This is a genomic window from Segeticoccus sp., from assembly GCF_035708005.1.
Map to the genome: position 1 here is coordinate 1 of NZ_DASSTI010000043.1, position 50,711 is coordinate 50,711.

General features: G+C 71.4%; 49 protein-coding genes. 32 read left to right on the forward strand and 17 right to left on the reverse strand.

Features of this window, described 5'->3' with window-relative positions; translation table 11 throughout:
• Positions 1-46: 46 nt before the first annotated feature.
• From ftsW to VFL99_RS05215, 27 genes are all read left to right on the forward strand, one after another.
• Positions 47-1,306: a putative lipid II flippase FtsW gene (ftsW, locus tag VFL99_RS05085; RefSeq protein WP_325105251.1), complete on the forward strand. Its 1,260-nt coding sequence runs from the start codon at positions 47-49 to the stop codon at positions 1,304-1,306.
• Complete coding sequence (locus tag VFL99_RS05090; RefSeq protein ID WP_325105252.1) at positions 1,303-2,397, forward strand: UDP-N-acetylglucosamine--N-acetylmuramyl-(pentapeptide) pyrophosphoryl-undecaprenol N-acetylglucosamine transferase; 1,095 nt, start codon at positions 1,303-1,305, stop codon at positions 2,395-2,397. Before ftsW ends, VFL99_RS05090 begins: the two co-directional genes overlap by 4 nt.
• On the forward strand, positions 2,394-3,815 hold the full coding sequence (gene murC, locus VFL99_RS05095) for a UDP-N-acetylmuramate--L-alanine ligase (RefSeq protein WP_325105253.1): 1,422 nt from the start codon (positions 2,394-2,396) through the stop codon (positions 3,813-3,815). The genes VFL99_RS05090 and murC overlap by 4 nt, the downstream gene beginning before the upstream one ends.
• A gap of 2 nt (positions 3,816-3,817) precedes the next feature.
• Complete coding sequence (locus tag VFL99_RS05100; RefSeq protein WP_325105298.1) at positions 3,818-4,549, forward strand: cell division protein FtsQ/DivIB; 732 nt, start codon at positions 3,818-3,820, stop codon at positions 4,547-4,549.
• A gap of 239 nt (positions 4,550-4,788) precedes the next feature.
• Positions 4,789-6,054: a cell division protein FtsZ gene (gene ftsZ / locus VFL99_RS05105; RefSeq protein ID WP_325105254.1), complete on the forward strand. Its 1,266-nt coding sequence runs from the start codon at positions 4,789-4,791 to the stop codon at positions 6,052-6,054.
• A 13-nt stretch (positions 6,055-6,067) separates the two neighbouring features.
• Positions 6,068-6,823 carry a purine nucleoside phosphorylase YfiH/LACC1 family protein gene (locus VFL99_RS05110; protein WP_325105255.1) on the forward strand — a complete coding sequence of 252 codons (756 nt, stop codon included), beginning with the start codon at positions 6,068-6,070 and terminating at the stop codon, positions 6,821-6,823.
• On the forward strand, positions 6,820-7,527 hold the full coding sequence (locus VFL99_RS05115; protein ID WP_325105256.1) for a YggS family pyridoxal phosphate-dependent enzyme: 708 nt from the start codon (positions 6,820-6,822) through the stop codon (positions 7,525-7,527). Before VFL99_RS05110 ends, VFL99_RS05115 begins: the two co-directional genes overlap by 4 nt.
• Positions 7,528-7,588: 61 nt before the next feature.
• Positions 7,589-8,068, forward strand: a complete 480-nt coding sequence (locus VFL99_RS05120) for a cell division protein SepF (protein WP_325105257.1) — start codon at positions 7,589-7,591, stop codon at positions 8,066-8,068.
• Positions 8,069-8,074: 6 nt separating this feature from the next.
• On the forward strand, positions 8,075-8,374 hold the full coding sequence (locus VFL99_RS05125) for a YggT family protein (RefSeq protein WP_325105258.1): 300 nt from the start codon (positions 8,075-8,077) through the stop codon (positions 8,372-8,374).
• A gap of 70 nt (positions 8,375-8,444) precedes the next feature.
• The gene (locus VFL99_RS05130; RefSeq protein WP_325105259.1) at positions 8,445-9,206 is read left to right on the forward strand and encodes a DivIVA domain-containing protein; all 762 of its coding nucleotides are present in this window, start codon (positions 8,445-8,447) and stop codon (positions 9,204-9,206) included.
• 273 nt (positions 9,207-9,479) lie between these two features.
• Positions 9,480-12,704: an isoleucine--tRNA ligase gene (gene ileS, locus VFL99_RS05135; RefSeq protein WP_325105260.1), complete on the forward strand. Its 3,225-nt coding sequence runs from the start codon at positions 9,480-9,482 to the stop codon at positions 12,702-12,704.
• 142 nt (positions 12,705-12,846) lie between these two features.
• Positions 12,847-13,977: a TraR/DksA family transcriptional regulator gene (locus VFL99_RS05140; RefSeq protein ID WP_325105261.1), complete on the forward strand. Its 1,131-nt coding sequence runs from the start codon at positions 12,847-12,849 to the stop codon at positions 13,975-13,977.
• Positions 13,950-14,519 (forward strand): signal peptidase II, encoded by a 570-nt coding sequence (gene lspA / locus VFL99_RS05145; RefSeq protein ID WP_325105262.1) that lies wholly within the window; start codon positions 13,950-13,952, stop codon positions 14,517-14,519. The genes VFL99_RS05140 and lspA overlap by 28 nt, the downstream gene beginning before the upstream one ends.
• A 4-nt stretch (positions 14,520-14,523) precedes the next feature.
• Positions 14,524-15,462, forward strand: a complete 939-nt coding sequence (locus tag VFL99_RS05150; RefSeq protein ID WP_325105263.1) for an RluA family pseudouridine synthase — start codon at positions 14,524-14,526, stop codon at positions 15,460-15,462.
• Positions 15,449-16,261, forward strand: a complete 813-nt coding sequence (locus VFL99_RS05155) for a GNAT family N-acetyltransferase (RefSeq protein ID WP_325105264.1) — start codon at positions 15,449-15,451, stop codon at positions 16,259-16,261. The genes VFL99_RS05150 and VFL99_RS05155 overlap by 14 nt, the downstream gene beginning before the upstream one ends.
• A gap of 103 nt (positions 16,262-16,364) precedes the next feature.
• Positions 16,365-19,928 carry a DNA polymerase III subunit alpha gene (gene dnaE, locus VFL99_RS05160; protein ID WP_325105265.1) on the forward strand — a complete coding sequence of 1,188 codons (3,564 nt, stop codon included), beginning with the start codon at positions 16,365-16,367 and terminating at the stop codon, positions 19,926-19,928.
• A 15-nt stretch (positions 19,929-19,943) separates the two neighbouring features.
• A complete protein-coding gene (locus VFL99_RS05165; protein ID WP_325105266.1) occupies positions 19,944-20,567 on the forward strand; it encodes a nucleotidyltransferase family protein in 624 nt (207 codons plus the stop codon).
• Positions 20,568-20,645: 78 nt separating this feature from the next.
• Entirely contained in the window at positions 20,646-21,575 is a 930-nt protein-coding gene (locus VFL99_RS05170) for an AAA family ATPase (protein WP_414713719.1), read from the forward strand.
• Position 21,576: 1 nt separating this feature from the next.
• Positions 21,577-22,695, forward strand: coding sequence for a vWA domain-containing protein (locus VFL99_RS05175; RefSeq protein ID WP_325105268.1), 1,119 nt, complete (start codon positions 21,577-21,579; stop codon positions 22,693-22,695).
• The gene (locus VFL99_RS05180; protein ID WP_325105269.1) at positions 22,688-23,815 is read left to right on the forward strand and encodes an XdhC family protein; all 1,128 of its coding nucleotides are present in this window, start codon (positions 22,688-22,690) and stop codon (positions 23,813-23,815) included. The genes VFL99_RS05175 and VFL99_RS05180 overlap by 8 nt, the downstream gene beginning before the upstream one ends.
• A gap of 173 nt (positions 23,816-23,988) precedes the next feature.
• The gene (locus VFL99_RS05185) at positions 23,989-24,462 is read left to right on the forward strand and encodes a (2Fe-2S)-binding protein (RefSeq protein WP_325105270.1); all 474 of its coding nucleotides are present in this window, start codon (positions 23,989-23,991) and stop codon (positions 24,460-24,462) included.
• A complete protein-coding gene (locus VFL99_RS05190) occupies positions 24,459-26,909 on the forward strand; it encodes a xanthine dehydrogenase family protein molybdopterin-binding subunit (protein ID WP_325105271.1) in 2,451 nt (816 codons plus the stop codon). Before VFL99_RS05185 ends, VFL99_RS05190 begins: the two co-directional genes overlap by 4 nt.
• Positions 26,906-27,757 (forward strand): FAD binding domain-containing protein, encoded by an 852-nt coding sequence (locus VFL99_RS05195; RefSeq protein ID WP_325105272.1) that lies wholly within the window; start codon positions 26,906-26,908, stop codon positions 27,755-27,757. The genes VFL99_RS05190 and VFL99_RS05195 overlap by 4 nt, the downstream gene beginning before the upstream one ends.
• Positions 27,758-27,786: 29 nt before the next feature.
• On the forward strand, positions 27,787-28,557 hold the full coding sequence (locus VFL99_RS05200) for an SRPBCC family protein (RefSeq protein ID WP_325105273.1): 771 nt from the start codon (positions 27,787-27,789) through the stop codon (positions 28,555-28,557).
• Between the two features lie 187 nt (positions 28,558-28,744).
• Positions 28,745-30,055, forward strand: coding sequence for an ABC transporter substrate-binding protein (locus VFL99_RS05205; RefSeq protein ID WP_325105274.1), 1,311 nt, complete (start codon positions 28,745-28,747; stop codon positions 30,053-30,055).
• 19 nt (positions 30,056-30,074) lie between these two features.
• Positions 30,075-31,046: a carbohydrate ABC transporter permease gene (locus VFL99_RS05210; RefSeq protein ID WP_325105275.1), complete on the forward strand. Its 972-nt coding sequence runs from the start codon at positions 30,075-30,077 to the stop codon at positions 31,044-31,046.
• Position 31,047: 1 nt separating this feature from the next.
• The gene (locus tag VFL99_RS05215) at positions 31,048-31,935 is read left to right on the forward strand and encodes a carbohydrate ABC transporter permease (protein ID WP_325105276.1); all 888 of its coding nucleotides are present in this window, start codon (positions 31,048-31,050) and stop codon (positions 31,933-31,935) included.
• Between the two features lie 36 nt (positions 31,936-31,971).
• Here VFL99_RS05215 and VFL99_RS05220 read toward each other — a convergent pair whose 3' ends face one another.
• Positions 31,972-32,718 (reverse strand): DinB family protein, encoded by a 747-nt coding sequence (locus VFL99_RS05220; RefSeq protein ID WP_325105277.1) that lies wholly within the window; start codon positions 32,716-32,718, stop codon positions 31,972-31,974.
• Positions 32,719-32,731: 13 nt separating this feature from the next.
• Positions 32,732-33,613, reverse strand: a complete 882-nt coding sequence (locus tag VFL99_RS05225; protein ID WP_325105278.1) for a LysR family transcriptional regulator — start codon at positions 33,611-33,613, stop codon at positions 32,732-32,734.
• A gap of 85 nt (positions 33,614-33,698) precedes the next feature.
• On the opposite strand from VFL99_RS05225, the gene VFL99_RS05230 reads away from it, so the two are divergent.
• Both VFL99_RS05230 and VFL99_RS05235 read left to right on the forward strand, forming a co-directional pair.
• Positions 33,699-34,937 (forward strand): MFS transporter, encoded by a 1,239-nt coding sequence (locus VFL99_RS05230; RefSeq protein WP_325105279.1) that lies wholly within the window; start codon positions 33,699-33,701, stop codon positions 34,935-34,937.
• A gap of 63 nt (positions 34,938-35,000) precedes the next feature.
• Positions 35,001-37,145, forward strand: a complete 2,145-nt coding sequence (locus tag VFL99_RS05235) for a S9 family peptidase (RefSeq protein WP_325105280.1) — start codon at positions 35,001-35,003, stop codon at positions 37,143-37,145.
• Between the two features lie 3 nt (positions 37,146-37,148).
• Here the strand turns inward: VFL99_RS05235 and VFL99_RS05240 are convergent, their stop codons facing one another.
• Positions 37,149-38,036 (reverse strand): universal stress protein, encoded by an 888-nt coding sequence (locus VFL99_RS05240; protein ID WP_325105281.1) that lies wholly within the window; start codon positions 38,034-38,036, stop codon positions 37,149-37,151.
• A 287-nt stretch (positions 38,037-38,323) separates the two neighbouring features.
• On the opposite strand from VFL99_RS05240, the gene VFL99_RS05245 reads away from it, so the two are divergent.
• Both VFL99_RS05245 and VFL99_RS05250 read left to right on the forward strand, forming a co-directional pair.
• Positions 38,324-38,797 carry a hypothetical protein gene (locus tag VFL99_RS05245; RefSeq protein ID WP_325105282.1) on the forward strand — a complete coding sequence of 158 codons (474 nt, stop codon included), beginning with the start codon at positions 38,324-38,326 and terminating at the stop codon, positions 38,795-38,797.
• A gap of 79 nt (positions 38,798-38,876) precedes the next feature.
• Positions 38,877-39,680 carry an SDR family NAD(P)-dependent oxidoreductase gene (locus VFL99_RS05250; protein ID WP_325105283.1) on the forward strand — a complete coding sequence of 268 codons (804 nt, stop codon included), beginning with the start codon at positions 38,877-38,879 and terminating at the stop codon, positions 39,678-39,680.
• Positions 39,681-39,682: 2 nt separating this feature from the next.
• Here VFL99_RS05250 and VFL99_RS05255 read toward each other — a convergent pair whose 3' ends face one another.
• From VFL99_RS05255 to VFL99_RS05300, 10 genes are all read right to left on the reverse strand, one after another.
• Positions 39,683-39,967 (reverse strand): gas vesicle protein K, encoded by a 285-nt coding sequence (locus VFL99_RS05255; RefSeq protein ID WP_325105284.1) that lies wholly within the window; start codon positions 39,965-39,967, stop codon positions 39,683-39,685.
• Positions 39,964-40,194, reverse strand: a complete 231-nt coding sequence (gene gvpJ, locus VFL99_RS05260; protein ID WP_325105285.1) for a gas vesicle protein GvpJ — start codon at positions 40,192-40,194, stop codon at positions 39,964-39,966. Before gvpJ (VFL99_RS05260) ends, VFL99_RS05255 begins: the two co-directional genes overlap by 4 nt.
• Complete coding sequence (locus tag VFL99_RS05265; protein ID WP_325105286.1) at positions 40,191-40,964, reverse strand: GvpL/GvpF family gas vesicle protein; 774 nt, start codon at positions 40,962-40,964, stop codon at positions 40,191-40,193. Before VFL99_RS05265 ends, gvpJ (VFL99_RS05260) begins: the two co-directional genes overlap by 4 nt.
• A complete protein-coding gene (locus VFL99_RS05270) occupies positions 40,957-41,319 on the reverse strand; it encodes a gas vesicle protein (RefSeq protein ID WP_331683556.1) in 363 nt (120 codons plus the stop codon). The genes VFL99_RS05265 and VFL99_RS05270 overlap by 8 nt, the downstream gene beginning before the upstream one ends.
• Entirely contained in the window at positions 41,309-41,740 is a 432-nt protein-coding gene (gvpO, locus tag VFL99_RS05275) for a gas vesicle protein GvpO (protein ID WP_325105287.1), read from the reverse strand. The genes VFL99_RS05270 and gvpO overlap by 11 nt, the downstream gene beginning before the upstream one ends.
• A gap of 3 nt (positions 41,741-41,743) precedes the next feature.
• Positions 41,744-41,992, reverse strand: a complete 249-nt coding sequence (locus VFL99_RS05280; RefSeq protein WP_325105288.1) for a gas vesicle protein GvpG — start codon at positions 41,990-41,992, stop codon at positions 41,744-41,746.
• A gap of 4 nt (positions 41,993-41,996) precedes the next feature.
• The gene (locus VFL99_RS05285) at positions 41,997-42,710 is read right to left on the reverse strand and encodes a GvpL/GvpF family gas vesicle protein (protein ID WP_325105289.1); all 714 of its coding nucleotides are present in this window, start codon (positions 42,708-42,710) and stop codon (positions 41,997-41,999) included.
• Positions 42,711-42,784: 74 nt separating this feature from the next.
• Entirely contained in the window at positions 42,785-43,210 is a 426-nt protein-coding gene (gene gvpJ, locus VFL99_RS05290) for a gas vesicle protein GvpJ (protein WP_325105290.1), read from the reverse strand.
• Positions 43,211-43,234: 24 nt separating this feature from the next.
• Positions 43,235-44,506, reverse strand: a complete 1,272-nt coding sequence (locus VFL99_RS05295; protein WP_325105291.1) for an SRPBCC family protein — start codon at positions 44,504-44,506, stop codon at positions 43,235-43,237.
• Positions 44,507-44,508: 2 nt separating this feature from the next.
• Positions 44,509-45,195 carry a hypothetical protein gene (locus VFL99_RS05300; protein WP_325105292.1) on the reverse strand — a complete coding sequence of 229 codons (687 nt, stop codon included), beginning with the start codon at positions 45,193-45,195 and terminating at the stop codon, positions 44,509-44,511.
• Positions 45,196-45,811: 616 nt separating this feature from the next.
• On the opposite strand from VFL99_RS05300, the gene VFL99_RS05305 reads away from it, so the two are divergent.
• Positions 45,812-46,711: a hypothetical protein gene (locus VFL99_RS05305; protein ID WP_325105293.1), complete on the forward strand. Its 900-nt coding sequence runs from the start codon at positions 45,812-45,814 to the stop codon at positions 46,709-46,711.
• Between the two features lie 152 nt (positions 46,712-46,863).
• Here the strand turns inward: VFL99_RS05305 and VFL99_RS05310 are convergent, their stop codons facing one another.
• The 4 genes from VFL99_RS05310 to VFL99_RS05325 all read right to left on the reverse strand — a co-directional run.
• Entirely contained in the window at positions 46,864-47,607 is a 744-nt protein-coding gene (locus VFL99_RS05310; protein ID WP_325105294.1) for a class F sortase, read from the reverse strand.
• Positions 47,608-47,640: 33 nt separating this feature from the next.
• Positions 47,641-48,516 carry a hypothetical protein gene (locus VFL99_RS05315; RefSeq protein WP_325105295.1) on the reverse strand — a complete coding sequence of 292 codons (876 nt, stop codon included), beginning with the start codon at positions 48,514-48,516 and terminating at the stop codon, positions 47,641-47,643.
• Between the two features lie 506 nt (positions 48,517-49,022).
• Positions 49,023-50,009 (reverse strand): YihY/virulence factor BrkB family protein, encoded by a 987-nt coding sequence (locus VFL99_RS05320; RefSeq protein WP_325105296.1) that lies wholly within the window; start codon positions 50,007-50,009, stop codon positions 49,023-49,025.
• A 283-nt stretch (positions 50,010-50,292) separates the two neighbouring features.
• Positions 50,293-50,711: ANTAR domain-containing protein (locus tag VFL99_RS05325; protein WP_325105297.1), on the reverse strand; the 419-nt coding region annotated here is incomplete at its 5' end.

A 50,711-nucleotide genomic window follows, 5' to 3' on the forward strand; every position in this document is an offset into this window, starting at 1 on the left:
CGGGCGCGCGAGGAGTAGTGCCGGCCAGGCAACGTCAGGAGGGTCCGTGAGCGTCAGCACCGAGGCACGGACCCGGAGCGGCCCCCGCGCTGCGTCGACCGGGTTCGGGGCGTGGCTGGCCTCGGCACGCCGCACCATGGAGCGCCCGCTGACGCCCTACTACGTGCTGCTCGGCGCCTCCGGCCTGCTGCTCGCCATCGGTCTGATCATGGTGCTCAGCGCCTCGAGCGTGGACGCCTACAAGGCCTACGGCAGCAGCTACTACTGGGTGATCCGACAGGCGATCTGGGTCGGCATCGCGATCCCGCTCGCCTGGCTGGCCACCCGCCTGCCCAAGCGCCTCATCCGCCTCGCCTCCTGGCCGACGCTGGTGGCGTCGGTCGTCATGCTCGCGCTGACCCAGGTTCCCGGGCTCGGCGTGGCGGTCAACGGCAACCAGAACTGGCTGGCCCTGGGCCCCTTCCAGCTGCAGCCGTCGGAGCTGGCGAAGTTCGCCCTGGTGCTGTGGTGCGCCGACGTCTACGCGCGCAAGGACCGGCTGCTCGACTCCTGGCGCCACATGCTGCTGCCGGTCGTCCCGGTGATCGGCCTGATCGCGGTGCTCGTGCTCGCCGGGGGCGACCTCGGCACCGCCCTGGTGATCTTCGCGATCGCGCTGGGCATGCTCTGGGTCGTCGGCGTGCCGGTGCGGCTCTTCGTCGCCGCGGTGAGCGTGGTCAGCGTCGCCGCCCTCTTCCTCGCCGCCAGCAGCCCGGAGCGGCTCACCCGCATCACCTCCTTCGTCAACCCCTTCAAGGACTTCCAGGGCTCCGGCTGGCAGGCCGCCCACGGGCTGCTGGGCATGGCCAGCGGCGGCGTCCTCGGGAAGGGCATCGGCGCGAGCCAGCAGAAGTGGGGCAACCTGCCCTACCCCCACACCGACTTCATCTTCGCCGTCCTCGGCGAGGAGCTGGGCCTCGTCGGCACGCTGCTCGTCCTGGTGCTGTTCCTGGCCATCACCTGGGCCGGGCTGCGGGTGGCCATGACCACGCAGGACCTCTTCGTGCGCTATGCCTCGGCAGGCGTCATCCTGTGGCTGATGGCCCACGTCATGATCAACATCGGCATGGTGCTCGCGCTCCTCCCGGTCATCGGCATCCCGCTGCCACTGGTCTCCTATGGCGGCTCCTCGCTGGTGCCCGAGCTCGTGGCACTCGGACTCGTCATCGGCTTCGCCCGCTCCGAGCCGGCGGCCGCGGACGCCCTGCGCGACCGCAGGCGCGGCCGCGCCACCGGTGTCAACGCGCGCACGGGACGGGGTCGATGACCCGGGTCCTCCTCGCCGGTGGCGGCTCCGCCGGGCACACCTCGCCGCTGCTGGCCACCGCCGACGCGCTGCGTCGCCTCCGGCCGGACGTCGAGATCACCGCCCTGGGGACCGCCCGCGGGCTCGAGACGCGGGTGGTGCCCGCCGCGGGCTATCCCCTGGAGCTGGTGCCCCCGGTGCCGCTGCCGCGTCGTCCGGGCGCGGAGCTGCTGCGGACCCCCGGCCGGCTGGCCGGTGCGTTCCGCGCGACGCTCGCGGTGCTCGACCGGGTCCGCCCCGACGTGGTGGTCGGCTTCGGCGGCTACGTGTCGGTCCCGGCCTACCTCGCCGGTCGGCGGCGCGGCCTGCCGCTGGTCGTGCACGAGGGCAACGCCCTGCCCGGCATCGCCAACAAGGTCGGGGCCCGGCTGACCCGTCACGTGGCCACCAGCTTCCCGGGCACCCGGCTGCCGCACGCCCGCTACCTCGGACTGCCGGTGCGCCGGATGATCTCGACGCTCGACCGCGGGGCGCTGCGGGCCGAGGGCCGGGCGGCCTTCGGCCTCGACCCGCAGCTGCCCACGCTGCTCGTCACCGGGGGGTCCCAGGGCGCGCGGCGGCTCAACGAGTCGGTCGCCGCGGCCGCCGAGGCGTTCGCGGCGGCCCAGGTCCAGGTCCTGCACGTCGTGGGACCGACCGGTCAGGCCGTGCCGCAGCGGGGCCAGGGCGGGCCGCCGTACGTCGTGGTCGACTATGTCGACCGGATGGACCTCGCCTACGCCGCCGCCGACGCGGTGCTGTGCCGGGCCGGCAGCAACACCGTCACCGAGGTCTCCGGGGTGGGCCTGCCCGCCGTCTACGTGCCGCTGCCCCACGGCAACGGCGAGCAGGCGCTCAACGCCCGACCGGTCATCGACGCCGGTGGTGGGCTGCTGGTCGCCGACGCGGACCTCACCCCGGCCTGGGTGGGCTCCCACGTGCCTGCGCTGCTGCGCGACGCGGCGCGGCTCGCCGCGATGTCGCGAGCGGCCACCGCCGTCGTGCCGCTGGACGCCGACGAGAAGCTCGCCGCGATGGTCCTCGAGGCAGCCGGGCAGGGGGTGCCGGGATGAGGGTCCCCGTGCCGCCGGTCCTGCTGCCCGCCGAGGAGCTCGGCCGGGTCCACTTCGTCGGCATCGGCGGGGCCGGACTGTCCGGCATCGCCCGCATCATGCTGGCCCGCGGGATCGGCGTCTCCGGCAGCGACGCGCACGACTCGGCGGTGCTGGACGCGCTGCGCGCGCTCGGCGCCACCTGCTACGCCGGGCACGACGCCGCCCACGTGCGCGGCGCCGACACAGTGGTGGTCTCCACCGCGGTGCGCGCGGACAACCCCGAGGTGCTCGAGGCCACCCGGCTCGGCCTGCGCCTGCTCCCCAGGTCGGCCGCGCTGGAGTCGGTGATGCAGGGACGGCGGGTGCTCGCGGTCGCCGGCACCCACGGCAAGACGACCACCACCTCGCTGCTCACCGTCGCCCTGCAGCACTGCGGCGCCGACCCCTCCTTCGCCATCGGCGGCGAGCTCACCGGCGCCGGCGTCAACGCCCACGACGGCAGCGGGGAGCTCTTCGTCGCCGAGGCCGACGAGAGCGACGGCGCCTTCCTCGTCTACTCGCCCGTGGTGGCCCTGGTCACCAACGTCGAGGCCGACCACCTCGACAACTACGGCACCGAGGAGGCCTACCGCGCCGCGTTCGACGGCTTCCTCGGCCGCATCAGGCCGGGCGGCCTCCTCGTCGCCTGCGTCGACGACCCCGGGGCCGCGGCGCTCGCCCGCACGGCGATGGCCCGCGGGATCGACGTGGTCACCGTGGGGGAGAGTCCCGAGGCCGCCCTGCGCGCCGAGGAGCTGCGGCTGCACGGCGGCCGGTCGTCGTGCACGGTCACCGAGGGCGGCCGTGCGCTGGGCACCCTGGAGCTGCAGCTGCCCGGCCGCCACTACCTGCTCGACGCCCTCGTCGCGCTCGCGTGCGGCCTGCGGCTGGGCTTCGGCTTCGCCGACCTGACCGCAGGGCTCGGCGGCTACACCGGCACCCGGCGACGCATGGAGGCCAAGGGCGAGGCGGCCGGGGTGCGCGTCTTCGACAGCTACGCCCACCACCCCCGGGAGATCGCCGGCGACCTCGAGGCCGCGCGCGCCCTCGCGGGCGACGGCCGGGTCGTGGTCGCCTTCCAGCCCCACATGGTCTCCCGCACCCGGATCTTCGCCACCGAGATGGGCCGCGCGCTGGGCGCCGCCGACGAGGTGGTGGTGATGGACGTCTACGTCGCCCGTGAGGAGCCCGACCCGGCGGTGACCGGCGCGCTGGTCGCCGACGCCGTCCCGCTGCCGCCCGAGCACGTCGTCTACGAGCCGTCCTGGCCGGCGACCGCGGCCCACCTGGTCGCCCGCGCCCGGCCGGGGGACCTCGTGCTCACCCTGGGGGCCGGTGACGTCACCCTGCTCGGGCCCGAGGTCCTGGCCATGCTCCGCGAGCGGGAGCGATCGTGACCATGACCCGGGAGGACACCGTCAGGCTCGCGCGCGAGGACTTCCGCAAGCGCCGGCGCTCGCGGTGGCTGCGCCGGCTGCGGCCGTGGCTGCTGCTCCTGGTGGTGCTGGGGGTGCTGGCCACCTGCTGCTACGCGGTGTTCTTCTCCTCCTGGCTGGCCGCCCGGCAGGTGCGGGTCGCGGGGCTCGACGGGCTCTCCCGGTCGCGGGTGGTGGCCACGGCACGAGTGCCGCTGGGTACGCCGCTGGCGCGGGTCGACCTCGGCGCCGTGCGCGCCCGCGTGGCGCGGATCCCCTCGGTGCGCGCCGTGGACGTGTCGCGCAGCTGGCCGCACACCGTCCGCATCGCCGTCACCGAGCGGGTCCCGGTGGCCGTGATCGACCGAGGCCACGGCCTGCAGGCGCTCGATCGCGCCGGCGTCACCTTCGGCCACTTCTCCCACCCACCGGCCGGCCTGCCGCTCGTGCGGAGCTCCTCCGGAGCGCGTGCCGACGCGCTGGCCGAGGCGGGCAAGGTGGCCGCCTCGCTGCCGCCGGAGGTGCTGCGGCGGGTGGACCACGTCGACGTGGCCACGGTGGACCGCATCGAGCTGCGCCTCCACGACGGCCGGACCGTGATGTGGGGGAGTGCCGCGCAGTCGGCGGCCAAGGCCGAGGTGCTCGACGTCCTACTGCGCCGCCGCCACGTGCAGCTGATCGACGTCAGCGTGCCCGGGCGGCCGACCACCCGCTGACGAGGGGCGCCCGGCGGGGCCGATCCTCCCGGGCGATCTCCTTCTTTCGGTGCTCGTGGGCGTGTCGGCAGCGATCTGCCGCGGGGCTTGCCTACGTTGTTCTCACAACCTCAGGTTGACATAACATTAACCCTCTACTTCAGGGTTAGGGTTCTTCAACCGGAGGGGCTTCCCCGCAGGACAGCAGCGCACGTCCGCAGCACCAGACCAGGCAACCAACCCAGCGAGAGGCACCCGCCGTGGCAGCACCACAGAACTACCTGGCCGTCATCAAGGTCGTGGGCATCGGTGGAGGCGGCGTCAACGCCGTCAACCGGATGATCGAGGTCGGCCTCAAGGGCGTCGAGTTCATCGCCATCAACACCGACGCCCAGGCGCTCCTGATGAGCGACGCCGACGTCAAGCTCGACATCGGACGCGAGCTCACGCGCGGGCTGGGGGCCGGCGCGAACCCCGACGTGGGCTGCAAGGCGGCCGAGGACCACGCCGACGAGATCGAGGAGGTGCTCAAGGGCGCCGACATGGTCTTCGTCACCGCCGGCGAGGGTGGTGGCACCGGCACCGGCGGCGCTCCGGTCGTGGCCAAGATCGCCCGTTCGCTCGGCGCGCTCACCATCGGTGTGGTCACCCGCCCGTTCGCCTTCGAGGGGCGCCGCCGGGCCGGCTCGGCCGAGGACGGCATCTCCACGCTGCGCGAGGAGGTCGACACCCTCATCGTGATCCCGAACGACAAGCTGCTGTCGATCTCCGACCGCAATGTCTCCATGCTCGACGCCTTCAAGCAGGCCGACCAGGTGCTCCTGCAGGGCGTCTCGGGCATCACCGACCTGATCACCACCCCGGGCCTGATCAACCTCGACTTCGCCGACGTCAAGTCGGTGATGTCCAACGCCGGCTCGGCGCTGATGGGCATCGGCTCCGCGCGCGGCGAGAACCGCGCCGTCGAGGCGGCCGAGCTCGCGGTCTCCAGCCCGCTGCTGGAGGAGTCGATCGACGGCGCCCAGGGCGTGCTGCTCTCCATCGCGGGGGGCTCCGACCTCGGCCTGTTCGAGATAAACGAGGCCGCCGCGATGGTCGCCGACGCCGTGCACAACGAGGCCAACATCATCTTCGGCGCCACCATCGACGACGCGCTCGGCGACGAGGTGCGGGTCACCGTGATCGCCGCCGGCTTCGAGGGCGGTCGCCCCAAGCGCCGGGACGAGGGCACCGGCATGCGGCGCAACGCGGCGGCCACCCCGCAGCAGAGCCAGGAGGAGACCCGGGCGGCGGCCCGGGCGGTCGCCGAGCAGCGCCGCAGCGAGCCCTCGGCCCCGGTCCGCGAGCCCGTCCCGGTGGGCGCCCAGCGTCCGTCGTCCCAGCAGGGTCACCAGTCCGGCCAGCAGTCCGGCCAGCAGCAGGGCCACCAGCCGGGCCAGCAGGGCCACCAGCCGGCGCAGCCCCCGCGGCAGCAGCGCAAGGTGGACTTCGACGACGACCTCGACGTCCCCGACTTCCTCAAGTAGGCACCCGGCGCTGGTGTACGCCTTCCGTGCGACCGTCGGCCCCGTCGACCTGGCCTTCACCGACCGGTACGACGGGGTCAGCGGCGTCCCCTTCGACTCCCTGGACCTCGCCCTCGAGGGTCGTGGTGACTCCGCCGAGCGGGCGCAGAACCTGCAGATCGTGCTGCGCGACTTCGCCCCGGACGTCGCCGCCCTGCCCGACGCGGCGCGGCGCACGCCGGCGATGCGCCAGGTGCACGGCGCTGCCGTCCGGGTGGTGCGCGAGGTGGCGGACGACGGACCCGGCTCGGAGGTGCCCGAGGCCGACGCCATGGTCACGGCGCTGCCCGACGTGGTGCTGCTCGTGCGGGCCGCCGACTGCGTGCCGGTCGTGCTCGCCGACCCCGACGCCGGCGTCGTCGGAGTGGCCCACGCCGGCCGCCGGGGTGTGGAAGGCGGCGTCGTCCCCTCCGCGGTCGAGCAGATGCGCGACCTCGGTGCCCGCGAGCTGACCGCCTGGATCGGTCCGCACATCTGCGGGGCCTGCTACGAGGTGCCCGCCGCGATGCAGGCCGAGGTGGCTGCCGTGGTGCCCGAGACGGCCAGCACGACCAGCTGGGGCACGCCGGCCCTCGACCTCGGCGCGGGCGTGCGTGCCCAGCTGGTCGCGGCCGGTGCCACCGTCCGCGACGTCTCCCGCTGCACCCGCGAGGACGCCGGCCTCTACTCCTACCGCCGCGACGGTGAGCGGGCCGGTCGGCTCGCCGGCCTGGTGCGGGTGCGGCGATGAGCGCGCCGGCGGCCGACCGGCGCCAGGAGCTCGCCGCCAACCTCGCCGCCGTCCGGGAGCGGATCGCCGGTGCCTGCGCCGCCGCAGGGCGCGACCCCGCGGAGGTCACGCTGGTGGTGGTGACCAAGTTCTTCCCGGCCGACGACGTGCGGCTGCTGGCCGACCTCGGCGTGCGGCACGTCGGGGAGAACCGCCACCAGGAGGCGGAGGCGAAGGTCGCGGCGTGCGCCGACCTGCCGCTGGAGTGGCACTTCATCGGCACGTTGCAGAGCAACAAGGCCGCCGCCGTCGCCGGCTACGCCGACGTGGTGGAGTCCGTCGACCGGGCCAAGCTGCTCTCGGGCCTCGCCCGGGGGGCTCACGAGCGCGGACGACCCCTGGACTGCCTGGTGCAGGTCAGCCTCGACGACGCCGCCGGGCGCGGGGGCGCCCCGGTGGACGAGGTGGTGCCGTTGGCCGGGCGACTGCGGGAGACGGAGGGGCTCCGGCTGCGCGGCGTGATGGCGGTCGCTCCGCTCGGCGCCCCGCCGCTGCCCGCCTTCGAGCGGCTGCAGGAGGTGGCGGCCGCCGTACGCTCCCTCGACCCGGGGGCGAGCTGGATCTCCGCGGGGATGAGCGCCGACCTGGAGGACGCCGTGCGCTGCGGTGCGACACACGTGCGCATCGGCTCGGCGGTGCTCGGTCCGAGGCCCGTGATCAAGTAGTGTCCGAAACCGTGAAGGAGTGCTCGATGAGAGCCCAACGACGAGCAGGGGAAGAGACATCATGAGCGGCGCGATGCGGAAGATGGGCGTCTACCTCGGTCTGCTCGAGGACGCGGACGGCGAGTACGCCGACGCCGACGTGGACTACGACGAGCCTGCCCGCCGGCCGGAGGCCGAGCCGGCCCGCCCGATCGCCAACCTGTCCGAGCGGCGCCGTCCGGCCAGTGCCCCCGCCCCGCGTCCCGCTCCCGCGGTGGCGCCGCTGTCGCGGATCACCACGCTGCACCCGCGCACCTACAACGAGGCCCGGGTGGTGGGGGAGAACTTCCGCGACGGGGTCCCGGTCATCATGAACCTCTCCGAGATGGACGACGGCGACGCCAAGCGGCTCGTCGACTTCGCCGCCGGGCTGGTCTTCTCCGTGCGTGGCACCATCGAGCGTGTGACCAACAAGGTGTTCCTGCTCTCGCCGCCCAACGTGACCGTCGGCGCGGAGGAGAAGCAGCGCATCGCCGAAGGTGGCTTCTTCAACCAGAGCTGAGTTCTCGTGAACCCTGTCGGCCAGGTCATCGAGCTGGTCCTGTGGATCTTCATCGTGCTGCTCCTGGTCCGGTTCGTCGTCGACTGGATCCAGGTGTTCGCCCGGTCGTGGACCCCCAAGGGACCGCTGCTGGTCGTCCTCGAGGCCGTCTACACGGTCACCGACCCGCCGATCAAGGCCTTCCGCAAGATCCTGCCTCCCCTCCGGCTCGGGGGCATGATGCTCGACCTGAGCTTCCTCGCGGTGATGCTGGTGTGCTACCTGCTGCTCTACCTCAACCGGATGATCTGGGCCTCGATCGGCTGACGCGCGGACCACGGGCTATTGTTCAATCCGCACATCTGACAAGTCTTCTCAATCAGGGATGGGTGAGGTCATGCCGCTGACGCCTGAGGACGTGAGCAACAAGCGCTTTACGCCCGTGCGGCTCCGCGAGGGGTACGACATGGGCGAGGTCGACCAGTTCCTCGACGAGGTGGAGTCCGAGCTCGAGCGCCTCTACGCCGAGAACGACGACCTGCGCAGCAAGCTCGCGGCGGCCCAGCAGGGCGGCGCACCCGCACCCGCGGCACCCGAGCCGGTGGTCGAGAAGGCTCCGGAGAAGGCCCCGGAGCCCGCCCCGCAGGCGCCCGCTGCCGCGGCGGCACCGGCGACCCAGGAGATCAGGGTCACCACGGTCGGCGAGGCCTCGAGCGCGGCTGCGCGCCTGCTCGAGATGGCCACCCACAACGCCGACCAGCTCGTGGCGGAGGCCAAGGACGAGGCCGACAAGATCGTCGGCGCCGCCCGCACCAAGGCCGAGCGCCTCGAGACCGAGAGCAAGACCCGGGCGGACCGGATGGAGTCCGACGCCCGCACGCGCGCCCAGATGCTCGACTCCGAGACCGAGGCCCGGCGCAAGGAGCTCTTCGGAGACCTCGACAAGGAGAAGGAGCGCCTCGACACCGACATCGAGAACCTGCGGGCCTTCGAGCGCGAGTACCGCTCCCGCCTGAAGAGCTACTTCACCCAGCAGCTCGAGGCCCTCGAGACCGGCGGCGACCTCTCCTCGGGGCAGCCCGGCGAGACCGCGGCCGCCGGACCCAAGCGACTGAAGTCGATCCTCGGTGAGGGCGAGGACAGCCAGGCCCGCAGCTGAGACGGGCTGAACCCGCACGACACCCGCCCTCGGGGGCGGGTATCGTTGCGCACACCGGCGTTCGAGCCGTCATCAGCGGCGAGCCTCCGGAAGAACAGCCGAGGTGGGCACCCCACCGAGGCCCAGTAGAACCGGACGGGTAGGCCCGTCACAGCCGTCAACGAGCGGTCGTGTCCTCCGGGACGCGACAAGCGGGGTGGTACCGCGGCAGTCCTGCCGTCCTCGCGGAGTGGGCAAGCCATCGCACCGCCGTACCCCCGCAGGAGCCAAGCCGTGACCTACCCCAAGGCCTCCACCGACCCCGAGCAGTCCTCGGTGCCGCCCTCTCCCCGCTTCCCCGAGCTCGAGGAGCGGGTGCTGGAGTACTGGGCCAAGGACGACACCTTCCGGGCGAGCGTGGAGCAGCGCCCGGCGGGCGAGGACGGCGCCAACGAGTTCGTCTTCTACGACGGCCCCCCGTTCGCCAACGGGCTGCCGCACTACGGCCACCTGCTCACCGGCTACGTCAAGGACCTGATCCCGCGCTACCAGACGATGCGCGGACACCGGGTGGAGCGGCGGTTCGGCTGGGACACCCACGGTCTCCCGGCCGAGCTCGAGGCGATGGCGCAGCTGGGCATCAAGACCAAGGACGAGATCCTCGACCTCGGCATCGAGGCGTTCAACGCCAAGTGCCGCGAGTCGGTGCTGAAGTACACCGACGAGTGGCGCGACTACGTCACCCGCCAGGCCCGCTGGGTGGACTTCGACCACGACTACAAGACGCTCAACCCGGACTACATGGAGAGCGTCATCTGGGCCTTCAAGCAGCTCTACGACAAGGGCCTGGTCTACGAGGGCTTCCGGGTGCTGCCCTACTGCTGGAACGACCAGACGCCGCTGTCCAACCACGAGCTGCGGATGGACGAGGACGTCTACCAGGTCCGTCAGGACCCCGCGGTCACGGTGGGGGTGCGCCTGGAGACCGGCGAGCTCGCGCTCGTCTGGACCACGACGCCGTGGACCCTGCCGGCCAACCTGCTGGTGATGGTCGGCGAGGACATCGACTACGTGGTCGTCGAGAAGGACGACGAGCGCTACGTGATCGCCGAGGCGCGGCTGTCGTCGTACGCCCGCGAGCTCGGGGAGGACCCGGTCGTCGTCGAGCGGCTCACCGGCAGCGACCTCGTCGGCCGCCGCTACACCCCGCCCTTCGGCTACTACGCCGGTCACGAGCGCGCCTTCCGCGTGGTCGCCGCCGACTTCGTCACCACCACCGACGGCACCGGCCTGGTCCACACCGCGGGTGCCTTCGGTGAGGACGACCAGGTGGTCACCGAGCGCGAGGGCGTGGAGTCGGTGATGCCGGTCGGACCCGACGGGCGGTTCACCGCGCCGGTGCAGGAGTACGCCGGGATGCTGGTCTTCGACGCCAACCTGGCCATCATCGAGGACCTCAAGCAGGCCACCCGGACGCCCGACGCCCAGGTCGCCTCGGTCAGCCCGGGCACCGTGCTGCTGCGCCGGGAGAGCTACGACCACTCCTACCCGCACTGCTGGCGCTGCCGTCAGCCGCTGATCTACAAGGGCGTCTCGTCCTGGTTCGTCCAGGTCACGGCCATCAAGGACCGGATGCTCGCGCTCAACGAGCAGATCCGCTGGGTGCCCGAGCACATCCAGCACGGCCAGTTCGGCAAGTGGCTGGAGAACGCCCGGGACTGGTCGATCTCGCGCAACCGCTTCTGGGGGTCACCGATCCCGGTGTGGAGGTCCGACGACCCCGCCTACCCCCGCATCGACGTCTACGGCTCCTTCGAGGAGCTCGAGCGCGACTTCGGTGTGCCGGTCACCGACCTGCACCGGCCCGCGATCGACCGGCTGACCCGGCCCAACCCCGACGACCCGACCGGCAGGTCGACCATGCGCCGGGTCGAGGACGTCCTCGACGTCTGGTTCGACTCCGGATCGATGAGCTTCGCCCAGGTGCACTACCCGTTCGAGAACGCCGACTGGTTCGAGCACCACTTCCCGGGTGACTTCATCGTCGAGTACATCGGCCAGACCCGCGGGTGGTTCTACACCCTGCACATCCTCGCCTCGGCGCTCTTCGACCGGCCCGCCTTCTCGACCTGCGTCAGCCACGGCATCGTCCTGGGCAGCGACGGGCAGAAGATGAGCAAGTCGCTGCGCAACTACCCCGACGTGCGCGAGGTCTTCGACCGCGACGGGGCCGACGCGATGCGCTGGTTCCTCATGCAGAGCCCGATCCTGCGTGGCGGCAACCTCATCGTCACCGAGCAGGGCATCCGCGACGGCGTCCGCCAGGTGATCATCCCGCTGTGGAACACGTGGTACTTCTTCAGCCTCTACGCCAACGCCATGGCCGACGGCTCGGGGTACGACGCCACCTTCCGCACCGACTCCACCGACGTGCTCGACCGCTACATCCTCGCCAAGACGCGGCAGTACGTCACCGCGATGACCGACCAGCTCGACAACTACGAGGTGGCGAACGCGTGCGACTCGACGCGCGCCTTCCTCGACGTGCTCACCAACTGGTACGTCCGCCGCTCGCGGGAGCGCTTCTGGGCCACCGGCGGCGGCGACGAGGGGGCGGCGCGCGAGGCCTTCGACACGCTGGCCACCGTGCTGGAGGTGCTCTGCCGGGCCACCGCCCCGCTGCTGCCGCTGACCACCGAGGAGATCTGGCGTGGGCTCACCGGCGGGCGGTCGGTGCACCTGGCCGACTGGCCCGCGGCGGACGCGCTGCCGGCGGACGACGCGCTGGTCACCGCGATGGACCAGGTGCGGGACGTCTGCTCGGCCGCGTCGGCGCTGCGCAAGGCGGGACAGCTGCGCACCCGACTGCCGCTGCGCGAGCTCACCGTCGTCCTGCCCGGCGCCGCGGGTCTCGAGCCGCTGGTCGATCTCGTCGCCTCGGAGGTGAACGTCAAGCAGGTCCGGCTGGTCGACATCGACGACCCCGAGGCCGCCCGCTTCGGGGTGACCCAGCGGCTGACCGTCAATGCCCGCGCGGCCGGTCCCCGGCTCGGCAAGGACGTCCAGGCGGCCATCCGGGGCGCCAAGGGCGGTGACTGGTCGGTGGGCGACGACGGGATCGTGGTGGCCGGGGGGCATGCCCTCCTCGAGGGCGAGTACACCCTCGAAACCGTCGCCGGGGACAGCGCCGGCGGCACCACCGCCACCGGGATGCTGCCGGGCAGTGGCTTCGTGGTGCTCGACACCGAGGTGACTCCCGAGCTGGCCGCGGAGGGGCTGGCCCGCGACGTGGTCCGGGCCGTGCAGCAGGCGCGCCGCGACGCCGGGCTCGACGTGAGCGACCGGATCAGCCTGGTCCTCGGCTGCTCGGCCGCCGTGGCCGGCGCCGTCCGGGCGCACGAGGAGCTCGTGACCGGGGAGACCCTGGCGCTCGCGGTCGAGCTGGCCGACGACGCCGGGGGTGAGCCTGTGGAGCTCGCCGACGGCGAGCGGGTGACCCTGCGGGTGAGCCGGGCCTGAGACGGCTGTCGGGAGGAGTTCTGCGAGCTTCTGCCGGCGCGCCGGAGGAGCAGGTTGAGTCCGGTAGGCCTTGGTTCTATCCTCGCGCCACCTGACCATGACGTCGGTCATCGGTCGAGAACCGGAATTGGGGACCCTGGCCATGGCAACCTCGAGTCGACGCTCCCTCGTGAGCCGGGCGGGAGCCGCCGCCCGCAAGGTGGTCGCGCGCAAGCCGTCCCAGGCCTCCGCCGCCAGCAAGACCACGGGCAAGACCACCACGAAGGGGAGCACGAGCGCGACGAAGCCGGCCAGCTCCCCGAAGAAGGCCGCCAAGGCGCCGGCGACGAAGGCCTCCGCGGCCAAGGCGTCCGCGGCCAAGGCGTCCGCGGCCAAGGCGTCCGCGGCCAAGGCGTCCGCGACCAAGGCGTCCGCGACCAAGGCGTCCGCGACCAATGCGTCGACGAAGGCAGCGGCGAAGAAGACCCCGACGAAGAAGGCCCCGGCCACCAAGACAGCCGCGAAGAAGGCCCCCGCGAAGAAGGCCCCCGCGAAGAAGGCCCCCGCGAAGAAGGCCCCCGCGAAGCAGGCCCCCGCGAAGAAGGCCCCCGCGAAGAAGGCCCCCGCGAAGCAGCCGGCCGCCGCGAAGAAGTCGACGGACAAGAAGGCGACGGAGCAGAAGACGGCCACGAAGAAGACGGCCGCGAAGAAGCCAGCCGAGAAGTCGGTGTCGAAGAAGACGACGCAGAAGGCCGCGGCGAAGGGGCCGGCGAAGGGGCCGGCGAAGGAGGCGGCCGTGAAGAAGGCGCCGGTCAAGAAGGCGCCCGCGAAGAAGGCGCCCGTGAAGAAGGCGGCCGCGGCGACCAAGACCTCGGCCAAGGCCGTCACCAAGGCGCCGGTGGAGCAGCTCGTCGTCCGCGAGGAGGAGGAGCCCTGGACCAAGGCGGAGCTCGCCGAGGTGCAGGCGCAGCTGCAGGCCGACGTCACCCGGCTCACCGACGAGCTGGAGCTCGCCGAGGAGGACCTGGCCGGGCTGATGCGCAGCTCCGGCGAGGGCGCCGGCAACGACCAGGCCGACGTCGGGGCGGCGTCGTTCGAGCGTGACCAGGAGCTCACCATCGCCAACAACGCGCGCGACATGCTGATGCAGTCCCGGCACGCCCTCGACCGGATCGCCGACGGCAGCTATGGGATCTGCGAGGTCTGCGGAGGGCCGATCGGCAAGAACCGGTTGATGGTTTTCCCGCGTGCGACAATGTGCCTGTCATGCAAGCAGCGCGAGGAGCGTCGCTGACCAGCGACCGCACGGATCCCGGGTGCAGCACCCCGCCGGCTCGCCGGGCCTCCCGCGCTTCGTCGCTCACCCTGGTCGGCCTGCTCGCCGCCGCCGGGCTGGCCCTGGACCAGTGGACCAAGCACCTGGCGGTGCAGCACCTCGCCGACCACGGGATCTCGCTCGCGGGCGGTCTGCTGCGGCTGACGCTCGCCCGCAACCCCGGGGCCGCCTTCAGCACCGGCACGTCCTACACGCCGGTGATCAGCCTGATCGCGATCGCGGCGACGGTCGTGGTCTGCGTCGTGGCACTGCGTACCCGCAACCGCACCTGGGCCGTGGCGCTGGGACTGCTGCTGGCCGGTGTGCTCGGCAACCTTGTCGACCGGCTCGCCCGTGAGCCGGGCCCGTTGCGCGGACACGTCGTGGACTTCCTGGAGCTGCCCCACTGGCCGGTCTTCAACGTGGCCGACATCTGCATCAACATCGCCGCCCTGCTGATCCTGGTGCAGGTCGTCCGCGGCGTCCGCCTGGACGGGTCACGCCACCACGAGGAGCGCTGAGCCGGTGGCAGCAGGGGAGGATCACCGCAGCCTGCCGGTGCCCGAGAGCCTCGCGGGGGAGCGCGTCGACGTGGGGCTGGCCCGGCTCTTCGGCATCTCCCGCAGCCGGGGTGCCGAGCTGCTGCGGCAGGGCGACGTGCTGGTCGACGGCGCACCGGCCGGCAAGTCCGAGCGTCTCGTCCCGGGCTCGGTCATCGAGGTCACCATCCCGGCGGAGACGTCCCGGCTGGAGGTGGTGCCCGAGGTCGTGGACGGGATCGGGATCATCCACGACGACGAGGCGATCGTGGTGATCGACAAGCCGGTCGGCGTCGCCGTACACCCCTCCATGGGCTGGACCGGGCCGACCGTGGTCGGGCACCTGCGCGGCGCCGGCTTCCGGGTCGCGACCAGTGGTGCACCCGAGCGCCAGGGCATCGTGCAGCGGCTGGACGTGGGCACGTCCGGGGTGATGGTGATCGCCAAGAGCGAGCACGCCTACTCCGTGCTCAAGGACGCCTTCCGACAGCGCACCGTGGACAAGACCTACCACGCCCTCGTGCAGGGCCATCCGGACCCGCTGGCCGGCACCATCGACGCGCCGATCGGCCGGCACGTCCGGTCGGACTGGAAGTTCACCGTCCGGGAGGACGGCAAGCACAGCGTCACCCACTACGACACCCTCGAGGCGCACCGGTTCGCCAGCCTGCTCGAGGTCCACCTCGAGACGGGCCGGACCCACCAGATCCGGGTGCACATGGCCGCGCTGAAGCACCCCTGCGTCGGTGACCTCACCTACGGCGCGGACCCGACCCTCGCGCAGCGTCTCGGCCTGGAGCGACAGTGGCTGCACGCGGTGCGGCTCGGCTTCGAGCACCCGACGACGGGGGAGTACGTCGAGTACGAGTCCCCCTACCCGGCCGACCTCGCGCACGCCCTGGGGATCATCCGTGAGTCCGACTGAGAGGTCGGCGGCAGAACCGGCTCAGGAACCGACGGGGGACGTCGACCTGGTGGTGCGCCCGGCGACCCCCGACGACGCCGTCGAGCTCGCCGAGCTCTATCTGGCCACGCGCCGGGCCGCGGAGCCGGGGATGCCCCCGCAGGTGCACACGGCCGACGAGGTGCGCGCCTACCACCGGCGGGTCGTGGCCGAGGACGAGGTGTGGGTGGCGGCCGGGTCCGACGGCAGCCTGCTCGGCTACCTCGTGCTCCAGCAGGCCTGGCTGCACTCGCTCTACGTCGGGCCGGACCACCAGGGCACGGGCATCGGGTCGGTGCTGCTCGACCTGGCCAAGCAGCACCGGCCGGAGGGCTTCTCGCTCTGGGTCTTCGCGAGCAACGCCCCGGCCCGCGGGTTCTACCGCCGGCACGGGCTGGTCGAGCTCGAGCACACCGACGGCTCGGCCAACGAGGAGCGTTCTCCCGACGTGCGGATGGCCTGGCCGGGGATCGAGCCGATGGCCTTCCTGCGGGGGCAGATCCACGCCGTGGACGACGAGCTCGCCGTACTCCTGGCGCGCCGCCAGGCGCTGACCGCCGCGGTCCAGGGGCACAAGGGCCGGGCCGGGGACAGGGCCGGGCACGCCGGGCGGGACCCGGAGCGCGAGCGGGCGATCGCCGAGCGGATGGCCCGCCACGCCCCGGGCCTCGGGGTCGACGGGATCGGGCGGGTCGTGGACGCGGTGATCTCGGTCTCCCTGGACGCCTGGGAGAAACGCCGGGACACGTCCGCGGGCGGACCCGGGCCCGAAGTAGGCTGAGGCCTCTTCCCCCGCGCATGTCGGTGCCCCGTGCTGTCATGGGCGCTGTCAACGAGGCAGGTCAGGTAGTCCAGTGAGTTCCGGGAAGGGTTGAGCGCCACCGATGTCGGCTGGGTCGTCCGCAGACGGGTTCGTGCACCTGCACGTGCACACCGAGTACTCCATGCTCGACGGCGCCGCCCGGCTGACCGACATGTTCGAACGCACCGGCGAGCTCGGCATGGACGCGATCGCCATGACCGACCACGGCAACGTGTTCGGGGCCTACGACTTCTGGTCCAAGGCCACGGCTGCCGGCATCAAGCCGATCATCGGCATGGAGGCCTACTTCACGCCCAACACCAGTCGCTTCGACAAGAAGCGGGTGCGGTGGAACGACGGCGGCGACGACGACGTCTCCGGGTCGGGGGCCTACACCCACATGACCCTGCTCTCGGAGTCCACCGCGGGCATGCACAACCTCTTCCGGCTGTCCTCGCGGGCCTCGCTGGAGGGCTACTTCTACCAGCCGCGGGCCGACCGGGAGCTGCTCGCGGAGTACTCCGACGGCCTGATCGGCACCACCGGCTGCCCCTCGGGCGAGGTGCAGACCTGGCTGCGCATCGGGGACTACGCCAAGGCGCGGGAGGCGGCGGGGGACTTCCAGGACATCCTCGGCAGGGACAACTACTTCCTCGAGCTGATGGACCACGGGCTCTCCATCGAGAACCGTGTCCGCGACGGACTGCTGCGCCTCAGCAAGGACCTCGGCATCCCGCCGATCGCCACCAACGACTCCCACTACGTGCTGCGCGAGGACGCGCCCTCCCACGAGCACCTGCTGTGCGTCTCCAGCGGCAGCACCATGGCGGACCCGAAGCGGTTCAAGTTCGGTGGCGACGGCTACTACATCAAGTCGCCCCAGGAGATGCGCGAGCTGTGGGCGGTCCGCAACGGGCTGCCGGAGGCCTGTGACAACACCCTGCTGATCGCCGAGCGCTGCGAGGTCGAGTTCACCGAGGGCACCGGCTCCTACATGCCGCGCTTCCCGGTGCCCGAGGGCGAGACCGAGGAGACCTGGTTCGTCAAGGAGGTCGAGAAGGGGCTGCGCTACCGCTACCCCGAGGGCATCCCCGACGACGTCCGCCGCCAGGCCGACTTCGAGATCGGCGTGATCACCCAGATGGGCTTCCCCGGCTACTTCCTCGTGGTGGCCGACTTCATCAACTGGGCCAAGGACCACGGCATCCGCGTGGGCCCCGGCCGTGGCTCGGGTGCCGGGTCGATGTGCGCCTACGCGATGCGCATCACCGACCTCGACCCCCTCCAGCACGGTCTGATCTTCGAGCGCTTCCTCAACCCCGACCGCGTCTCGATGCCCGACTTCGACATCGACTTCGACGAGCGCCGGCGCGGCGAGGTCATCCGCTACGTCACCGAGAAGTACGGCGACGACCGGGTCTCGATGATCGTCACCTACGGCACCATCAAGGCCAAGCAGGCGGTCAAGGACTCCTCGCGGATCCTCGGCTACCCCTTCGCCATGGGTGACCGGATCACCAAGGCCATGCCGGCCCCGGTGATGGGCAAGGACGTCCCGCTCAAGGAGCTGTTCAACCCCGAGCACGGCCGCTACGGCGAGGGCGGCGAGTTCCGGTCGCTCTACGACGGCGACGTCGACGTCAAGACCGTGGTCGACACCGCGATCGGGCTCGAGGGGCTCAAGCGCCAGTGGGGCGTGCACGCCGCCGGCGTGATCATGTCGAGCGCGCCGCTCCTCGACGTCATCCCGATCATGCGGCGGCCGGCCGACGGTGCGGTGATCACGCAGTTCGACTACCCGACCTGCGAGAAGCTCGGCCTGATCAAGATGGACTTCCTCGGGCTGCGCAACCTGACCGTCCTCGACGACGCGCTGATCAACATCGCCAACAACCGCGACGAGAAGGTCGTGCTCGAGGAGCTGCCGCTCGACGACCCCGCGACGTACGCCCTGCTCCAGCGCGGCGACACGCTGGGCGTCTTCCAGCTCGACGGCGGGCCGATGCGTGCCCTGCTGCGCAGCATGCAGCCCGACAGCTTCGAGGACATCTCCGCGGTCGGCGCGCTCTACCGCCCCGGGCCGATGGGCGCGGACTCCCACAACAAGTACGCCCGCCGCAAGACCGGGCGCGAGCCGGTGGAGCCGATCCACCCCGAGCTCGCCGAAGCCCTGGAGGACGTGCTCGGCGAGACCTACGGCCTGATCGTCTACCAGGAGCAGGTCATGGCGATCGCCCAGAAGCTCGCGGGCTACAGCCTCGGACAGGCGGACCTGCTGCGGCGGGCGATGGGCAAGAAGAAGAAGTCCGAGCTCGACAAGCAGTTCGAGCGGTTCAGCGCGGGCATGGTCGAGCGCGGCTACTCGATGGGTGCGGTGAACACCCTCTGGGAGATCCTGGTTCCGTTCTCCGACTACGCCTTCAACAAGGCGCACTCGGCCGCCTACGGGCTGGTGTCCTACTGGACGGCCTACCTCAAGGCGAACTATCCCGCCGAGTACATGGCGGCGCTGCTCACCAGTGTGCGCGACGACAAGGACAAGTCGGCGCTCTACCTCAACGAGTGCCGGCACATGGGCATCAAGGTGCTGCCGCCCGATGTCAACGAGTCGGTCGCCAACTTCGCCGCCGTGGGCACCGACATCCGGTTCGGCCTGGCCGCGATCCGCAACGTCGGGCGCAACGTGGTCGACGCGATCATCGCCGCGCGCGAGCAGAAGGGGCGGTTCGCCTCCTTCGAGGACTTCCTGCGCAAGTGCCCGGCCGTGGTGTGCAACAAGCGGACCATCGAGTCCCTCATCAAGGCCGGGGCCTTCGATGACCTGCAGCACACCCGGCAGGGCCTGGTGCACGTGCACGAGGCCTACGTCGACGCGCTCGTGGACGAGAAGCGACAGGAGGCCATCGGGCAGGACTCGCTGTTCTCCGGCTTCGGCTTCGGGGGAGGCGACGACGATGCCGCGCAGCCGGCCGGGTCGCTCATCGCGATGCCGCCCATCCCGTCGATCGAGTGGGACAAGCAGACGCTGCTGGCCTTCGAGCGCGAGATGCTCGGCCTCTATGTCTCCGACCACCCGCTGTTCGGCATCGAGCACGTCCTGGCCCAGCACGCCGACACCTCGATCGCCTCGCTGATGGCCGAGGACGGCAAGCCCGACGGTGCCGTGGTGACGATCGCCGGCCTGATCACCGGACTGCAGATCAAGCGGACCAAGAAGGGCGACCTGTGGGCCATCGCCACCGTCGAGGACCTCGACGGAGCCATTGAGTGCCTCTTCTTCCCCTCCACCTACATGACCGTGTCCACGATGCTCGGCCACGACGTCGTGTGTGCGGTCAAGGGTCGGGTGTCCCGCCGGGACGACACCCCCTCGATCTTCGCCTCCGACCTGACGCTGCCCGACATCAAGGAGGGGCCACGCGGACCCGTCGTCGTCTCCATGCCGCTGGCCCGGGCGACCAACGGCGTCGCCGAGAAGCTCAAGACGGTCCTCGGCGACCACCCCGGCGTGACCGAGGTGCGGGTGCGCCTGGTCCAGCCCGGCCGGTCGGTGGTGATGAGGCTCGACGACTCGCTGCGCGTGACCGCCTCGCCCGCCCTGTTCGGCGACCTCAAGGCGCTGCTCGGGCCCGCGTGCCTCAGCTGAGACGGTGCTGAGCCGATGACGCCGCCCGGCCGCGCGAGGGCTGCCCCGCGCGTGGCCGGCATACTGCTCGCGGCCGGGGCGGGACGGCGGATGGGCGAACCCAAGGCACTCGTCCGCGACGACCACGGGACACCGTGGTTGCTGCGCACGCTGCGGGCCCTGCACGACGGGGGAGTGCCGGACGTGACGGTGGTCCTCGGCGCCGCGGTCGCCGAGGCGCGGCAGCTGCTGGCCGCCGCGGAGGTGCAGGCGCGCAGCGTGACCGCCACCGACTGGAGCGAAGGCATGGGCGCGTCGCTGCGCCGCGGCCTGCAGGCGCTCGATGGGCAGGCCGACACCGACGCCGCGCTGGTCATGCTCGTGGACCTGCCCGACGTGGGGCCCGACGTCGTCGCCCGGGTGCTCGCTGCCGCCGAGCAGGCGGTCGCAGAGGGTGCGCCGGCACGGCAGCTGCTGCTGCGGGCACGTTATGCCGGCCGGCCGGGGCACCCGGTGCTGCTCGGCCGCGCGCACTGGGCCGGCGTCGCGGCGCTGGCGCAGGGCGACCGTGGCGCCCGCGCCTACCTGACCGCCCACGCGGCGGCAGACATCGAGTGCGGGGACCTCGCGACCGGGCGGGACGTCGACCGAGCTCCCTGAACCGGCGCACCACCACCGCAACTCGGACGACGGCGGAGCCGCGGGCCGAGCGCCCCGGACGCGTGCGATGCTGAGGGGGTGGACCCCGTGAGCTCCCGCTCGGACCTTGCCGACCGCCTCGCCGGCACCGGCTACCTCGCCGACGAGGGCCTGGTCACGGTGTCCTACCTCGCGCTGCAGATGCACCGACCGCTGCTCGTCGAGGGGGAGCCCGGCACGGGCAAGACCGCGCTCGCCCAGGCGCTGGCCGAAGGGCTGGACATCCCGCTGATCCGGCTGCAGTGCTACGAGGGCATCGACGCCAGCCAGGCGCTCTACGACTGGGACTTCCCCCGCCAGATCCTGCACCTGCGCACCGTCGAGGCGACCCGGTCCACCGGCCACACCCGCGAGCCCGACGAGGACCTCACCACCCGGCACGAGCCCGGCCTCGACGTCGAGGAGGTCGAACGGTCCCTCTTCGACGAGCGCTACCTCCTCGCCCGACCGGTGCTGCGGGCACTGCGGGAGAGCCCGGCCGTGCTGCTCGTCGACGAGATCGACCGCGCCGACGACGAATTCGAGGCCTTCCTGCTCGAGGTGCTCTCCACCGGGCAGGTGACGATCCCCGAGCTCGGGACCGTGACGGCACGCACGCCACCGGTGGTGGTGCTCACCTCCAACCGCACCCGCGACCTGGCGGACGCGCTGAAACGCCGCTGCCTCTACCACTGGCTCGAGCACCCCACCCTCGAGCGGGAGGTGCAGATCGTGCGCTCGCGACTGCCGGAGGTGTCGCTGCGGCTCGCCGAGCAGGTGGCCTCCGCCGTCCAACGGATACGCGGCGAAGCCGACCTGCTCAAGGCTCCCGGGGTCGCCGAGACCCTCGACTGGGCCCAGGCCCTGACCGCGCTCGAGTGCGCGGACCTCACCCCGCAGGTGGCGGCGGCCACCCTCGGCACGGTGCTGAAGTACCGCGAGGACACCGACCGCGTGCTCCAGCGGATGGACCGCGTGCTGGCGGTGTGAGGTGGCCGTCACCGGTGTCCGCGCCCAGGCCGACCGCCTCCTCATCGCCTTCGCCGAGGCGCTCCGCGCCGAGGGTATGCCGGTCGACGCCGGCCGCACGCAGAGTTTCCTGACCGCGGTGGCCGCCTTGGACGCGGGTATGCCGGGTGCCATCCGCTGGGCGGCGCGCGCCACCTTGTGCAGCGGGCCGGAGGACCTCGGCACGCTGGAGCAGGTCTACCGGCACTGGTTCGAGCCGGAGCCGGCCGAGCCGGGTCCCCGCCGACCGCGTCGCTCGGTGACGGTGCGGCGGGCAGCGCTCGAGGATGCCGGCCCGACCGGCTCGCCGACGGCCGGGCAGGTGCCGGTCGCCGCCGTGGCCAGCGCCGTCGAACGGCTCCGGCACCGGGACGTGGCCACCCTGGGTCCCGAGGAACGCGCCGAGCTGGCCCGGTTGCTGGCCGCCCTGCACCCGCGCGCGCCGCAGCGGCAACGGCCCCGCACCGGCCCGGCACGTCGGGGAGTGGTGGATGCCCGGGCCACCCTGCGGGCCCAGTTGCGCCACGCCGGGGAGCCCAGTCGCCTGCGGCACCGCCACCGCACCACGCGGCCGCGCCGTCTGGTGCTGCTCGTCGACGTCTCCGGGTCGATGGCGCCGTATGCCGACAGCCTGCTGCGCGTGGCCCACGTCGTCGTGCAGCAGGTCGGCAGCGGGGTCGAGGTGTTCACCCTCGGCACCCGGCTGACGCGGGTGACCGACGCGATGCGACAGCGCCACGCGGCCGATGCCGTGAACCGCGCCGGTGAGGCGGTGCCCGACTGGTCCGGGGGGACCCGGCTCGGCGAGACCCTCAAGGCCTTCTGCGACCTGTGGGGACAGCGAGGGATGGCGCGCGGTGCGGTCGTCGTCCTGGCCAGCGACGGCTGGGAACGGGGTGACCCCGCGCTGCTCGGCGAGCAGGTGCAGCGGCTCTCCCGGCTCGCGCACCGCCTGGTCTGGGTCAACCCGCACGCCGGCAAGTCGGGGTACCAGCCGGTGCAGGGGGGCATGGTGGCGGCACTGCCCTTCGTCGACGACTTCCTGGCGGGGCACAGCCTCGCCACCTACGCGCATCTCCTGGAGGTGGTGGCTCGTGCGTGACGTGCTCGATGACCTGCTCGCCCGGTGGCGCTCGGGGGAGCCTGCGGCCGTCGGCACGGTGGTGGCGACGTGGTCGTCCGCGCCGCGGCAACCGGGCGCCGCCATGGTGGTGGCGGCCGACGGCAGCGTTGCGGGCAGTGTGTCCGGCGGCTGCGTGGAGGGCGCGGTCTACGAGCTGGGGCAGGAGGTGCTCGCCTCCGGCAGCTCGGTCCTGCAGCGCTACGGCGTGAGCGACGAGGACGCGTTCGCCGTGGGGCTCACCTGCGGGGGCATCATCGACGTCTTCGTGGAGCGGGTGGACCACCAGGCCTTTCCCGACCTCGATGACGTGGCGGCCGACATCGCCGCGGGCCGCCCGGTCGCGGTCGCCACGGTCATCGCCCACCCCGACCCCCACCGCATCGGGGCGCGGATGACACTGCGCCCGGGCGACCCGCCAGTGGTCTCCGGCAGCATCGGCTCCTCCCGCGCCGACGCCGCGGTCACGGACGACGGACTCGGCCTGCTGGCCGCCGGACGCACCGAGACCCTCGAGTACGGTCCCGACGGGGAGCGCCGCGGCGAGGGGATGCGCGTGTTCGTGCAGTCCTTCGCGCCGCCGCCGCGGATGATCGTTTTCGGGGCGATCGACTTCGCCGCGGCCGTGGCCCGGATCGGGTCCTTCCTCGGCTACCACGTGACGGTGTGCGACGCGCGCCCGGTGTTCGCGACCGCGACCCGCTTCCCGTCCGCCGACGAGGTCGTCGTGGAGTGGCCCCACCGCTACCTGGCCCGGGAGGCGGAGGCGGGGCGGGTCGACGAGCGCACCGCGCTGTGCGTGCTGACCCACGACCCGAAGTTCGACGTGCCCCTGCTCGAGGTGGCGCTGCGCCTGCCTGCGGTGGGCTACATCGGGGCGATGGGTTCGCGGCGCACCCACGAGGACCGGCTGGCCCGGCTCCGCGAGTCCGGGGTCACCGAGGAGGAGATCGCGCGGATGTCGAGCCCCATTGGTTTGGACCTCGGGGGACGGACCCCGGAGGAGACCGCCGTCAGCGTGGCTGCCGAGATCATCGCCCTGCGGTGGGGTGGTGCGGGGGAGCGGCTGACCCGCACCGAGGGGCCCATGCACCACCACTGACGCGCCCATTCACGCGCCACTGACGCGCCCAATCACGCGCCACTGACGCGCCCGGACCTCGCTGCTCTTGGGCCGTTTTCGACAATGATCCTTGCCGAAGTGGGTGCGGGCAGGCAGGATCGCAGACAGGATCGGGGGCAGGTCAAGGCAGTGCCACACGAGCGGAGGTCGGAATGGCCCGGGTCAGCGTCACGGTCGATGGAACGCGCTACAGCGACGAGGTGGAGCCGCGGACGCTCCTCGTGCAGTACCTGCGAGATACCTTGGGCAAGACGGGCACGCTCGTCGGGTGCGACACCACGAACTGCGGCGCCTGCACGGTGCTGATGGACGGGCGCAGCGTCAAGTCGTGCACCGTCCTCGCGGTCCAGGCCGACGGTCACGAGGTGACCACGATCGAGGGCCTGGGGAACGGCGAGCTGCACCCCGTGCAGCAGGCCTTCCACGAGTGCCACGCCCTGCAGTGCGGCTACTGCACACCGGGCATGATCATGTCCAGCGTCGACCTGCTAAGCAGGAACCCGCACCCCGACGAGCAGCAGATCCGCGAGGGGCTCGAGGGCAACCTGTGCCGGTGCACGGGCTACCAGAACATCGTCGCCGCGGTGCGACAAGCGGCCGAGACGAGCGCGGAGGTGGGGGCGTGACCACCTTGGAGCAGACGACCACCACGGCCGAGCGCGAGATCGGCAAGTCCCGGCGACGCAAGGAGGATGCCCGCCTCATCACCGGGCGGTCGCGCTACACGGACAGCATCCGCCTGCCGGGCATGCTGCACCTGGGCATGGTGCGCAGCCCCCTCGCCCACGCGCGCATCACCCACCTCGACGTCGAGGAGGCGCGCTCGGCGCCCGGCGTCATGGCCGTCTACACGGGGGCCGACTTCCAGGACGACCACACGGGCGTGCCGAACGCCTGGCCGGTCACGCCGGACCAGAAGGCGCCGCACCACCCCGCCGTGGCGATCGAGGAGGTCTTCTTCTCCGGCGAGATCGTCGCCGTGGTCGTGGCCCGCAGTGCCGCCGAGGCCCGCGACGCCATCGAGCTCGTCGACGTCGACTACGACGAGCTCCCGGTCGTGCTCGACCTGGAGCACGCTGCCGCGGGGGAGCCGTTCGTCCACGAGGAGCTGGGCACCAACATCTCCGCCACCTGGGTGTTCGACTCCGCCACCGCGGGCACCGGCGGCAAGGTCGACGAGGCGATCGAGGCGGCCCGTCGCGACGGCGTCGTCGTCGAGCGCACCCTGCGCCAGCAGCGGCTGATCCCGGCCTACATGGAGCCTCGGTCAACCGTGGTCGACCCCACGGGCGAGCAGATCACCCTCTGGTCGGCCACCCAGATCCCGCACGTGCTGCGCACCATGCTCTCGCTCAGCTGCAACGTGCCGGAGAGCAAGCTGCGCGTCGTCGCACCGGACGTCGGTGGCGGCTTCGGCGGCAAGCTCGCGGTCACACCCGAGGAGATCGTGACGCTGCTGGTGGCCCGCCGGCTGCGCAAGCCGGTGAAGTACACCGAGACCCGGTCCGAGTCCATGCTCGCGGCCCACCACGGGCGCGACCAGGTGCAGCGGCTGACCATCGCCGCCACCAAGGATGGCACCGTCACCGGCCTCAAGGTCGACCTGCTGGCCAACATGGGTGCCTACCTCGGCCTGCTCACCTCGGGCGTGCCGATCCTCGGCGGGTTCATGTACAACGCGATCTACAAGTTCCCCGCCTACCAGTTCACCTGCCACAACGTGTTCACCAACATGGTGCACACCGACGCCTACCGCGGGGCCGGACGACCGGAGGCCACCTTCGCCATCGAGCGGATGATGGACGAGCTGGCCACCGAGCTGCAGATGGACCCGATCGAGCTGCGCCGGCGCAACTGGATCCGGCACGAGGAGTTCCCGTTCACCACCGTGGCCGGGCTCGAGTACGACTCCGGCAACTACGAGGCCGCCACCGACAAGGCGCTGCAGCTGTTCGGCTACGACGAGCTGCGCGCCGAGCAGCAGCGACGCCGCGAGTCGCACGACCCGGTCCAGCTCGGCATCGGGGTGTCCACCTACACCGAGATGTGCGGACTGGCGCCGTCACGGGTGCTCGGGGCGCTCGACTACGCCGCCGGCGGCTGGGAGCACGCCAGCGTCCGCATGCTCGCCACGGGCAAGGTCGAGGTCGTCACCGGCATCAGCCCGCACGGGCAGGGCCACGTCACCTCCCAGAGCCAGATCGTGGCCGACAAGCTCGGGGTGCCCTTCGAGGACGTCGAGGTCCTGCACGGTGACACCCAGGTCGCGGCGAAGGGCATGGACACCTACGGGTCCCGGTCGCTGACCGTCGGCGGCATCGCCGTCGCCCGGGCCGCCGACAAGGTGGTCGAGAAGGCCAAGGCAGTGGCCGCGCACCTGCTCGAGGCCAACGTCGACGACCTCGACTTCGAGGCCGGCCGGTTCAGCGTGCGCGGCACCGACCAGGGCATGAGCATCGGCGAGGTCGCCTTCGCGGCCTTCACCGCCCACGACCTGCCGGAGGGGATGGAACCCAGCCTCGACGCCGACTCCACCTTCGACCCGGTCAACTTCTCCTTCCCGCACGGCACCCACCTCGTCGCGATGGAGGTCGACACCGAGACGGGAGCGGTGAAGGTCCGCACGTACGTCTGCGTGGACGACATCGGCAACGTCATCAACCCGCTGCTCGCGGAGGGACAGGTGCACGGCGGGCTGGCACAGGGCATCGCCCAGGCCCTCTTCGAGGAAGCCGTGTATGACGACCACGGCACCTTGGTCTCCGGTTCCTTCGTGGACTACCTCGTGCCGGGCGCCCCGGACCTGCCCTCCTACACGACGGACCGCACGGAGACGCCGGCGACCTCGAACGAGCTGGGCGTCAAGGGCGTCGGTGAGGCGGGGACGATCGCCTCCACCCCGGCGATCGTCAACGGGATCCTCGACGCGATCCGCCACCTGGGCGTCCAGGACGTCACCATGCCGTGCACGCCATACCGGGTGTGGACGGCCTTGCAGGGCGGGGACACCCGCACTCCTGCCGCACCGTCCAACGAACAGTCCGTCGCCGGTCAGGAAGGTGGACAGGCATGATTCCCGCACCCTTCGAGTACCACGCACCGACCACGCTGGAGGAGGCGCTGCAGCTGCTCGCCGAGTCCGACGACGCGAAGGTGCTCGCCGGCGGCCAGAGCCTGCTGCCCGTGCTGAAGCTCCGGCTCGCAGCGCCGGAGGTGGTCGTCGACCTCGCCAAGATCTCCCAGTTGCAGGGGATCCGGGAAGAGGGCGACCACATCGTGGTCGGTGCGATGACGCCGCACTACGTCGTGGCGGACGACCCGACGGTCAACCAGCACGCGCTGCTGTTGGCCGAGGCGACCCGCACGGTGGCCGACCCCCAGGTGCGCCACCGCGGGACGCTCGGGGGAGCCCTGGTCCACGCCGACCCGGCTGGTGACCTGCTGGCGCCGGCGCTCTCGCTGGAGGCGGAGCTCGTGATCGCGGGACAGGGCGGCGCCACCCGGACCGTTCCCGCAGCGGACTTCTTCGAGGACCTGTTCACCACCGCTGTGGGAGAGGACGAGATCCTCACGGAGGTACGCATCCCCAAGCACACCGGCTGGGGTGCGCACTACGAGAAGTTCACCCGCGTGGCCCAGCAGTGGTCCATCGTGGCGGTCGCGGCGACGGTGCGCAGCGAGGGCGGCACGGTCGCCGAGGCCCGCGTCTCGCTGACGAACATGGGCTCGACCCCGGTGCGCTGCACCGCCGTCGAGGAGGCGCTGGTCGGCATGTCGGCCGACTCGGACCGGCTGCGCGAGGTGTGTGCCGCCGCAGGAGAGGGCACCACGCCACCGGACGACACCAACGGTGACGCCGCCTACCGACGCCACCTCGCCGGAGTGCTCACCGGCCGGGCGGTACGCGCGGCCCTCGCCTGACCCGTTACCGACCCCGGAGGAGCCTGCCCGTGGAACTGGACCACCACTTCACCGTGCCCGCCTCGATCGACGCGACGTGGACGGCGTTCAACGACCTCGAGGGCGTCGCCGGCTGCTTTCCCGGTGCCAGCCTGACCAGCGTCGAGGGCGACGAGTTCACCGGCACCGTCAAGATCAAGCTGGGCCCGATCTCGTTGCAGTACAAGGGATCGGGGACCTTTCGCGAGCGGGACGAGGCGGCGCACCGGGCGGTCGTCGAGGCCAGGGGCAAGGACCGGCGCGGTAACGGCACCGCGAGCGCCACCCTCACGATGACGCTGAGCGAGTCGGGCCCGGAGAGCACCGAGGTCGACGTACACACCGACCTCGCGGTGACGGGCAAGCCGGCCCAGTTCGGCCGGGGCGTCATGCAAGAGGTCTCCGACAAGCTGCTGGCGTCCTTCGCCGACTGCCTCGCGGGACGGCTGGGTGAGCAGCCGGCCACCGCGGGGGCAGCGACCGGCGATGTGCCGGAAGCCGCGACTGCGGCGGCCACGCCGGCACCGACGGCCTCCGACACGGCAGCCACGGCGCCCCCGACGGACCAGCCCTCGGCGCCGGCCCCGGCAGCACCGGCGCCCGCGCCACCGGTGACCACCCCGAGCTCGCCGGCGCGGACGCCCTCGCCCGGCACGGACGAGCTCGACCTGGGCGGCACGGTGCTGCCGGTGCTGGCGCGGCACTACGGCCCCCACCTGCTGTCGGCACTCGGCGGCGCCGTCGTCGCCCTCCTCCTGCGTCGGGTCCTTCGCCGACGCTGACGCCCCTGCCGCCGGGTCCTCCGCCGACGCTGACGTCCTGCCGTCGGGTCCTCCGCCGACCTTGGCACGTGCCCGCCTCGTGCGACGGGAGTGTCTGACGGGACCCCTGTGGCGGGTGGGCGTACTGTTCACTCGCGGGCCGCCGTGGTGACGGTCCCAGCAGTGCGGTTGGACCGGAGGTGGACAGATGGCTGAGCAGACTCGCGGCGGGCTCGACCGGCGCACGTTCCTGGCACTGGGCGGCGGCCTGGCCGCCGCATCGGCCTTGGCGGCGTGCGGCAGCAACACCGGTCGGGGGCCGAGCGCCGGCGGCAGCACCGCCGCAGCCTCGAGCAGCGGCGGGGGCAGCACCGTCGCGCTCAGCCAGTGGTACCACCAGTACGGCGAGAAGGGCACCGAGCAGGCGGTCAAGCGCTACGCCTCGGACTACCAGCAGGCCGACGTCTCGGTGCAGTGGATCCCGGGCGACTACGACAAGAAGTCCGCCTCCGCGCTGCTCACCAACAAGGGCCCGGACGTGTTCGAGTACGGCAACGGCCCGAGCATCGACATGATCACCGGCAAGCAGGTCGTGCCGCTCGGGGACCTGCTCGGCGATGCCCGCTCGGACTTCACCCCCTCGCTCCTGCAGCGCATGACCTACCAGGGGAAGCTCTGGGGCATCCCGCAGGTGACCGACATGCAGCTGCTGGTCTACCGCAAGTCCATGCTCAAGAAGGCCGGGGTGCAGCCGCCGAAGACGCTAGACGACCTGCTGACGGCCGCCAAGGCCCTGACGACCGACAAGGTCAAGGGCCTGTTCGTGGGCAACGACGGCGGCGTGGGGGTGCTGGGCGGCCCGATCCTCTGGGCGACCGGCCACGACTACCTCACCCAGGACAACCAGCCGGACTTCGCCGCAGCCGAGGTCTATGACGGCCTGAAGAAGCTGCACACGCTCTTCACCAGCGGCTCGCTGCTGCTCGGCGCCCCCGCCGACTGGTCCGACCCGTCGGCGATCATCCAGGGCCTGACCGCGATGCAGTGGACCGGCCTGTGGACCTTCCCGCAGCTCAAGGACGCGCTCGGCGACGACTTCGACGTGCTGCCCTTCCCGGCGGCACCCGGCGGCTCCCCGTCGGTGCCGGTGGGCGCCTACGCCTCCTGCGTGAGCGCGAAGAGCCCGCACGTCGACGCGGCCAAGGCGTTCGTGAAGTGGCTCTGGGTCGACCAGACCGACAAGCAGCTCGACTGGGCCCAGAGCTACGGCTTCCACATCCCGGCGCGCAAGAGCCTCATCGAGCAGGCGGACGACCTCAAGTCGGGCTCGGCGGCCAAGGCTGCGCACATGGTCAACGACGTCGGCCACGCCCAGACGCCGCTGCTGTGGACGCCCGCCTCGTCGACGGCCTACTCCGACGCGCTCAACAAGATCATCCGCAGCGGAGCAGACCCTGCGAGCCAGCTCGCCGCGGTCACGAAGACCGTGCGGCAAGAGCTCAAGCGCGTCTCCGCCTGAGCCTCCTCGCGACGGAAGGATGTCGGTCTCCAGCACGACGACCCGGGAGGTGAGCGGTCGGCATACCGGCCGTTCAGGGAGGCGACGGTCCGCTGCCGCCCGCGCCCGGCACGTGTGGTTCTGGGTGTTCGTCGGGCCCTTCCTGCTCGGCCTGGTCGTCTTCGTCTACGTGCCGATCGGCTGGAGCCTGTTCCTCAGCTTCTTCAACGCGCACAACACCGTCACCCCGACGGACTTCGTCGGGCTGCAGAACTACGCCAACATGCTGGGGGACCCGGCCTTTCGGCGCAGCCTGTGGACCTTCGTGCTGTTCGCCGTGTTCATCGTGCCGACGACGTTCGCCCTCGCCCTGGGCCTCGCCGTGCTCGTGCACCGCACGGCCCGGGCGAAGGCCTTCTTCCGGTCGGTGTTCTTCCTGCCCACGGCGTGCTCCTACGTGGTGGCGGCGCTGGTCTGGAAGATGTCGATCTTCTCCGGGGTGCGCTTCGGGCTGGCCAACACGATCCTCGGGTGGGTCGGCATGGACCCCATCGCCTGGCTGTCGGTGCCGGACCCGCCGTGGTACTGGGTCGTCATCGTGACGGTCCGGCTGTGGCTGCAGATCGGGTTCTACCTGGTGCTGTTCCTCGCCGGCCTGCAACGGATCTCGCCGAGCCTGTACGAAGCCGCCGCGCTGGACGGTGCCGTGGGCTGGAAGGCGTTCCGGCACATCACCCTGCCGCAGCTGCGCACCACCTCCACCGCGGTCCTGCTCTTGTTGCTGGTCAACGCCTTTCAGGCCTTCGACGAGTTCTACAACCTGCTCTCGAGCACCGGGCAGTACCCGCCCTATGCCCGGCCGCCGCTGGTCTACCTCTACTACAAGGCGCTCGGACAGGGGCAGGACTTCGGCAACGGCAGCGCCGGCGCGATGATCCTCACGCTGCTCATCGCGGGGTTCGCCCTGCTGCAAGGGCGGTTGACCGGCATCGGCCGGAGGGAGGCGGACTGACGTGGGCCAGGTTGCCGCATCCGAGGGCACCGCGCACCGCCGTATGCCGGTGCGCCGCAAGCGCCGTGCCCCCGTCGCCACGGCCCTGCGCTACGTGGTGCTCGTGCTGGCGGCCGTGGTCTTCCTCGTGCCGTTCTACCTGTTGCTGCGCAACGCCCTGTCCACCGACGCCGACATCACCTCGCCGAACTGGACCTTCTTCCCGACCACGTTGCACTGGGAGAACTTCGCCGAGCTGTTCCGCGACTCGAGCGTCCCGATGGCGCGCAGCCTGGTCAACTCGGTCGTCATCTCGGTGACGCAGACGCTGGGCGTGCTGCTGCTGTCCGGCCTGGCCGGCTACGGACTGGCGCGGATCCACGTCCGCTACGCCAACGCGGTGTTCTACGCCGTCATGGGGACCCTGCTCATCCCGGCGGCGATCACCTTCGTGCCGAGTTTCGTCCTGGTCTCGACGCTCGGCTGGGTCTCCACGCTGCGTGGCCTGATCATCCCCGGGCTGTTCCAGGGGCTGGCGACGTTCCTGTTCCGGCAGTACTTCCTCGGCTTCCCCCAGGAGCTGGAGGAGGCGGCGATGATCGACGGCTGTGGCTACTGGCGCACGTTCTGGCGCATCGTCGTGCCGAACTCCGGCGGCTTCGTCGCCGCCATCGGGACGATCACCTTCATCGCCAGCTGGAACGCCTTCCTGTGGCCGCTGGTCATTGCCCAGGACGCCTCGAGCTGGACGGTGCAGATCTCGCTGTCCACGTTCCTCACCGCTCAGACGGTGAACCTGCACGAGCTGTTCACCGCGGCGATCGTGTCGATCGCGCCGCTGCTGGTGATGTTCCTGTTCCTGCAGCGGTGGATCATCGCCGGGGTGGAGCGCAGCGGCATCAACGAGTGAGGCCGGCCCTCGACTCGCTCCGGGTGCAGGGCGCACTCAGGTCGCGGTGTGCGCCTCGATGGCGTCGAGGTCGCGCAGGGCATAGCGGAGGTGTTCCCACTCCTCCTCGAGGATCACGTGCAGGCAGGACCGGGTGGTCTCGGGGTAGTCGGGATCGTGCGGGTTCCGGCGAGTGGTGGCGAGCTCTGCTGCGGTGACGGTCGCCAGGAAGTCGCGCACCAGGGCAACGCGGTCCGCGCGGGCGTCGAGCACCGCCGGGAACGCAGGTGCAGCGGTGGCACCGTCGGACGCGTCGCTCCGCTGGCCGTCGCGGAGACCGAGCGGGTGGAAGGGCTGCTCGCGCTCCAGGACGGCCTGGCCGAGCCACAGGTCCGTGGCGAGGACCAGGTGCCGCAACGTCTCCGCGAACGACCACTCACCGTCCACCGAGACGTCGACCGTGCCGTCCGGCATCGCGCCGACCCGGTCGAGCGCGGCCGACCATGCGCGCTCGAGCGCCTGCCAGGCCGCGCGCAGATCCTCGGGATCGGCGGCTCGCCGGGCATCGCGGCCCGGGAACCGGCGGTTCAGCTCGGCCTCGACGAACGGGGCCACGTCGACGCCGTTCACGTGCAGGGCGCTCGCGCCGTCCAGCAGCCAGGGCGCGTCGATGTCGGCGCCTTGCACGTCCACGCCGCGCATCACCACACCGGACAGGTCGGAGCCGACGAACCGGGCTCCGTGCAGGTCCGTCTCGACGAACTCGGCTCCCCGCAGGTGGTCGGTTCTCGTGAACGACGCCATGACGGTAACTCTCTCACGCACCCCAGTCCTGGAGGAAGGTGCGCAACCGCTCGGCGGGCGGGGGCAGCGTGGTGGCGGCGCGCCATACCAGCCCGATGTCCCGGCGCGCGGCCGTGCCCTGGAGGTCCACGAGCACCGTGCCCGCGGAGGTCTCCCGCGGGCCGTCCACGGGGACCGGGAGCAGTGCCACCCCCAGCCCCGCGCCGACCAGCCCCTCGACCGTTGCCAGGTCGGTGCACTCGAAGGCCATGGACGGGACGAACCCGGCCCGACGGCACAGCTCGTCGGTGTCGGCACGGAAGGCCAACGAGGGCTGCAAGCCGACGAAAGCCTCGTCGGCGACCTCGGCGAGCGACGCCGCAGTGCGCGCCGCGAGCCGGTGCCCCTGCGGCACGGCGAGGCACACCTGCTGCCGCTCGAGCAGCAGCCACCCGAAGCCAGGCCGGTCCGCGCGGGCGCTGATGCCGAGCTCGACCTGACCGGCCTCGAGGTCGCCGAGGATCTCGTAGGTGGCCAACTGGCGCAGGTCGAACTCCACGTGTGCCGCCACCGCGCGGAAGGCCCGGATCACCTCCGGCACCAGGGTGGCGGCCACCGAGTGCAGGATGGCGAGCCGGATGGTGCCCGACTCAGGGTCCCGCAGCCCGTGCACCTGCTCGATGCCCCGGTCCAGGGCGAGCACCGCGCTGTCGACGGCGGCGAGCATCAGCCGACCGGCGGGGTTGAGCCGCAGCCCGCGCGGTTGCCGCTCGAACAGCGGCGCGCCCACCGCGTCCTCCACCCGCCGGATCGCCCGGGACAGCGTCGGCTGCGGGGTGCGCAGCATCGCCGCCGCCTCGGTGAGGTGCTCCGTGCGCGCCACCACGACGAACTGCCGCAGGTCCTCGACGTCCACCCGTCACCTCGCCATGCATGGAACGCATCGGTTCGTTTCCGCCCGCTCATTTTACGTATGACGTCCGCGGGCGGACCATGAAAGGGTGAATCGTTCGACCGGCTACCGGGTGGGGGAGCCCGGCTACCGGCGGGTCACGCTCGGGCTGTTCTTCGCCGGCCTGACGACGTTCGCGCTGCTCTACACCACGCAGCCGCTGCTGCCGGAGCTGTCCGACCGCTTCGGGGTGAGCGCGGCCCAGAGCGCGCTCACCGTCTCACTGGCCACCCTGGGCCTCGCCGTGGGGCTGGTGGTCGCCGGACCGCTGTCGGACACCCGCGGACGGGTCTCGGTGATGCGGATCTCCCTCGTGGCGTCAAGCCTCATCGGGGTGGCCTCCGCCCTGGCGCCGAGCTGGACCCTCTTCCTGCTCCTGCGGGCGCTGGAGGGCGTCGCGCTCGCGGGCCTGCCGGCCGTCGCCATGGCCTACCTGCGGGAGGAGGTCCACGGGGACCGGCATCCCCAAGCCGCCGGACTCTACGTCGGGGGCACGGCGATCGGTGGAATGGCCGGTCGGCTCGTCGCCGGCGGGCTGGCCGACCTCGGTGGCTGGCGCCTCGCCGTCGGCGGTGTGGCCGTCCTCGGTCTGGTGAGCGCGCTCGCGGCCGTGCGGCTGCTGCCCGCCTCCCGGGGCTTCACCGCCCGCCCGGCCAACGCCCGCGCGCTGCTCGAGGCCACGTCCCGGCTGCTGCACGCCCCCGCGCAGCTGGCCCTGTATGCCATCGCCGCGACCGCGATGGGCGCATTCGTCGCGGCGTTCAACGGCATCGGCTTCCGGCTGTCCGCGGCACCGTTCTCGCTGAGCCCGGCGTTCACCGGCCTGGTCTTCCTCGTCTACGTCGTCGGCGTCGTCAGCTCGCCGTGGGCCGGCCGGCAGGCCGCCGCGCACGGCCGCGCCAACGTCATCGTGGCCGGCGCGGTCGTCACCCTCGCCGGGCTGGCCCTCACGCTCGCGCCCTGGCTGCCGCTGGTGGTGCTGGGCCTGGCGGTCACGACCGGCGGGTTCTTCGCCATGCACGGCGTGGCCAGCGGCTGGGTGCCGGCGCGGGCGCACATCGCCGGGGCGGCCGTGGCGCAGGCCTCCTCGCTCTACCTCATCGCGTACTACGTCGGCTCCTCCCTCTTCGGTGACCTGGCCGGCGTGGCCTGGTCCACGGCGGCGTGGCCGGCGGTCGTGGGCCTGTCCGGCGTGCTCATCGTCGTGACCCTGCTGCTCGGGCTGTTCCTGCGGCACGTGCCCCGGGCCCGGCCGGTGTCCGAGGAGCTGCCGCCCCTCCACGGCTGAGCTGGCCCGCCGGCCGCGGTGACCGTGGCCGGTGAGGGCGGGACCGTCGCATACAGTGCCTCGGTGAGCACTTCCACCGCACAGCCCACGAACCAGCCCCACGTCCCCAAGCCGCCCGTGGCCAAGCAGGTCGAGCACGTGCGTGAGCACCACGGTGACCGGGTCATCGATCCCTACGAGTGGCTGCGCGACAAGTCCGACCCCGAGGTGATCGCGCACCTGGAGGCCGAGAACGCCTACGCCCAGGCGATGACCGAGCACCTCGCACCGTTGCGGGACCAGATCTTCCAGGAGATCAAGTCGCGCACCCAGGAGACCGACCTCAGCGTCCCGGTGCTGCTCGACGGCTGGTGGTACTACTCGCGCACCTTCGAGGGCAAGCAGTATGCCGCGCAGTGCCGGGTGCGTGCCGAGGAGGGAGTGGGCCGGCCGGTGCTGTCCCCGAGCACGCAGGTGCCGGGCGAGCAGGTGCTGCTCGACGGCAACGTCGAGGCCGAAGGGCACGAGTTCTTCTCGCTCGGGGCCTTCGAGGTGAGCCACGACGCCACCCGGGTGGCCTACGCGGTCGACCTACAGGGCGACGAGCGGTTCGCGTTGAAGGTCAAGCAGATCGACACCGACACGGTGATCGACGAGGCTGTCGACAACATCGGCTACGGCGCCGTCTGGTCGGTCGACGGGCGCCACCTGTTCTACACGCGGGTCGACGATGCCTGGCGCCCCTTCCAGGTCTGGCGGCACGAGGTCGGCACGCCGGCCGACAGCGACGTGAAGGTCTTCGAGGAACCGGACGAGCGGTTCTGGATGGGCATCGGCTCCTCCCGCGACGACCGGTGGCTGGTGATCATGCTCGGCTCCCGCACCACCTCCGAGGCCCTGCTCCTCGACCTGGCCGAGCCGCTGGGCGCCCCGCGCCTGGTGGCGCCGCGGCGCGACGGGGTGGAGTACGACGTGGAGCCCGCCGGTGACCGGCTGCTGATCACCCACAACGCGGGCGACGTCGACTTCGAGGTCGCGCACGCGCCACTGGACGCCACGAGCGCCGACCAGTGGCAGCCCTTGATCCCGCCGGTACCGGGCGAACGGATCCTCGGGGTGGAGGCCTTCGCCGACTACGTCGTGGTCTCGCTGCGCCGTGACGGGCTGAGTGCCCTGCGGATCCTGCCGCGGGACGCCGGCGCGGACAGCGGCTTCGGGGCCGTCCGCGACGTGCGCTTCGAAGAACCCCTCTACACCGTCGGCACGGGAAGCAACCCGCAGTACGACCAGACCGCCGTCCAGGTCGTCTTCGAGTCGATGGTGACGCCGCGGTCGGTCTACGACTACGACGTGACCACCGGCGAGCTCACCCTGCTCAAGCAGCAGGAGGTGCTCGGCGGCTACGACCCGGCCGACTACGTCCAGCGGCGCGAGTGGGCCACCGCCCCTGACGGCACGCGCGTCCCGATCTCGTTGGTGGCCCGGGCGGACGTCCGGCCCGACGCCAGCAACCCGGGACTGATCTACGGCTACGGGTCCTACGAGATCTCGATGGACCCCTACTTCTCCGTCGCCCGGCTGTCCCTGCTGGACCGGGGTTTCGTCTACGCCGTCGCGCACGTGCGCGGGGGCGGGGAGATGGGCCGCCGCTGGTACGACGACGGCAAGATGGAGCACAAGCGCAACACCTTCACCGACTTCGTCGCGTGCGCCGACCGCCTCGTCGAGAGCGGCTGGGTGGCGGCGGACCGCCTTGTCGCGGAAGGCGGTTCAGCGGGCGGGATGCTGATGGGCGCGGTCGCCAACCTCGCCCCCGACCGGTTCCGGGCGATCCACGCGGCAGTGCCGTTCGTGGACAGCCTGACCACGATCCTCGACCCGTCCCTGCCGTTGACCGTGGGGGAGTGGGAGGAGTGGGGCGACCCGCTGCACCACGCCGACGTCTATGCCTACATGAAGTCCTACGCGCCCTACGAGAACGTCGCGCCGCGGCAGTACCCGGCGATCCTCGCCACGACGAGCCTGAACGACACCCGGGTCTACTTCGTCGAGCCCGCCAAGTGGGTCGCGCGCCTGCGCGAGGTCACCACCAACGACCCTGCCACGCGGCCGATCCTGCTCAAGACCGAGATGGTCGCCGGCCATGGCGGCAAGAGCGGTCGGTATGACGCGTGGCAGCAGCACGCGTTCGAGCTCGCCTTCCTCATCGACCAGGCGGGAGCGGCCTGAGCCTCAGGCCGCGGAGCGCTCCCGGATGAGGGCGATGGTGCAGTTCGCCTTCTGCAGCACGGCCGAGCTCACCGACCCCAGCAGCAGCCCCTGGAACCCGCCGTTGCCACGGGCGCCCACGGCCACGAGGTCGGCGTCGTGGGAGCGCTCGATGAGTATCTTGGCGGGGTTGTCCTTGACCACCTCGTGCGTGAACGACACGTCCGGGTTGGCGTTCAGCCGGTCCTTGAGCAGGCGCCGCACCGCGTCCTGCTGCTCGCGCTGGTAGTCCGCCCAGTCGTGCCCGCGTGCCGCCGCGGCTTCCTCGACGTCGCCGGGCCACCACGCCTGGACACAGACCAGCTGGGCGTCCTGCACGACGGCCTCGTCGAACGCCAGCTCCAGGGCGAGCTGCGCCTGGGGCGAGCCGTCGTAGCCGACGAGGATGCGGTGCGTCTGGCTGACGTCCTCACCCTGTGCCCCACGGACGATGATGACCGGGCAGTGCGCGTGCATCGCGACCTGGGAGGACACCGAGCCGAGGACGGTCCCCGCCAGCAGGCTCTGCCCCCGCGTGCCGACGACGACGAGGCGGGCCTCCTTCGAGGCGCGCACGAGCGCGGCCGAGGGGAACCCGGAGGACAGTCCGGTGGTGACCTCGATGGAGGAGTCGATGATGTGGATGGTCTCCGCCGCCTCGCGCAGCTGCTCCTCGGCCTGCTCACGCAGCATGCTGCGGTCACCCCCGAGGCCGTAGCCGAGGGAGGGGTAGTCCGGAGCGAACGCGTGGATGAGGTGGATGGGCCGTCCGGTGCGATGGGACTCCTGGGCGGCCCAGCTGAGGGCCTGGGTGCTCTGCCAAGATCCGTCGACGCCGACCACGAGGCTGCCGCTGCGCGGACTGCTGTTCATGGACTCCTCCTTCTCCAGTTCTCTGTTTCCACACTAGCCTCGTCCGCCTCGACTCTCAGTGAACACAACCTGTGGGCCTCCTGAACGCCCGGCGCGTCGGCGTGTCGTGCGCGCCGCCGGCGCCCTGCCGTCACGGTGACGCGGCGGTGCGCAGAGCGCCACGCCCCACCGTCGGGACGATGCCATTCCCGGGAATTCCTTGCTGTTCGGTCCGGCCGGGCAGCGGCTGTGGGACAAAGGGGGAGCCGGCCCCGTCCGGCGCCGGCGCAAGAGGCCGGGAGGTCATCATGGACAAGAGCACACTGGATCGACGTGCGGTGCTACGTGGCGCAGGCGCCGCCGGAGCGGCCGTCGTCGGAGGCGTGGCGCTCGCGTCGAGCGCCCAAGCCTCCCCGCAGGCAACCCAGCACCGCGTCGCGGGCAGCTGGCTGATCACCCACCAGGCCACGGGTGGCCCGCCGATCAAGGCGGTGGCGTGCTTCGCTGGCGGAGGCGTGCTGCTCGACTTCGAGCTCGCTCCGGCCGGCCCGGCCGGCGCAGGCTCCTGGGAGGGCCACGGAAACGGCCGGTTCACCGGCACGTTCTGGACCTCGGCCGAGTCCGGCCCTGCTCAGGCCGCTGTGCTGCGCGTCCACGTCATGGGCGCCGCCGAGGGAGACCGGATCTCCGGCACCTACCGCGCGACGGTGTACGACGCGAGCACCGAGAAGCCGATCGGCACGGAGTCGGGCCGCTTCTGGGGCCACCGGATCCCGTCGTAGCGCCCAGCGCCGTTGCGGCGCACCGGGCGGAGCCGGCGTGCTGGCGGTGCGGGGAGGCGGTCACCCTAGGCTGGCGCGCATGACCCCACCGTCACGAGGAGTCCTGGTCACCGGTGCGTCGCGCGGCGTCGGCGCTGCGACCGCACGCGCGTTCGCCGAGCGGGGCGACCGCGTCGTCGTGCACTTCCACCGCTCGCAGGAGCGCGCAGAAGAGGTCCTGCGCACCCTCCGCGGCGACGGCCACGCGCTCGTTCGAGCCGACCTGGCCGATCCCGCGGAGGTGCAGCACCTCGCCGGCGGGGCCGTGGCGGCGCTCGGCCGCATCGACGTGCTGGTCAACAACGCGGCTCTCTTCCTCGACCCCGCCGACGGCGGCAGCCGCCGCGGGGACCACCGCATCACCGACGTCGACTACGACGCCTGGGTGCGGGCCTGGCAGACCACGCTGGCCACCAACCTCCTCGGGCCGGCGAACCTGACCTGGTGCGTCGCGCGGCACATGCTGGGAACGCCGCCGGCGGAAGGGCTTCCGACCGGCCGGGTCGTCAACGTCGGCTCGCGAGGCGCGTTCCGGGGCGAACCCGACGTGCCGGCATACGGCGCGAGCAAGGCGGGGCTGCACGCCTTCGGGCAGTCGATGGCGATTGCGTTGGCGCCGCACGGGATCTCGGTGGTGAGCCTGGCTCCGGGCTTCATCGCCACCGACATGGGGGCGCCGGTGCTCGACGGCCCGGAGGGCCCGGCCGTGCGCGCCCAGAGCCCGTTCAACCGGGTGGCGTCGCCGGAGGAGGTTGCGCGCGCCCTGGTCGCGCTTGCCGAACCGGCCGCCGAGTGGGTCTCGGGAGCCGTCGTCGACTTCAACGGAGCCAGCTACCTGCGCTGAGGTCATTCCAGCAGGGTGCCCAGGGGGCCGAGGTCGAGGTTGAGGTCCTCCGGGGTGAGGTCGAACTGCTCGCGCAGGTGCGTCATGGCCCGCTCGAGCCGCATCAGCGCGGTCCCCAGCTCCTCGACCTGCTCGTCGGTGAGGTCGCCCTCGTCGACGCGGCGGATCGCCTGCCGCTCCATCAGCTGCCGCACGAGCTCGACGATGGTGAGCACCAGCTTGAACAGGTCGCGCTCGACGGAGTCCTTGTCCGTTGCCCACCGCTCCGGCAGCGCGTGGCCGGTCATCGACCTGCTCCCCGGTCCAGCTCGGCGCGGACCGAGGTGATCAGCGCACGCAGCTTGATCTCGACCAGGTCGATGCCGGCGATGGAGATCACGACGTCACCGCCGAGCACCACGCCCACGCCCAGGAGGCGGTCGAGCAGGTCCACCAGGGCGATCGGCTCGGTGGGCCGCTCGTTCTGGTGGGCGACGACCTCGGTGGCCTCTTCGGCGTGCAGCACCGAGGTCATGGCCCCTCCAGGGTGGCGAACGAGTAGGGCGGCCACGGGCCCTGCACGTCGACGCGCAGCTGCGGGTGCCGTGCGGTGGCGTCCTCGACGAAGGAGCGAAAGCGCTCGGCGCGCGAGTCATCCACCAGGTAGGCACCGTTGAGCACCATCACGCCGTGGTGGCCGCTTAGGCGGGGGTCCTGCGGGGGGAGGCGCCGGCTGGCGACCACGACGTCCCGCAGCTCCCCGTGGAGCGCGTCAGCGGCGCTGGCCGACGCGTGCGTCTCGTCCTCCCGCCGGTCCCGCTCCTGTCGACGTCGCTTCAGGTATGCCGTGCCTGACTCGTGGCCGCCCGACGTCCCGTCCGCGTGCCCGGCGCCCGCCGGCGGGTGCGCGGGGGAATAAGCCTTCACGCTCCACTCGTGGCGGCCACCGATGCGCTGCAGCGCCTCGGTGAGCGCCGTGGCCTCCTGCTCGAGGCGGTCCCGCACCGCGTCGTCGTCGAGGAAGATCGTCGCCAGCCGAGTCGGCGCGACGGTGGTGGCGGTGGCGAGCTGTTGGACGACCTCGTCATGCCCCCGGGCCACAGTCTCCAGCCACGACAGGTCCTCGAGGTTGCGGCGCAGGGCCGCCTCGCCGAACTCGTCCAGGTCCACGGCACTCACGACCGCGAGCAGCTGACGGTGCGTGACGGCATACACCGGCTGTTGGCGCAGCCCGCGCACGTCGTCAAGGGCGGGGGAAGCGGAAGCCGGGCACACGGCATACAGGTAGACCCCGCGCTCACCCACTGCCCGACTCCAGCTCCTCAACCCGCTCGCGCAGCCGCTGGTTCTCTGCCGCCAGCTCGTCGTGGTGGGCACGGCTGCTGAACATGGGGTCGGTCTCCCACCAGTCGATGCCCATCTCCTTGGCCTTGTCGACGGACACGAGCACGAGCCGGATCTTCACCGTCAGCAGTTCGATGTCCAGCAGGTTCACGCGGATGTCGCCCGCGATGACGATGCCCTTGTCGAGGATGCGTTCGAGCAGGTCCGCGAGGTTCGTCGGTTGGGGGCGGGTGCTGCCGCCGTAGGCAGCGGCGGGCCGCCGACCCGCGGTGTCCAGCGCGGTCGGCTGGGACTCGGTCACGTCCTCAGTCGTCACCGGTCCGCCCTCGGGTGTAGCGACGCACGCGACGGTAGCCGCGCATCCGGCCGGACTCGTCGAGCCCCACCTCGTACAGCGCCAGGATGTCGGCGCTGTCCGGGACCCTGCGTGATTCGACGACCTCGATCTGCACCGTCCAGCCGTCGTCGTCGGGCTCGATCGCGGTCACGCCCTCCGGTTGTCGTCCGGTCAGGGTGGCGAGCCGTTTGGCGGCGTGCTCGGCCACCGAGGTGAGCGAGACGTGCCGGCCGCCGTCGTGACCGGAGCCACCCGAGGAGGCGTGGTGCTCCCGGCGGTCGTCGTCCCCATGGTCTTCGTGACCGTGGCCGTCCTGGTCGTCGGCCGGCTCCGCAGTGCCGCGACCGTTCTGTTGCTGCTGGGCCTCCTCGCCTTCCTCTGCCGACTGCTGGTCAGCCATGGCTCACTCCTCCCGGCTCCGCGTGGCCCGCGCCTCGATGAGACGACGGATGAGCAGGTCCTCGCGTTCGGCGGCCTCCTCCTCGTCGATCAGCCCACGTTCGCGCAACTCAGCCACCTCCTCGAGCTCCTGGCGAATGGCAGCTGGGCTGTTCAGGCGCGCCTCGGCTTCCCGCTGCAGCAGCTCCGCAATGGCGATCACACCGCGGATCGGAGCGACCGGCAAGGTGAGGAGACCGGTGAACAGCCCCATGGACCTATCCTGCTCCCTCGGGCTCACCGACGAAGTCGAACGCCGCCAGGGGGCCGAGCAGACGCAGCGTGGCCCGCGCCCGCCAGTCGGCGGCCAGGTCCTCGGCCCGCGCCTCGAGCTCCTGCTGTCGGTCCGTCGCGACGAGCAGTGAGACGTCGGCCAGCCGGTCGAGTCCGGAGCCCGGCGTGACGCGGTGGTCATCCGCGAGCGGTGCCAGTGCCATGAGCAGCCAGTCGACGTCGCGCTGCCGTTTCGCGTCCACGGCACGGGCCACCAGTTCCCCCAACCGAACCCGGGCTCCGTGGGTCTGCTCCTCCGGCCGGTCGCGGGTCGCGGCGCGCAGGCGCGCGATCTCGGGCTCCTCGCGCACCACCTCGGCCAGCACGGCGTCCTGCACGTAGCGCGCCCGCACCGTGAACTGAGCCCGGCCCTCCAGCCGGCCCAAGGTGCCCGTCAACTCGCGCTGACGTGGCTCGAGCAGCTCCTCGACGATGTGGGTCTCGTCGGGGAACACCGAACCGAACGCGATGGGGATCACCGGTCCGGACGCCGCGAGGGCATTGAGCAACTCGCTGTGCGCCAGCAGGTCGTCGCGCACCCGGAACCTGTGCTCCGGGTCGATCCGCTCGGCGACGACGGCGAGCTCACCATGACGCAGCAGGGTGAGCTCGCGGCCCGCCGCGACCTCGGGCGCTCGGCCGGGGCTCGGGAGTGCCATGTGGGCGCCCACCACGGCATGGACCAGGAGCTCCCCGGTGTCAGGCGAAGCGCGGGTCGCGGGCTCCGACAGCATCACGAGTTTTCCTTCTCACCCTCGCGCTCCTGGGAGGAGGACCTCTCGCCGGAGTCCTCGTCGTCGTCCTTCCTGCTGTCATCCTTCTTGCTCTGAATGGCCTTCTTGACGCCCTTGATGGCACCGGACGTCTTGCCCTCGGCACCCTTCTCCTGGGAGTTGCCGACGATGTCGGTCAACCCCTCGCCGCCGTGCTGGTAGAGGTCCAAGCGGTTGGTCGCCTCGGCGAACCGAAGATAGGTGTCGACGCTCGCGATGACGATGCGCGCGTCGATGGTCAGGATTTCGATCCCCACCAAGGACACCCGCACGTACGCGTCGATGACGAGTCCCTTGTCGAGGATCAAGTCCACCACATCGGCGAGGCCACTCGGCTTCGGCCGTTCCAGGTAGCCGCTGCGCGGCCGTTCCATCGTCTCTGTCATCTCATCCACTCCTGCGCAATGGCACTATTCGCGTGCTTCGTCGCTCTCGCTGGCGTCCGTGTCCTCCTCGGCGGGGGGCTCCTCGCCGGTCAGTTCGTCCTCGCCGTCGGACTCCGGCTCGGGCTCCTCGCCGCCCTCGTCATCGCCCTCGGTCGTGTCCTGCTGACCGGTCTCCTCGGACTTCTCCTGCTCCTCCCCCAGATCGGAATCTTCTTCGTCGGTCTCGCCGTTCGCCTCGTCCTCGGACTGTTCGCCGCCCTCCTGCTGGCCCTCGCCCTCCTCCTGCTGGCCCTCCTGGGCAGCCCGGCCTTCCTCGTCCTCGCGACCTTCTTGCTCCTGGCCCTCTTGGTCCTGGCCCTCTTGCTCCTGGCCCTCTTGCTCCTGGTCCTCTTGCTCCTGCTGTTCCTGCTCGGCGACGGCGTCGTCGTGGGTCTTGGTGACCTCTTCGTCGTGGATCTCTCCCCGCCAGCCGGTGACCTCGTCGGGGGCGAGGATGGTGTTCATCATGACGTGACGACGGAAGTGCTTCATTTCCAGTCGTGCCCGCCGGCCCTGGGCCCGCCAGATGTTCCCGGTCCGCTCCATGAACCCTTGGGGGTAGTACTCGAGGGTGACCAAGATCCTGGTGAGGCGTGGGGCGAGCTCATGGAAGCTCACGCTTCCGTCGACGTGTCCCTTCTGGCCGGTCGAACGCCACACGATCAACTGGTCAGGGATCTGCTCCTTGATGGTGGACTGCCAGGAGCGGTGCGACCAGAAGACCTGCGCCTTCATGTCGACCTTGGGCTCGTCGTCCTCCTGCTGGGCGGTCTCCACCTTCTTCATGAAGTCGGGCCAGTCCTCGTACTGGGTCCACTGGTTGTAGGCGACGTGCACCGGCACGCCGACATCGATGCTGTCGACGAAGTTCGTGGACTTGGTGGCCTTGCCACCGCCTCCGCCACCACCGCCGCCCATGCCGGGGATCGCGTCCTTCACCTTGTCCTTGACGCCCGAGAGCGCGCCCTTGAGCGCACCCTTGGCCGGGGAACCGCCCTCGACGGCCTCCTCGCCGGCCTTCGACGCGGACCTGCCGAGCACGCCACCGACGTCTCGCTCACCGCTGGCCACTTCGTTGAGCCGGTCGGTGGCGTTGTCCACCCAGCCCTTCGCGTGGCCGACGGCACGCCCCATCGCAGCGTCCTTGAGCTCACGGAGCTGGCTCTTCAGCATGTCCATCGGCAGCTCGGTGAGGCTCGACTTCACCTGCTCACCCATGGTGGGCTTCGAGGTCTGGTCGTTGCTGTTCTCCGACATCGTCAACTCCTCCGCCCGCTGCTCTTGCTGGTCTTCTCCGCGGCCGATCCGCTGCGGGTGCTCTTCTTGGCGGTGCCGGAGCGCTTCTGGCGAGAGCCGGACGACTCGTCGTCGGCGGAATCGTCCTCAGAGGACGCGTCGGAGGGTTCTTGGTTGGAGGACGCTTGGCCGGAGGACTCGTCGGGGGACGACTCCTCCTCCTCCGCAGACTTCTTGTCGGCGGTATCCGTCTCCTCGTCCGCTGCTGCCTCGGTGGCCTCCTCGCCCTCGTCGCTCGACTCCTCGCCCTGGTCGGACGTGGAGTCTTCGTCCTCGGCCGGCGGCTCCTCATCGCCGGCCTCGACGCGCTTGAGCTGCTCCGTCCCGGCACCGCTCTCTGCGGCCTGGAGCAACTGCTTGGTGCGGCCCTGGAGGTTCTCCGTGAGTCCGGTGACCCGGTCGGTGGCCACCTTCACCGCGGCCAGCCGGGCGGCCTCGAACAGCTGGGTGCGCACCTGCTCCGAGAGCTCGGCGAGCTGGGGGTTGTTCTCGACCAGCTCCTGCGCCTGCCGGGCGAGCTGCCGTGGGTTGGTGGAGAGCTTCTTGCCGGCGATCAGGCCGCCGACCGCGATGGCCAGCCGAAGCTTGTGCCGTCGGCCGAGCAGATAGCCGCTGGCCACAGCGGCGACGATGCGTACTCCGGGTCCCATGGGCCCTCCCTGGGTAGGCGCTATCCGTGCCGGGGGGCTACCCCACGCCGCGATTCTCCAAACTCTGGGCCCTGGCAGTCAGTCGCGCAAGAGGACGCCGTTCAGTGGGTCTCGTCGTGCTGCTGTGCGAGGAACCGTGCGGATGCCTCATCGCGGCAGCCCGCGGCACTCCAGGCGCACGACTCGTGGGAGCAGAATGCGGCCCAGCCCTCGCCATCAGGGCAGATGTCGGTGTGCGTGCGAATGAGCGTCATCGCAGGGCTCCCTTCCATGCTCACGGGCGTGCCTAGCCATGGTCTCTCCGCGACGACGGCCGTCTCGGCCGCGACACGCCTGGCAGCACCCGGTCGCCTCGTCCTGCTCACGTCGAGGAGGTCCAGTGTGGAGTACTCCGGTTGGGGGTCGGAGTCGATGACGTTCCGGCGCCACCATTCACCCAGGGCACTCATCGCGGGAGCTCCTTTCCCTGCAGTGTGGGGTGGTTTCCACTGTCTCTGAATCACCCGACGGGCTGCTGGAGGCTTGCCGTGAGTTCGCTGCGAGCCCCCGGGCGCGCTGCGGGTGGCTTGGGGCCGCGTTCAGGCTGCTTTCAGCATGCCGACCACATCGTTGCCGTGTGCTGAGCGATGGCCGTGGAGGAACGCTGTTGCGGGGCGTGCGTGCCCTGCTGGCGGCCATCGCCGTGACGATGTTGGTGGCGGCGTGGGCGACGCCAGCGGGAGCACCGATGAGCCCGTTACCCGACAGGGCTGGCCGATGGAGGCTGCTGGGCTGGCGGCCGGTGCCCGCGAGTGGTGCCGACCAAGGGGTTGCCACGCTGTCGCTGCCGGGCAGCCGTGAGCGACTTGTGTTCCGGGGGGACGGTGACGTCAGCGGTTCGCTGCGCGCCCGAGGGTGGTGGCACGTCGGTGACCCGGGCAGCGCCGGTGGCTACCTGCTGGCGCCCTACCAGGGGCAGCCGTCGCGGCGGGCGAAGCTGTTCGTGCTCACCGCACCGGACGGCCGGCGGAGCAACTGGCTGCACCGGCTGGCGCCGGGCGAGATGGTCAACAACTCCTTCGTGGCGATCGCTCCATCGCGCCACTGGTTCGTCGCCGGGGAGTGGGGGAGAATGACCCGTCTGCTGGTCTTTCCCATGCCGGCGCACAACGCGGCAGCGCGCCCGGGACGAGACCTGCCCCTGGCGGCGACGATCCGGCTGAGCCGGCAGGTGCGCAATCTTCAGGGATGCGGCTTCGCGTCGGCGACCGCCTTGGTGTGCACGGCCAACAGTCCGGACGCGCCGGTGTTCGGGGTGTCCCACGGGCTGATCGCCATCACGTTGGCGCACCCCGTGAACGGGCGGCAGATGAGCGGCAGGCCGGTGCTGCTCGGCGCTCTGCCACAGGTGTCGCGGTGCGGCCAAGCGGAGACCGAGGGAGTGGATGTGCACGGTGACCGCCTGGTGGTGGTGGCCCACGAACGGGGGGCGTGCCGCGGCCGGGTCGACGTGTTCACCTACCGAGCCGCAGGGTAACCGCACCCCAGGGCCCACCGCGGTGAAGGCCCTTCTCTGGGTCGAGGCGTCACGACTGGGCAGGGCCTTGCTGGCGCGCCGTTGGTCCATGGCCTGGTAGACCTCGGCATCCTGGCCGAGCGGGATGGGGCCAGCTGCGGGTGGGCGGAGGTTCAGGTGCGGTGGTTGCCGGTCAGGTGGGCGTAGACCACGAGGTTGTCCAGGTAGTGGCCCCAGGTGGGGTCGAACTTGCCGGTGCAGGAGATCAGTCGCAGTCCGGCGTGGTTGATGTTGCCGTAGACCCGGGCGGTCGGGAAGTGCTTCTTGGGGTAGGCCTCCAGGCTGTCGACGGTGAAGACCGCGACGGTGTGGTCGGCCAGGGTGACCTCGATGTGGTCACCGGGGCGCAGCTGGCCGAGCCGGAAGAAGATGGATCGTCCGTCCTTGGCGGCGTCGGTGTGCCCGACGATCACCGACGGGCCGGGCTGTCCGGGGGTGGGGGAGCCGGTGTACCAGCCGGCGGGCACGCCGCCGGTGGCCGGGGGAATGTCGATCGCACCGTGGGTGTCGGTGCCGTACGCGGCCAGGTGTGAGTGGTGGATTCCGATCGCGGGGATGGTCAAGGCGATCGGTGTGGAACGGGCCAACACCGGACCGACTACCGCCGGCGTCGACGGGCTGGACGGTTCGGCGGCGGTGTGGCCGGCCCGAGGTGCCCGCTTGCCGGTGGTCTTCGCCGGGGTGGGCGGTGCGGGCAGGTTGCCCTCGGCGGTTGGGTGCGCGGCCGAGGCGGGGGGCGCGGCGGCGTGCACCTGGGCGCGGGCGCCGAGGAGCACCAGCACCGCTGCGGCGAGAGTGAGCATGACGGCCACCGCGGTCGCCAGGTGGCGGCCGCGGTGGCCGAACTGCAGCTTCATGGTTGAAGTTCTCCCGTGCCGTTCAGGGATGGATCAGTGCTGCTTGCCGAAGCGGCGACGGAGGGCCAGCACGGCGCCTGCGCCCAGCAGGAGCCCGCCGGCTCCGTAGAACAGACCCTGGTCCTGGACACCGGAAGTCGAGCCGCCACCGGTGGCTACGCCACCAGAGGGCATGGTGTTCATCTGGGAGGAGACCAGCTTGCCGCACACCGCGGGTGCGGTGCCGATCAGCGCGAGCTTCTTGTTCGCCCCGGGCAGCGTCACCCCCAGGGAGTTCGGCGTGCTCAGGGAGGCCTTGGGCGCGTTGGCCGGGTTCAGGCCGTGTACCACCACCACGGCCTTGTTGTTCTTGATCGCTGACAGGGTGTCCTGGTTGAGGGTGAAGGTGCGCTGGTAGGTGAAGCTGCCACCCCCGGGGGCCACGGTCACGTCGGTGGCGGTGTCGGCACCGGTGCTGCCCTTGGTCGAGAGGGTGGTGCCGATCATGCCGTAGGCGTGGTGTCCCTCCACGGTGGAGATGACGCCGTCACCGTTGGCATCGGCCGAGGACGTCGGGCACACGCCCTGCCCGTTGATGTGGATGTGCTGCACGTGCGGGAACGGCTTGCCGGCGAAAGCGGCCGGGATGCCGAGTGCGGACAGCGTCTTGGTGTCCGTCGGCAGCGTGGTCGCCAGGCCCGACACCTGCTCGCTGACCGTGGCCCGATCACCGTTGATGGTGATCGTGACGTGCCCGGAGGCCGCGCCTGAGGGGGTGTTCAGGGCGACCGGAGCAAGGGTGGCCTGATAACTGGTCCCGCCCGAACCGTCAGTTCCGGCCGCGTGCGCGGCCGGTGCCGTGGCACCGAGCGCCGCAAGACAGCCCGCGACCGGGACTGCGGCCATCAACATCTTCTTCTTGGTGCGCATGATGAGCTTCTTTCTCCCGTTTCGGCCCAGCCGGGCGGACGCCCCACCAGGGTCTGCTCACCGCAGGGCCGACGCCCTACGGGTGTGCCTCCGCCAGCGCTGGCCTCGCGGCCGGTGGTCCGCGGCCAACCAGCCACGGACCGCCGGTGCGGGGAGAGCCCCGGCAAGCCGGGCGCACATCAAGGATTCGGGGCCACTCGGCGCCCGGATGGGTCTGGTTTCCTTCAGCCCGTGGGCCAGCGCGAGGAGGGCGGCCCCGTCCGTGGATACGCCCCCGTGCCGGCCGGGGGTGCTAGTCGCTCTCCATCGGCGGGGCCATCTGTGCGGCCGTGGCATGAGGTGGCCACAGCAGGAAGAGGTCTACCCCAGGCTCGCCTACCGTGCTGAGCTGGCCCCGCCGTCTGGGCCCGAACCTGCGGGTGTCCGCGTGCGGGCCCGGGTCCTTCCCGACGTTCGTGCAGGACCATCGGGGAAGGAACCTCGGTGCAGCTGCGAGCTCTCCGCCTTCACGTGTCGTCGCGGCCGTCGTTGGAAAAGTCAGTCCGGACCTCTTCCTCGGCGTGGTACTTCCGCTCCTCAGCGTAGGCTTGGTAGGCGCGCTGGTCGGCGTCGGTCTTCGGAGCGTTGACAAGGCCGCGCGGGTGCAGCCGTTCGGCGAGGACAACGTTGAGTTGTGCCCCGAGCAGGGTGACGATGCTCTGCAGGTAGAACCACCACAAGATGGTGATCACGGTGGCGAAGTTGCCGTAGGTTCCCTGAGCGCTGTGCAGGTGCCGGCTGATGATGAACGACGACAACGACTGCAGCACCCAGAACACGAGTCCGGACAACACCGCGCCAGGCAGCACGTCGCGCACGGTGACGTCGCGGTCCGTGAGCAGCCGAAAGGCCGCGATGAACAGGCCGACGTCCAGCAGGATCGCGATGGCGAACCCGACGATCCGTCCGAGCAGACCCAAGCCCAGGCTGGCCGAGGCGCCGGAGACGAAGCCGGTGATCAGCGTGCTGAGCACGAGGCCACCGCCGATGGCGGTCAGGACGGCCACGCTGCGGCCGATCTGCTCGACCAGCTTGGGTTGATCGCTGCGCGGCACCTCCCACACCGAGTTGAACGCGAACTGCGTTGTCCGGACGACTGCGAGGCCGCTCCACAACGCGCTGACAGCCCCCACGATGAGGGCCCACCACGACCCGGACAGGCCAGCCACAGTGGAAGCGTCGAGCAGCGGAAACATGCGAGCCACGTTCTTGAGCACCTGGGCCTTCGTGCTCCCCGGTAGGAAGAAGCCCAGCAGCGTGATGAAGAGCAGCAGGAGTGGAATCAACGAGAAGAAGGCCCAGAAGGCGATCATGCTCGCCAGGTTGGTCGACTTGTCCTCCCCGAACTTGCGGACCACCGCGACGGGCACTGCCAGGGCGCTGTGCCGCTGCTGGAAGTCATCGGCCCGGTCCGTGACGCCCCGAGCCCGGGAGTCGGACTCACCCTTGCTCATGGCTGTCTCCTCGTGTTCAGTCGATGGGACATCGCATCGCCGGCCCGCACGTTGCCCCCGGACTGGACCGATCGCGGTGGGTGGCGATCGTGGCTCCATACTCCTGACATCCATCCGTGGCCGCCCTCCGGTACCCCACACCAGAGCGCAAGAACATGGTTCGATCGACAGGCGCACCGCTCCGGCAAAGTTGACCGGCGGTCAGCCCCCGTGGGCCGGGGGACAGCGGCGGCCCGGTCACCGTGTGGACCGGGCCGCCGTGCGATTCAGCGCAGGTGAGGATTCAGGTAGCGGTGTCGGGGAGCGCGTCCATGGATGCGTGGATCATGTCGATGACCGCGGCCTCGCCGTTGCGGGCTTGATGCACCATGGCGGCTGCCACGTGGGCGAGTCGGACGTTGGTGTTCTGGGACGCTCGCTTCAGCAAGGCGAAGGCTTCCTCCGGACCACAAGCGCAGCGGAGCATGAGCATTCCCTTGGCTTGGTCGATTGTCGCTCGGGAGGTGAGGGCCTCCTGCAGCTGTCGGTTCTGCCTGGCCAATGCGGCGAACTCGTTCAGCGCGGCGGCCAGCCCTTCCCAAACCGGCGCGTCGTCGACGGGTGCTACCTCATAGCGAGTGGCAGCCATCTTGGTCAGGGCTTGCTCGGGCAACGGCGTGACGTCGACGACTCGGTGGATGACGCCGAGGAGGTCATCCCCGT

Coding starts and splice junctions, on each gene's coding strand:
- VFL99_RS05090 (WP_325105252.1), top strand. CDS start 1,303: ATGACCCGGGTCCTCCTCGCCGGTGGCGGCTCCGCCGGGCACACCTCG.
- murC (WP_325105253.1), top strand. CDS start 2,394: ATGAGGGTCCCCGTGCCGCCGGTCCTGCTGCCCGCCGAGGAGCTCGGC.
- VFL99_RS05100 (WP_325105298.1), top strand. CDS start 3,818: ATGACCCGGGAGGACACCGTCAGGCTCGCGCGCGAGGACTTCCGCAAG.
- VFL99_RS05115 (WP_325105256.1), top strand. CDS start 6,820: ATGAGCGCGCCGGCGGCCGACCGGCGCCAGGAGCTCGCCGCCAACCTC.
- VFL99_RS05120 (WP_325105257.1), top strand. CDS start 7,589: ATGAGCGGCGCGATGCGGAAGATGGGCGTCTACCTCGGTCTGCTCGAG.
- VFL99_RS05130 (WP_325105259.1), top strand. CDS start 8,445: ATGCCGCTGACGCCTGAGGACGTGAGCAACAAGCGCTTTACGCCCGTG.
- VFL99_RS05140 (WP_325105261.1), top strand. CDS start 12,847: ATGGCAACCTCGAGTCGACGCTCCCTCGTGAGCCGGGCGGGAGCCGCC.
- lspA (WP_325105262.1), top strand. CDS start 13,950: ATGCAAGCAGCGCGAGGAGCGTCGCTGACCAGCGACCGCACGGATCCC.
- dnaE (WP_325105265.1), top strand. CDS start 16,365: ATGTCGGCTGGGTCGTCCGCAGACGGGTTCGTGCACCTGCACGTGCAC.
- VFL99_RS05165 (WP_325105266.1), top strand. CDS start 19,944: ATGACGCCGCCCGGCCGCGCGAGGGCTGCCCCGCGCGTGGCCGGCATA.
- VFL99_RS05185 (WP_325105270.1), top strand. CDS start 23,989: ATGGCCCGGGTCAGCGTCACGGTCGATGGAACGCGCTACAGCGACGAG.
- VFL99_RS05195 (WP_325105272.1), top strand. CDS start 26,906: ATGATTCCCGCACCCTTCGAGTACCACGCACCGACCACGCTGGAGGAG.
- VFL99_RS05205 (WP_325105274.1), top strand. CDS start 28,745: ATGGCTGAGCAGACTCGCGGCGGGCTCGACCGGCGCACGTTCCTGGCA.
- VFL99_RS05210 (WP_325105275.1), top strand. CDS start 30,075: ATGTCGGTCTCCAGCACGACGACCCGGGAGGTGAGCGGTCGGCATACC.
- VFL99_RS05220 (WP_325105277.1), bottom strand. CDS start 32,718: ATGGCGTCGTTCACGAGAACCGACCACCTGCGGGGAGCCGAGTTCGTC.
- VFL99_RS05240 (WP_325105281.1), bottom strand. CDS start 38,036: ATGAACAGCAGTCCGCGCAGCGGCAGCCTCGTGGTCGGCGTCGACGGA.
- VFL99_RS05245 (WP_325105282.1), top strand. CDS start 38,324: ATGGACAAGAGCACACTGGATCGACGTGCGGTGCTACGTGGCGCAGGC.
- VFL99_RS05250 (WP_325105283.1), top strand. CDS start 38,877: ATGACCCCACCGTCACGAGGAGTCCTGGTCACCGGTGCGTCGCGCGGC.
- VFL99_RS05255 (WP_325105284.1), bottom strand. CDS start 39,967: ATGACCGGCCACGCGCTGCCGGAGCGGTGGGCAACGGACAAGGACTCC.
- gvpJ (WP_325105285.1), bottom strand. CDS start 40,194: ATGACCTCGGTGCTGCACGCCGAAGAGGCCACCGAGGTCGTCGCCCAC.
- gvpO (WP_325105287.1), bottom strand. CDS start 41,740: ATGGCTGACCAGCAGTCGGCAGAGGAAGGCGAGGAGGCCCAGCAGCAA.
- VFL99_RS05280 (WP_325105288.1), bottom strand. CDS start 41,992: ATGGGGCTGTTCACCGGTCTCCTCACCTTGCCGGTCGCTCCGATCCGC.
- VFL99_RS05285 (WP_325105289.1), bottom strand. CDS start 42,710: ATGGCACTCCCGAGCCCCGGCCGAGCGCCCGAGGTCGCGGCGGGCCGC.
- gvpJ (WP_325105290.1), bottom strand. CDS start 43,210: ATGACAGAGACGATGGAACGGCCGCGCAGCGGCTACCTGGAACGGCCG.
- VFL99_RS05295 (WP_325105291.1), bottom strand. CDS start 44,506: ATGTCGGAGAACAGCAACGACCAGACCTCGAAGCCCACCATGGGTGAG.
- VFL99_RS05300 (WP_325105292.1), bottom strand. CDS start 45,195: ATGGGACCCGGAGTACGCATCGTCGCCGCTGTGGCCAGCGGCTATCTG.
- VFL99_RS05310 (WP_325105294.1), bottom strand. CDS start 47,607: ATGAAGCTGCAGTTCGGCCACCGCGGCCGCCACCTGGCGACCGCGGTG.
- VFL99_RS05315 (WP_325105295.1), bottom strand. CDS start 48,516: ATGCGCACCAAGAAGAAGATGTTGATGGCCGCAGTCCCGGTCGCGGGC.
- VFL99_RS05320 (WP_325105296.1), bottom strand. CDS start 50,009: ATGAGCAAGGGTGAGTCCGACTCCCGGGCTCGGGGCGTCACGGACCGG.